Source organism: Enterobacter sp. EGD-HP1, from assembly GCF_000733275.2.
Lineage (GTDB): Bacteria > Pseudomonadota > Gammaproteobacteria > Enterobacterales > Enterobacteriaceae > Enterobacter.
The window spans coordinates 1-57189 of the sequence record NZ_AVOP01000023.1 but is presented as its reverse complement, the minus strand read 5'-3'; the positions used below and the strand labels follow the sequence as shown (position 1 = coordinate 57189).

Annotated in this window: 54 protein-coding genes and 1 riboswitch (1 of these 55 only partly in view); of the genes, 27 read left to right on the top strand and 27 right to left on the bottom strand. The window is 57.2% G+C overall.

The annotated features are described in order from the left end of the window. The 4 genes in view from bioB to bioD are tightly spaced (each overlapping or abutting the next) and all read left to right on the top strand, a layout consistent with a single transcriptional unit that may run on beyond the window. Nucleotides 1-473, top strand: partial view of a biotin synthase BioB gene (gene bioB / locus N037_RS13900; protein ID WP_032641628.1) — the final stretch only. 568 nt of this gene lie to the left of the window's left edge; only the last 473 of its 1041 coding nucleotides appear in the window; the start codon falls outside the window, past its left edge; it ends in the stop codon at nt 471-473. Then, nucleotides 470-1627 (top strand): 8-amino-7-oxononanoate synthase, encoded by a 1158-nt coding sequence (bioF, locus tag N037_RS13895; protein ID WP_032641626.1) that lies wholly within the window; start codon nt 470-472, stop codon nt 1625-1627. The genes bioB and bioF overlap by 4 nt, the downstream gene beginning before the upstream one ends. Continuing rightward, nucleotides 1611-2366, top strand: coding sequence for a malonyl-ACP O-methyltransferase BioC (bioC, locus tag N037_RS13890; protein ID WP_032641624.1), 756 nt, complete (start codon nt 1611-1613; stop codon nt 2364-2366). The genes bioF and bioC overlap by 17 nt, the downstream gene beginning before the upstream one ends. Next, a complete protein-coding gene (gene bioD, locus N037_RS13885) occupies nt 2359-3060 on the top strand; it encodes a dethiobiotin synthase (RefSeq protein ID WP_032641622.1) in 702 nt (233 codons plus the stop codon). The genes bioC and bioD overlap by 8 nt, the downstream gene beginning before the upstream one ends. Here bioD and N037_RS13880 read toward each other — a convergent pair. Beyond that, entirely contained in the window at nt 3023-3745 is a 723-nt protein-coding gene (locus N037_RS13880; RefSeq protein WP_023334969.1) for an ABC transporter ATP-binding protein, read from the bottom strand. The genes bioD and N037_RS13880 overlap by 38 nt on opposite strands. A 752-nt stretch (nt 3746-4497) precedes the next feature. On the opposite strand from N037_RS13880, the gene uvrB reads away from it, so the two are divergent. Beyond that, nucleotides 4498-6513 carry an excinuclease ABC subunit UvrB gene (uvrB, locus tag N037_RS13875; RefSeq protein WP_032641620.1) on the top strand — a complete coding sequence of 672 codons (2016 nt, stop codon included), beginning with the start codon at nt 4498-4500 and terminating at the stop codon, nt 6511-6513. A 93-nt stretch (nt 6514-6606) separates the two neighbouring features. On the opposite strand, the gene yvcK is transcribed toward uvrB, so the two are convergent. Further along, nucleotides 6607-7515 (bottom strand): uridine diphosphate-N-acetylglucosamine-binding protein YvcK, encoded by a 909-nt coding sequence (yvcK, locus tag N037_RS13870; protein ID WP_028015643.1) that lies wholly within the window; start codon nt 7513-7515, stop codon nt 6607-6609. A gap of 225 nt (nt 7516-7740) precedes the next feature. Next, nucleotides 7741-7874, top strand: a riboswitch (molybdenum cofactor riboswitch). Between yvcK and moaA the strand changes: the two genes are divergently transcribed. The 6 genes from moaA (at nt 7862) to N037_RS13840 (ending at nt 11341) form a co-directional block, all read left to right on the top strand. Beyond that, a complete protein-coding gene (gene moaA / locus N037_RS13865) occupies nt 7862-8851 on the top strand; it encodes a GTP 3',8-cyclase MoaA (RefSeq protein WP_032641618.1) in 990 nt (329 codons plus the stop codon). It overlaps the preceding riboswitch by 13 nt. A gap of 24 nt (nt 8852-8875) precedes the next feature. After that, a complete protein-coding gene (gene moaB, locus N037_RS13860) occupies nt 8876-9388 on the top strand; it encodes a molybdenum cofactor biosynthesis protein B (RefSeq protein ID WP_032641616.1) in 513 nt (170 codons plus the stop codon). A 3-nt stretch (nt 9389-9391) separates the two neighbouring features. Continuing rightward, nucleotides 9392-9877, top strand: coding sequence for a cyclic pyranopterin monophosphate synthase MoaC (gene moaC / locus N037_RS13855; RefSeq protein WP_023292962.1), 486 nt, complete (start codon nt 9392-9394; stop codon nt 9875-9877). After that, nucleotides 9870-10115, top strand: coding sequence for a molybdopterin synthase sulfur carrier subunit (moaD, locus tag N037_RS13850; RefSeq protein WP_023334974.1), 246 nt, complete (start codon nt 9870-9872; stop codon nt 10113-10115). Before moaC ends, moaD begins: the two co-directional genes overlap by 8 nt. A 1-nt stretch (nt 10116) precedes the next feature. Beyond that, nucleotides 10117-10569 (top strand): molybdopterin synthase catalytic subunit MoaE, encoded by a 453-nt coding sequence (moaE, locus tag N037_RS13845; protein WP_032641614.1) that lies wholly within the window; start codon nt 10117-10119, stop codon nt 10567-10569. 64 nt (nt 10570-10633) lie between these two features. Continuing rightward, entirely contained in the window at nt 10634-11341 is a 708-nt protein-coding gene (locus N037_RS13840; protein ID WP_032641612.1) for a Bax inhibitor-1/YccA family protein, read from the top strand. A gap of 89 nt (nt 11342-11430) precedes the next feature. Here the strand turns inward: N037_RS13840 and N037_RS13835 are convergent, their stop codons facing one another. Genes N037_RS13835 through N037_RS13825 form a run of 3 tightly spaced genes read right to left on the bottom strand, consistent with a single transcriptional unit; the run spans nt 11431 to nt 14389 of the window. After that, nucleotides 11431-12393, bottom strand: coding sequence for a lysylphosphatidylglycerol synthase domain-containing protein (locus tag N037_RS13835; protein WP_032641610.1), 963 nt, complete (start codon nt 12391-12393; stop codon nt 11431-11433). Then, nucleotides 12393-13631 carry a cardiolipin synthase ClsB gene (clsB, locus tag N037_RS13830; protein WP_032641608.1) on the bottom strand — a complete coding sequence of 413 codons (1239 nt, stop codon included), beginning with the start codon at nt 13629-13631 and terminating at the stop codon, nt 12393-12395. The genes N037_RS13835 and clsB overlap by 1 nt, the downstream gene beginning before the upstream one ends. Further along, the gene (locus N037_RS13825) at nt 13628-14389 is read right to left on the bottom strand and encodes an endonuclease/exonuclease/phosphatase family protein (RefSeq protein ID WP_032641605.1); all 762 of its coding nucleotides are present in this window, start codon (nt 14387-14389) and stop codon (nt 13628-13630) included. Before N037_RS13825 ends, clsB begins: the two co-directional genes overlap by 4 nt. Before the next feature lie 133 nt (nt 14390-14522). On the opposite strand from N037_RS13825, the gene N037_RS13820 reads away from it, so the two are divergent. Next, nucleotides 14523-14933 carry a YbhQ family protein gene (locus N037_RS13820; RefSeq protein ID WP_032641603.1) on the top strand — a complete coding sequence of 137 codons (411 nt, stop codon included), beginning with the start codon at nt 14523-14525 and terminating at the stop codon, nt 14931-14933. Here N037_RS13820 and N037_RS13815 read toward each other — a convergent pair. From N037_RS13815 to cecR, 5 genes are all read right to left on the bottom strand, one after another. Further along, complete coding sequence (locus tag N037_RS13815; protein ID WP_032641601.1) at nt 14895-16001, bottom strand: ABC transporter permease; 1107 nt, start codon at nt 15999-16001, stop codon at nt 14895-14897. The two genes, N037_RS13820 and N037_RS13815, sit on opposite strands and share 39 nt — an antisense overlap. Nucleotides 16002-16098: 97 nt before the next feature. After that, a complete protein-coding gene (locus tag N037_RS13810; protein ID WP_032641599.1) occupies nt 16099-17232 on the bottom strand; it encodes an ABC transporter permease in 1134 nt (377 codons plus the stop codon). Next, nucleotides 17222-18961, bottom strand: coding sequence for an ATP-binding cassette domain-containing protein (locus N037_RS13805; protein WP_032641597.1), 1740 nt, complete (start codon nt 18959-18961; stop codon nt 17222-17224). The genes N037_RS13810 and N037_RS13805 overlap by 11 nt, the downstream gene beginning before the upstream one ends. Further along, on the bottom strand, nt 18954-19949 hold the full coding sequence (hlyD, locus tag N037_RS13800; protein ID WP_032641596.1) for a secretion protein HlyD: 996 nt from the start codon (nt 19947-19949) through the stop codon (nt 18954-18956). The genes N037_RS13805 and hlyD overlap by 8 nt, the downstream gene beginning before the upstream one ends. Then, nucleotides 19946-20623, bottom strand: coding sequence for a transcriptional regulator CecR (gene cecR / locus N037_RS13795; protein WP_032641593.1), 678 nt, complete (start codon nt 20621-20623; stop codon nt 19946-19948). The genes hlyD and cecR overlap by 4 nt, the downstream gene beginning before the upstream one ends. A 207-nt stretch (nt 20624-20830) precedes the next feature. Between cecR and rhlE the strand changes: the two genes are divergently transcribed. Next, nucleotides 20831-22216 (top strand): ATP-dependent RNA helicase RhlE, encoded by a 1386-nt coding sequence (rhlE, locus tag N037_RS13790; RefSeq protein ID WP_023334986.1) that lies wholly within the window; start codon nt 20831-20833, stop codon nt 22214-22216. A gap of 97 nt (nt 22217-22313) precedes the next feature. Continuing rightward, nucleotides 22314-24491 carry an ATP-dependent DNA helicase DinG gene (gene dinG / locus N037_RS13785; protein ID WP_032641591.1) on the top strand — a complete coding sequence of 726 codons (2178 nt, stop codon included), beginning with the start codon at nt 22314-22316 and terminating at the stop codon, nt 24489-24491. Here the strand turns inward: dinG and N037_RS13780 are convergent. From N037_RS13780 to N037_RS13760, 5 genes are all read right to left on the bottom strand, one after another. After that, the gene (locus N037_RS13780; RefSeq protein ID WP_023334988.1) at nt 24478-24981 is read right to left on the bottom strand and encodes a fimbrial protein; all 504 of its coding nucleotides are present in this window, start codon (nt 24979-24981) and stop codon (nt 24478-24480) included. The two genes, dinG and N037_RS13780, sit on opposite strands and share 14 nt — an antisense overlap. Before the next feature lie 7 nt (nt 24982-24988). Continuing rightward, a complete protein-coding gene (locus N037_RS13775; protein ID WP_023334989.1) occupies nt 24989-25975 on the bottom strand; it encodes a fimbrial protein in 987 nt (328 codons plus the stop codon). A 21-nt stretch (nt 25976-25996) separates the two neighbouring features. Beyond that, nucleotides 25997-28540 carry a fimbria/pilus outer membrane usher protein gene (locus tag N037_RS13770; protein WP_156369731.1) on the bottom strand — a complete coding sequence of 848 codons (2544 nt, stop codon included), beginning with the start codon at nt 28538-28540 and terminating at the stop codon, nt 25997-25999. A 27-nt stretch (nt 28541-28567) separates the two neighbouring features. Continuing rightward, the gene (locus tag N037_RS13765) at nt 28568-29242 is read right to left on the bottom strand and encodes a fimbrial biogenesis chaperone (RefSeq protein WP_023334991.1); all 675 of its coding nucleotides are present in this window, start codon (nt 29240-29242) and stop codon (nt 28568-28570) included. 68 nt (nt 29243-29310) lie between these two features. After that, complete coding sequence (locus N037_RS13760) at nt 29311-29847, bottom strand: fimbrial protein (protein ID WP_023334992.1); 537 nt, start codon at nt 29845-29847, stop codon at nt 29311-29313. Nucleotides 29848-30103: 256 nt separating this feature from the next. Between N037_RS13760 and ybiB the strand changes: the two genes are divergently transcribed. Next, nucleotides 30104-31066 (top strand): DNA-binding protein YbiB, encoded by a 963-nt coding sequence (gene ybiB, locus N037_RS13755; RefSeq protein WP_032641588.1) that lies wholly within the window; start codon nt 30104-30106, stop codon nt 31064-31066. 116 nt (nt 31067-31182) lie between these two features. Here the strand turns inward: ybiB and ybiJ are convergent, their stop codons facing one another. From ybiJ to mcbA, 3 genes are all read right to left on the bottom strand, one after another. After that, nucleotides 31183-31443 carry a DUF1471 family protein YbiJ gene (gene ybiJ / locus N037_RS13750; RefSeq protein WP_032641586.1) on the bottom strand — a complete coding sequence of 87 codons (261 nt, stop codon included), beginning with the start codon at nt 31441-31443 and terminating at the stop codon, nt 31183-31185. A gap of 285 nt (nt 31444-31728) precedes the next feature. Continuing rightward, entirely contained in the window at nt 31729-31995 is a 267-nt protein-coding gene (locus tag N037_RS13745) for a DksA/TraR family C4-type zinc finger protein (protein WP_023334994.1), read from the bottom strand. Between the two features lie 122 nt (nt 31996-32117). Continuing rightward, nucleotides 32118-32384, bottom strand: coding sequence for a DUF1471 family periplasmic protein McbA (mcbA, locus tag N037_RS13740; protein WP_023334995.1), 267 nt, complete (start codon nt 32382-32384; stop codon nt 32118-32120). Nucleotides 32385-32627: 243 nt separating this feature from the next. Here mcbA and rlmF point away from each other — a divergent pair, with 243 nt between their 5' ends. Next, nucleotides 32628-33539, top strand: coding sequence for a 23S rRNA (adenine(1618)-N(6))-methyltransferase RlmF (rlmF, locus tag N037_RS13735; RefSeq protein WP_023334996.1), 912 nt, complete (start codon nt 32628-32630; stop codon nt 33537-33539). 45 nt (nt 33540-33584) lie between these two features. On the opposite strand, the gene ybiO is transcribed toward rlmF, so the two are convergent. The 6 genes from ybiO to rhtA form a co-directional block, all read right to left on the bottom strand. After that, nucleotides 33585-35789, bottom strand: coding sequence for a mechanosensitive channel protein (gene ybiO / locus N037_RS13730; RefSeq protein WP_032641582.1), 2205 nt, complete (start codon nt 35787-35789; stop codon nt 33585-33587). A 124-nt stretch (nt 35790-35913) separates the two neighbouring features. Then, on the bottom strand, nt 35914-36636 hold the full coding sequence (gene glnQ / locus N037_RS13725; protein WP_032641580.1) for a glutamine ABC transporter ATP-binding protein GlnQ: 723 nt from the start codon (nt 36634-36636) through the stop codon (nt 35914-35916). Further along, a complete protein-coding gene (glnP, locus tag N037_RS13720) occupies nt 36633-37292 on the bottom strand; it encodes a glutamine ABC transporter permease GlnP (RefSeq protein ID WP_010428919.1) in 660 nt (219 codons plus the stop codon). Before glnP ends, glnQ begins: the two co-directional genes overlap by 4 nt. 84 nt (nt 37293-37376) lie before the next feature. After that, nucleotides 37377-38120 (bottom strand): glutamine ABC transporter substrate-binding protein GlnH, encoded by a 744-nt coding sequence (gene glnH, locus N037_RS13715; protein WP_023310880.1) that lies wholly within the window; start codon nt 38118-38120, stop codon nt 37377-37379. Between the two features lie 362 nt (nt 38121-38482). Further along, entirely contained in the window at nt 38483-38986 is a 504-nt protein-coding gene (gene dps / locus N037_RS13710) for a DNA starvation/stationary phase protection protein Dps (protein ID WP_010428924.1), read from the bottom strand. Between the two features lie 299 nt (nt 38987-39285). Continuing rightward, nucleotides 39286-40173, bottom strand: coding sequence for a threonine/homoserine exporter RhtA (gene rhtA / locus N037_RS13705; protein ID WP_032641578.1), 888 nt, complete (start codon nt 40171-40173; stop codon nt 39286-39288). 354 nt (nt 40174-40527) lie between these two features. Here rhtA and ompX point away from each other — a divergent pair, with 354 nt between their 5' ends. Continuing rightward, nucleotides 40528-41046 carry an outer membrane protein OmpX gene (gene ompX, locus N037_RS13700; protein WP_023334999.1) on the top strand — a complete coding sequence of 173 codons (519 nt, stop codon included), beginning with the start codon at nt 40528-40530 and terminating at the stop codon, nt 41044-41046. A gap of 390 nt (nt 41047-41436) precedes the next feature. Here ompX and N037_RS13695 read toward each other — a convergent pair whose 3' ends face one another. Both N037_RS13695 and mntS read right to left on the bottom strand, forming a co-directional pair. Next, nucleotides 41437-43020, bottom strand: a complete 1584-nt coding sequence (locus N037_RS13695) for a phosphoethanolamine transferase (protein ID WP_032641576.1) — start codon at nt 43018-43020, stop codon at nt 41437-41439. Nucleotides 43021-43303: 283 nt separating this feature from the next. Continuing rightward, nucleotides 43304-43432 (bottom strand): manganase accumulation protein MntS, encoded by a 129-nt coding sequence (gene mntS / locus N037_RS13690; protein ID WP_014831181.1) that lies wholly within the window; start codon nt 43430-43432, stop codon nt 43304-43306. A 183-nt stretch (nt 43433-43615) separates the two neighbouring features. Here mntS and mntR point away from each other — a divergent pair, with 183 nt between their 5' ends. The 9 genes from mntR (at nt 43616) to N037_RS13645 (ending at nt 54269) form a co-directional block, all read left to right on the top strand. Then, nucleotides 43616-44089 (top strand): manganese-binding transcriptional regulator MntR, encoded by a 474-nt coding sequence (gene mntR, locus N037_RS13685; protein ID WP_023335001.1) that lies wholly within the window; start codon nt 43616-43618, stop codon nt 44087-44089. After that, nucleotides 44086-45195 (top strand): anion transporter, encoded by a 1110-nt coding sequence (locus N037_RS13680; protein WP_023335002.1) that lies wholly within the window; start codon nt 44086-44088, stop codon nt 45193-45195. The genes mntR and N037_RS13680 overlap by 4 nt, the downstream gene beginning before the upstream one ends. Nucleotides 45196-45296: 101 nt before the next feature. Further along, nucleotides 45297-46391, top strand: a complete 1095-nt coding sequence (locus N037_RS13675; RefSeq protein WP_023335003.1) for an HlyD family secretion protein — start codon at nt 45297-45299, stop codon at nt 46389-46391. Further along, complete coding sequence (locus N037_RS13670) at nt 46388-47959, top strand: DHA2 family efflux MFS transporter permease subunit (RefSeq protein ID WP_032641574.1); 1572 nt, start codon at nt 46388-46390, stop codon at nt 47957-47959. The genes N037_RS13675 and N037_RS13670 overlap by 4 nt, the downstream gene beginning before the upstream one ends. After that, the gene (locus N037_RS13665; protein ID WP_032641572.1) at nt 47959-49482 is read left to right on the top strand and encodes an efflux transporter outer membrane subunit; all 1524 of its coding nucleotides are present in this window, start codon (nt 47959-47961) and stop codon (nt 49480-49482) included. Before N037_RS13670 ends, N037_RS13665 begins: the two co-directional genes overlap by 1 nt. Before the next feature lie 104 nt (nt 49483-49586). Further along, entirely contained in the window at nt 49587-50624 is a 1038-nt protein-coding gene (locus N037_RS13660; protein WP_032641569.1) for an aldo/keto reductase, read from the top strand. A 162-nt stretch (nt 50625-50786) separates the two neighbouring features. Beyond that, entirely contained in the window at nt 50787-52163 is a 1377-nt protein-coding gene (locus N037_RS13655; RefSeq protein ID WP_032641567.1) for a glycoside hydrolase family 1 protein, read from the top strand. Nucleotides 52164-52214: 51 nt separating this feature from the next. After that, nucleotides 52215-53537 carry a PTS sugar transporter subunit IIC gene (locus N037_RS13650; RefSeq protein ID WP_032641565.1) on the top strand — a complete coding sequence of 441 codons (1323 nt, stop codon included), beginning with the start codon at nt 52215-52217 and terminating at the stop codon, nt 53535-53537. A 15-nt stretch (nt 53538-53552) separates the two neighbouring features. After that, nucleotides 53553-54269: a GntR family transcriptional regulator gene (locus N037_RS13645; protein WP_023335025.1), complete on the top strand. Its 717-nt coding sequence runs from the start codon at nt 53553-53555 to the stop codon at nt 54267-54269. A 42-nt stretch (nt 54270-54311) separates the two neighbouring features. Here the strand turns inward: N037_RS13645 and ldtB are convergent, their stop codons facing one another. After that, nucleotides 54312-55232 carry a L,D-transpeptidase gene (gene ldtB / locus N037_RS13640; RefSeq protein WP_023335026.1) on the bottom strand — a complete coding sequence of 307 codons (921 nt, stop codon included), beginning with the start codon at nt 55230-55232 and terminating at the stop codon, nt 54312-54314. A gap of 222 nt (nt 55233-55454) precedes the next feature. On the opposite strand from ldtB, the gene N037_RS13635 reads away from it, so the two are divergent. Next, a complete protein-coding gene (locus tag N037_RS13635) occupies nt 55455-57050 on the top strand; it encodes an ABC-F family ATPase (RefSeq protein ID WP_032641563.1) in 1596 nt (531 codons plus the stop codon). The last annotated feature ends 139 nt before the right edge of the window (nt 57051-57189 follow it).

Here is a 57189-nt window from a genome sequence, read left to right as displayed (position 1 = left end):
GCGGTATCGTGGGCTTAGGCGAAACGGTGAAAGACCGCGCGGGCCTGCTGCTGCAGCTGGCGAACCTGCCGACCCCGCCGGAGAGCGTGCCGATCAACATGCTGGTGAAGGTCAAAGGCACGCCGCTGGCGGATAACGACGACGTGGATGCGTTTGATTTTATCCGCACCATTGCGGTGGCGCGCATCATGATGCCGACCTCTTTCGTGCGCCTCTCTGCCGGTCGCGAGCAGATGAACGAGCAGACCCAGGCGATGTGCTTTATGGCCGGTGCCAACTCCATCTTCTACGGCTGCAAGCTGCTGACCACGCCGAACCCGGAAGAGGACAAAGACGTTCAGCTGTTCCGCAAGCTGGGGCTAAATCCGCACCAGACCGAGGTGCTGACGGGCGATAACGAGCAACAGCAGCAGCTGGAGCAGCAGATTTTCAACGCCGACACCGACCAGTTCTACAACGCGGCAGCCGTATGACCTGGCAGGCACGCATTAATACCGCGCTGGACGAACGCCGGGCGGCAGAGGCGTTTCGCGTTCGCAGGGTAGTGGAGAACGGCGCAGGCCGTTTTCTGACCCACGACGGGCGGCAGTTCTGTAACTTCTCCAGCAACGATTATCTCGGGCTGAGCCAGCATCCGGCCATCATTCGCGCCTGGCAGCAGGGCGCGGAGCGGTTTGGCGTGGGCAGCGGCGGCTCGGGACACGTCAGCGGATACACCGCGGCGCATCAGGCGCTGGAGGAAGCGCTTGCCGACTGGCTTGGCTACCCGCGCGCGCTGCTGTTTATCTCCGGCTTTGCCGCCAATCAGGCGGTTATTACCGCGCTGATGGAAAAAGAGGACCGCATAGTCGCCGACCGCCTGAGCCACGCTTCGCTGCTGGAGGCGGCAAACTTAAGCCCGGCGCAGCTGCGCCGCTTTGCCCATAACGATGCGGGGCAGCTCGCCGCGCTGCTGGATAAACCCTGTGACGGACAGCAGCTGGCGATCACCGAAGGGGTGTTCAGCATGGACGGCGACAGCGCACCGCTTGCCGCGCTGCACGAGGCTGCAAAACGGCAAAACGCCTGGCTGCTGGTGGACGATGCCCACGGCACTGGCGTGATGGGCGACGAAGGACGCGGCAGCGCGCATCAGCAAAACGTGAAGCCGGAGCTGCTGATTGTCACCTTCGGCAAGGGCTTTGGCGTGAGCGGGGCCGCCGTGCTGTGCAGCGAGTCCGTCGCCGACTATCTGCTGCAGTTTGCCCGACACCTGATTTACAGCACCAGCATGCCCCCGGCGCAGGCCGTGGCGCTGTCTGCGTCGCTGGCGGTGATCCGCAGCGCAGAAGGGGATGAACGTCGCCAGCGGCTGGCAGAGCATATCTCACGCTTCCGCCAGGGGTTAGCGGCGCTGCCCTTCCACAGTCCCGATTCGCAGAGCGCTATCCAGCCGGTGATTGTCGGCGAAAACGGCCGCGCGCTGGCGCTGGCACAGGCGCTGCGCGAGCGCGGCATGTGGGTGACCGCCATCCGCCCGCCAACGGTCCCGCCGGGCACCGCGCGGCTGCGCTTAACCCTGACGGCGGCGCATGAAGCACCGGATATCCAGACGCTGCTGGAGGTGCTTCATGATGCCGGTGAATAAACAGGCCGTTGCGGCGGCATTTGGCCGGGCCGCGCAGAGCTATTCGCAGCACGATGAGCTGCAGCGTCAGAGCGCGCAGGGGCTTCTGGCCGCGCTTGGCGAGAACCGTTTTCCGCAGGTCCTGGACGCCGGCTGTGGCCCCGGCAGCAACAGCCGCTACTGGCGCGGGGCGGGAAGCCTGGTCACGGCTATCGACCTCTCAGACCAGATGCTCGACGAGGCGCGCCAGAGGGAGGCAGCGGATCGCTATCTGCTGGCCGATATCGAGGCGATTCCGCTGGCGGATGCGCAGTTCGATCTGGTCTGGAGTCATCTGGTGGTCCAGTGGTGCAGCAGCCTGCCGCAGGCCCTGCGCGAGCTATATCGCGTGGCGCGACCGGGCGGGAAGGTGGCCTTTACCACCCTGCTGGAAAGTTCGCTGCCGGAGCTGAATCAGGCGTGGAAAGCGGTGGATGAGCAGCCGCACGCGAACCGCTTTTTATCGCATGACCAGGTGACGCAGGCGCTGGCAGACTGGCGCTACCGCAGCACGGTGCAGACCATCACCCTCAATTTTAGCGATGCGCTCAGCGCCATGCGCTCGCTGAAGGGCATCGGGGCCACGCACCTGCATGCCGGGCGGGAGAAAAAACCGCTGACCCGGGGCCAGCTGCAGCGTCTGGAGCTGGCCTGGCCGCAGCAGCGGGGTCATTTCCCGCTCTCTTATCAACTTTTTCATGGGATTATAGAACGTGACTGACCGTTATTTTGTTACCGGCACGGACACGGAAGTGGGCAAAACGGTGGCCAGCGCGGCCCTGCTGCAGGCTGCCCGTTTACAGGGAAAAACCACCGCCGGGTATAAGCCCGTCGCCTCTGGCAGCGAGATGACGGCGGAAGGGTTACGCAACACCGACGCGCTGGCGCTCCAGCGAAACAGCACGCGTGAACTCGCCTATTCAGCGGTCAATCCGTACACCTTTGCCGAGCCGACCTCGCCGCACATTATCAGCGCTGACGAAGGTCGTCCGATTGATTTCGCCGTGCTTTCAGCCGGCTTGCGGACGCTGGAAAGTCAGGCTGACTGGGTGCTGGTGGAAGGTGCAGGGGGCTGGTTTACGCCGCTTTCGGACACGCAGACGTTTGCTGACTGGGTGCAGGCCGAGCAGCTTCCGGTCATTCTGGTCGTCGGCGTCAAGCTGGGCTGCATCAATCACGCCATGTTGACCGCGCAGGCCGTACAGCAGGCCGGGCTGACGCTGGCGGGCTGGATAGCCAACGACGTGGTTGCACCGGGTAAACGACACCAGGAATATCTGGCGACGCTCAGGCGCGTTCTTCCCGCCCCGTGCCTCGGAGAAATTCCCTGGCTTGCTGACGGCGCGGAAAATGCCGACACCGGGCGTTATCTCGATCTCAGCGTCTTGCTTCCCGCGACATCCAGTGCGCGATAAGCTCGTCATCCAGTTCGTTAACGTGGCCCTGCGCCACGTTACGCCCTCGATAGAGCATACAGAAACGGTCCGCCACCCGACGGATAAACGACAGCTGCTGCTCCGCTAGCAGCACCGTCATACCTAACTCCCGGTTCAAGCGCAGCAGCAGCTGCCCCAGTCTCTGGGCGAAGCTGTGTCCTGCGCCGTGCAGGGGCTCATCGAGGATCAGCAGGTGCGGACGGTTCACCAGCGCATTAGCCAGCGCCAGCTGGTACTGGTCGTCCGGAGAGAGCGTGTTGGCGCGGGTCTGTCGCAGTGTGTAGAGCGCCGGAAACAGGTCATAAACGTCACTTTTCGCTTCCGGGTTGGGTTTCCCCATCGCCCGCATGGCGATATGCAGATTTTCCTCAATCGTTAGCTGGGAGAAGATCCGTCTGTCCTGCGGGACATAGCCTATCCCCGGTCCTGAGCGCTGTTCTGGCGGCAGGTTAAGCAAATCGCGCGGCGGCGCGCCCGCCTCATGCCAGATGATGCTGCCGCTTTCAACGGGCACTCTCCCGGCGATGCAATTCATGAGGGTGGTTTTCCCCATCCCCGGCAGGCCAACGACGCCTGTACACATCCCTTGCGGAAAATCCAAATTCACGTTCCATAGCGTATGTTGGCTTCCGTAAAACTGATTCACAGCACGCAGACTCAACATCTTTCTCTCCTTAAAAATGTGTGTAGGTGAGGCTCGAGTCTGAATCTGCAAAACCCCTGCCAGAAACCGAAAAGTGTTTAAAAAAACGGCTTTTTTAGGAATAAATCACCGGAAAGCGGTTTATAAAAAACCGGATTGCACATCGACGGTGCTGGCGGTGTTGAGTTGTGGTGCAGAACCCGAAATGATGAAAATGTGAGCAAGATCCCATCGGTTGGTTATGAATGACGCAACTGTTAATCATCAAAAAATAGCTATAAAAATTTTTTGCAGCCGTCTCGTGGGAAAAACCGGGAATTTGCCGAGCGCCAGTCTGCATGGGCTGGAAGCAGTTATCCACTATTCCTGTGGATAACCATGTGCATTAGAGTTAGAAAACACGCGATAAGCGAGAGAAGACGCGGCTTACGCCCAAATTGGCGCGAAACGCGGCTTTAGAAAATATCGTTTATTATTTAATTGCTTAGATAAAAGCAATTCCCGTCATGAAAGTGTCACCCGTTGCCACAAAACTATCATTACCTGGCTTGACAAATGTTAAAAAAGAAAAAGTTCTGGGGATAACCTGACCTGACTGGTGTTTTATATTGTCACAGCCCAAATTTTGGCCGCTGTCGCGCTAATCATTCAGGCGCTACTCTAAATATCCTGACATGCTACTGGTTTTTCATCCAGTGTTTTTTACTGGCATTCCTGGCAACAAGGAGTAAAATTACTCACCTGCCGCTTTTAACGTCATCAGGTTGTCGCCCATGAGTAAACCGTTCAAATTGAATTCTGCTTTCCGTCCATCTGGCGATCAGCCTGAGGCGATCCGTCGTCTGGAGGAGGGGCTGGAAGACGGGCTGGCGCACCAGACGCTGCTGGGGGTAACCGGCTCGGGTAAAACGTTCACCATTGCCAACGTGATTGCGGATCTCCAGCGCCCAACGATGGTGCTGGCACCCAATAAAACCCTGGCCGCGCAGCTTTACGGCGAGATGAAAGAGTTCTTCCCGGAAAATGCGGTGGAGTATTTCGTCTCCTACTACGATTACTACCAGCCTGAAGCCTACGTGCCGAGCTCTGACACCTTCATTGAGAAGGACGCCTCGGTGAACGAACACATCGAGCAGATGCGTCTGTCGGCCACTAAGGCGCTTCTGGAGCGTCGCGACGTGGTCGTCGTCGCATCGGTTTCCGCGATCTACGGTCTGGGCGATCCGGATCTCTATCTCAAGATGATGCTGCACCTGACGCAGGGGATGATCATCGACCAGCGCGCCATCGTCCGTCGTCTGGCGGAGCTGCAGTATGCCCGTAACGATCAGGCGTTCCAGCGCGGCACCTTCCGCGTACGCGGCGAGGTGATCGACATCTTCCCGGCGGAATCGGACGATATGGCGCTGCGCGTCGAGCTGTTTGACGAAGAGGTTGAACGCCTGTCGCTCTTCGACCCGTTGACCGGACACGTTGAGTCGGTGATCCAGCGCTTCACCATCTACCCGAAAACGCACTACGTGACGCCGCGCGAGCGTATCGTGCAGGCGATGGAAGAGATCAAAGTTGAACTGGCCGAGCGCCGTAAGGAGCTTCTGGCGAACAATAAGCTGCTGGAAGAGCAGCGCCTGAGCCAGCGCACCCAGTTCGACCTTGAGATGATGAACGAGCTGGGCTACTGCTCCGGCATTGAAAACTACTCGCGCTTCCTCTCCGGGCGCGGGCCGGGCGAGCCACCGCCGACGCTGTTTGATTATCTTCCGACAGACGGTTTGCTGGTGATCGACGAATCCCACGTTACGATCCCGCAGATCGGCGGGATGTACCGCGGTGACCGGGCGCGCAAAGAGACGTTGGTAGAGTACGGCTTCCGACTGCCGTCAGCGCTGGATAACCGCCCGATGAAGTTTGAAGAGTTTGAGGCGCTGGCGCCGCAAACCATTTACGTCTCGGCCACGCCGGGCAACTACGAGCTGGAGAAATCCGGTGAAGACGTTGTCGATCAGGTTGTGCGTCCAACGGGTCTGCTCGATCCCATTATTGAAGTTCGTCCGGTGGCCACGCAGGTGGACGATCTGCTCTCGGAAATTCGGGCCCGTTCCGCCATCAACGAGCGCGTGCTGGTGACCACGCTCACCAAGCGTATGGCGGAAGACCTCACCGAATATCTCGAAGAGCACGGCGAGAAGGTGCGCTATCTGCACTCGGATATTGACACCGTGGAGCGCATGGAGATTATCCGCGACCTGCGTCTGGGCGAGTTTGACGTGCTGGTGGGGATCAACCTGCTGCGAGAAGGTCTGGATATGCCGGAGGTCTCGCTGGTGGCGATTCTGGATGCGGATAAAGAGGGCTTCCTGCGTTCTGAACGCTCCCTGATCCAGACCATCGGCCGTGCGGCGCGTAACGTCAACGGTAAAGCGATTCTGTACGGCGACAAAATCACCCCGTCGATGGCGAAAGCGATCGGTGAAACGGAGCGCCGCCGCGAGAAACAGCAGCGCTACAACGAAGAGCACGGCATCACGCCGCAGGGGCTGAACAAGAAGGTGGTGGATATTCTGGCGCTGGGTCAGAACATTGCCAAAACCAAAGCGAAAGGTCGCGGCAAGGCGCGTTCAGTGGTGGAAGAAGATACCGTCGTGCTGACGCCGAAAGCGCTGCAGCAGAAAATCCACGAGCTGGAAGGGCAGATGATGCAGCACGCGCAGAACCTGGAGTTCGAAGAGGCGGCGCAGATCCGCGACCAGCTTCATCAGCTGAGGGATCTTTTCATAGCGGCATCGTGAGTGGGTTTTGCCCGGTGGCGCTGCGCTTACCGGGCCTACGGGGTTAGCGTCTTTTGTAGCCCCGGTAAGCGCAGCGCCACCGGGAGTTTTTTGCTAACCCAGCGCCTGAATCGCCTTCTCCAGCGCCTCGCGTAGCAGATGGCGGTCGTGGCGATACTTGATATCGCTGGCCTCCAGCGGCTCCTGCACCACCAGACGATCGCCAATCCCTGACACATCCACTTTTGGGCCCACGACTACGCCGTCAATGATTTTCTTGCCTACGTAATGCTCCATCAAATTGAGTTTGTCTGACAGCGACAGGCTCGCCGCCGCCGGGCTCAGTTCACGTCCCAGGTTACCGATGTAAACCATCGGGGCTGGGGTACGGCGCAGCGCCTGCGCCAGCTCTTTCACCAGCAGAATGGGCATCAGGCTGGTATAAAAACTGCCCGGACCGATCAGGATAAGATCCGCTTCCCCGATGGCCTCTACCGCTTCCCTCGTGGCGGGCACGCTCGGATAGGTCATCAACTCCGTCGGCGGCAGGAGGAGCTGGTCAATATTTACCTCGCCGTAAACTTCATGCCCTTCAGCGTCGATTGCCATCAAGTCAACCGGTTGTTCAGACATGGGGATCAGGAATGCGTCCACTTTGAGCAGATTACGGATTAAGTTGATGGCTTCCAGAGGCCGTACGCTCAGGTGATCAAGCGCCTTTAACATCAGATTTCCGAGGTTATGCCCGGAAAGTTCGCCATTACCCCCAAAACGGTACTCAAACATCGCCGACGCGACGCTTGGCTCGGTAATTAACTGGTTCAGGCAGTTGCGCATATCTCCCCAGGCAATGCCGCCTTCGGCACGACGAATGCGCCCGGTTGAGCCGCCGTTATCGGTGGTGGTCACTATCCCTGTCAGCCTTGAGCCGAGTGAGGACAAAGAGGACATAACCCGGCCTAAGCCGTGCCCGCCGCCAAGAGCGACCACTCGGTCAAGATCCGCAAAAGTGCGATTGCGCATACGTATTCCTTATTACGTTCGATCGCGTAACAGTAACCTAACTACCCCTAAAAGACGATGCCTCACCCGATGCAAAATGACGTATATCAATGTGAAAATGCGGTTTTTAGGTATTCTGTAGCGAAAATGCAGGATTGATACGCTATATAGATAATTATATAGCGTAAAGCGATAATGGCGCCGTCAGAATTTCCGCGCTACTATCGTCCTAACCACGTTTTCAAAATTGAAAACATACACTCTAGCCCTTGTGCCTGTGTCGAAAGATATGGCGCTCTGGCCGTGGCGAATTTGCCACCAGGGTACAGAAAGAAATGACTGTGCCTCCCGATCTGGAAAGGTGTACATGGCTTCACAACTTACTGATGCTTTCGCGCGTAAGTTTTATTACTTACGTCTGTCGATTACCGATGTGTGCAACTTCCGTTGCACCTACTGCCTGCCCGATGGCTACAAACCGGGCAGCGTCACCAATAACGGCTTTCTCTCCGTGGATGAAGTGCGCCGCGTCACGCGCGCCTTCTCTGAGCTCGGCACCGAAAAAGTGCGTCTGACCGGCGGCGAACCCTCTCTGCGCCGTGATTTCCCCGACATCATTGCCGCCGTGCGTGAAAATGAACGTATCCGTCAGATTGCCGTGACCACCAACGGTTACCGCATGGCGCGTGACGTGGCGAACTGGCGCGATGCGGGGCTGACGGCGATCAACGTCAGCGTCGATAGCCTGGACGCCCGTCAGTTCCACGCCATAACCGGCCAGGATAAATTCCAGCAGGTCATGGACGGTATCGACGCGGCATTTGCGGCCGGGTTCGAGAAGGTCAAAGTCAACACGGTACTGATGCGTGATGTGAACCATCATCAGCTCGATACCTTCCTGGCGTGGATCAAACCCCGCCCTATACAGCTGCGTTTTATCGAGCTGATGGAAACGGGCGAGGGGAGCGAGCTGTTCCGTCGCCATCATATCTCCGGCATGGTGCTGCGCGACGCGCTGCTGAGACGCGGCTGGATCCACCAGATCCGCCAGCGCAGCGACGGCCCGGCGCAGGTCTTCTGCCACCCGGATTACGAAGGTGAGATAGGGCTTATCATGCCCTATGAGAAGGACTTCTGCGCCAGCTGCAACCGCCTGCGCGTCTCCTCCGTTGGCAAGCTCCATCTTTGCCTGTTCGGCGACGGCGGCGTAGACCTTCGCGATCTGCTGGAAGACGATGCGCAGCAGGACGCGCTTGAAGCACGCATTTCTGAAGCGCTGACGCATAAAAAACAGACCCACTTCCTGCATCAGGGCAATACCGGCATTACTCAGAACCTGTCTTACATCGGCGGGTAATCAGGCTTAAGAAGGAATTAGAAGATGAGTCAGGTAAGCGCAGAATTTATCCCGACACGCATTGCCATTCTTACCGTTTCCGACCGCCGTGGCGAAGAGGATGATACCTCCGGCCACTGGCTGCGCGAGGCGGCCCATGACGCGGGGCATAGCATCGTCGATAAAGCGATCGTGAAGGAGAACCGCTACGCCATTCGCGCTCAGGTTTCGCAGTGGATTGCCAGCGATGAGGTGCAGGTGGTGCTGATCACCGGCGGCACCGGCTTTACCGCAGGCGATCAGGCCCCCGAAGCGCTGATCCCGCTGTTCGACCGCGAGGTGGAAGGCTTCGGCGAAGTGTTCCGCATGCTCTCCTTTGAAGAGACTGGTACCTCTACGCTCCAGTCGCGCGCCGTTGCCGGGGTGGCTAACAAAACCCTGATTTTCGCCATGCCGGGTTCGACCAAAGCCTGCCGCACCGCGTGGGAAAACATCATCGCCCCGCAGCTCGATGCCCGTACCCGTCCGTGTAATTTCCATCCCCATTTAAAGAAATAAGCTATGTCACAACTGACCCACATTAACGCCGCCGGCGAAGCGCATATGGTGGATGTTTCCGCCAAAGCTGAAACGGTACGCGAGGCGCGCGCGGAAGCGTTCGTCACCATGCTGCCGGAAACGCTGGCGATGATTATCGACGGCAGCCACCATAAGGGCGACGTCTTTGCCACCGCGCGCATCGCGGGTATTCAGGCCGCCAAGCGCACCTGGGATCTCATTCCGCTGTGCCATCCGCTGATGTTGAGCAAGGTGGAAGTGAACCTGCAGGCGCAGCCGGAGCAGAGCCGCGTGCGTATTGAGTCACTCTGCCGTTTAACCGGCAAAACCGGCGTGGAGATGGAGGCCCTGACGGCGGCATCTGTCGCCGCGCTGACCATCTACGACATGTGCAAAGCGGTGCAGAAAGATATGGTGATTGGCCCGGTGCGCCTGCTGGCAAAAAGCGGCGGCAAATCCGGTGATTTTAAGGTGGACAGCCATGATTAAGGTGCTCTTTTTTGCGCAGGTGCGCGAGCTGGTGAATACAGACAGCCTGACGCTGGATGCGTCCTTCGAAAACGTCGCTGCCCTGCGCGCGCATCTGGCGGCACAAAGCGACCGCTGGGCGCTGGCGCTGGACGAAGGCAAGCTGCTGGCCGCCGTTAACCAGACGCTGGTGGAGTTCACCCATCCGCTGAAGGAAGGCGATGAAGTGGCCTTCTTCCCACCGGTGACGGGGGGCTAAGATGGCTGAAACACGAATTCTGGTGAGCCCCGAGCGTTTTAACGTGGGGACCGAATACAGCTGGCTGGCGGAACGCGATGAAGACGGCGCGGTCGTCACCTTCACCGGCAAAGTGCGCAACCACAACCTCGGTGACAGCGTGAAGGCACTGACGCTGGAGCACTATCCGGGGATGACCGAAAAGTCGCTGGCGGAGATTGTCGACGAGGCGCGGAGCCGCTGGCCGCTTGGCCGCGTCGCGGTGATTCACCGCATCGGCGAGATGTGGCCCGGCGAGGAAATTGTCTTTGTCGGGGTGACCAGCGCACACCGCGGCAGCGCGTTTGCGGCAGGGGAGTTCATTATGGATTACCTCAAAACCAAAGCGCCGTTCTGGAAGCGCGAAGCCACGCCGGAAGGTGACCGCTGGGTAGAATCGCGCGACAGCGATAAACAAGCCGCCAGCCGTTGGTAGTCGGTTTACGTGGATGTGTTAATCTTAACGTGTGTGTCTACTTAAACTTAATCAGGAGTGAATCATGGACCGATTTCCGCGTTCCGATTCAATAGTACAGCAGACCCGTAGCGGCCTGCAGACGTATATGGCTCAGGTGTACGGCTGGATGACGGTTGGCCTGCTGCTTACCGCGTTTATCGCGTGGTATGCGGCGAACACGCCGGAGCTGATGATGTTTATCTTCTCCAGCAAGATCACCTTCTTTGGGCTGATTATCGCGCAGCTGGCGCTGGTGTTTGTGCTTTCTGGCCTGGTGCAAAAGCTGAGTGCCGGAATGGCGACCACGCTGTTTATGCTCTATTCGGCGCTGACCGGGCTGACGCTTTCCAGTATTTTCATCGTCTACACCTACTCTTCCATCGCCAGCACCTTCGTGGTGACCGGCGGGATGTTCGGCGTGATGAGCCTGTACGGTTACACCACCAAACGTGACCTGAGCGGCTTCGGCAACATGCTGTTTATGGGGCTGATTGGGATTGTGCTGGCGTCGCTGGTGAACCTGTGGCTGAAGAGTGACGCGCTGATGTGGGCTGTGACCTACATCGGGGTGGTGGTCTTCGTTGGGTTGACGGCGTATGACACCCAGAAGCTGAAAAACATCGGCGAGCAGATCGACGTACGCGACAGTTCAAACCTGCGCAAATACTCAATTCTGGGCGCGCTGACGCTGTATCTGGACTTCATCAACCTGTTCCTGATGCTGCTGCGTATTTTCGGCAACCGTCGCTAGGGTTGTTTTGCCGGGTGGCGGCTTCGCCTTACCCGGCCTACGAAACGCGAACCGTAGGTCGGGTAAGGCAAAGCCGCCACCCGACTTGTTCACTTCGCTAACATCCTCTCATTCTTCGCCCGCAGCTTCTTCGCCCGGCTCTCCAGCGCCAGATAACAGACCGTTGCCAGCGCCAGCGGCAGGAAGTAATACAGCATGCGGTACGCCAGCAGGGCGGCGATAATCGTTCCCTGAGTGACATGCTCCCCGGCCAGAAGGGCAATAAATACCGCTTCCAGCACGCCGATCCCCGCCGGAATATGCACAATCACGCCCGCAATACTGCTCACCAGCAGCACGCCCAGCACGAAGAAGTAATTCACGTCCTCGCCAATCAGCAGCCAGATAATGGCCCCCATCGCCATCCAGTTGGCGCTGGAGACCACCATTTGCAGTACCGCGAACTTCCATGAGGGCAATACCAGCTTTTGCCCCTTGATGGTCATATGGCGGCGTTTAGCAAAGGCGCAGGCCCACAGATAAACGGCGATGATCAGCAGCAGCACGATGCCCAGAATGCGCAGCGTGGCCTCGTCGATATACCAGTGCGCGGGCAGCTGCACCACGCCGATGGTGAAGATCGCCCCGCCGAGCAGAATATAGCCCAGCCAGTTGGTGGTGATGCTTAACGAGAAAATACGCGTGATGGTCCCGCCCGGCAGGCCAAGGCGCGAATAAAGGCGGTAGCGCATGCCAATGCCGCCGACCCAGGTGCTCAGCGTCAGGTTAAAGGCGTAGCAGATAAACGACACCAGCATCACCTGGCGCTTGGCCAGCTTGTGGCCGCAGTAGGCGCGGCCCAGCAGGTCATAGCAGCCGTACATCAGATAGCTCACAATAACCAGCCCTACAGCGCCCAGCAGCACCATCCGGTTATAGTTGCGGATGACTTTCCACACATCTTCCCAGTCAACTTTCTGCGCGTAGACCACCAGCAGAACCGCGACCGCAATAAAAAACAGCCAGGTCAGGATCTTTTTTGCCAGCCGCCAGCGCGGATGCGATTTCGACATCAGGGTTTGCCTCCATCTTCCGCTTCAATACGGTCCTGGGTTTCCATTTCCGGTTGTACCGGCGGGTCCACCTGCGCAAGCTTAGGCGTGTGCGCCGGCAGCCAGCCGACCATGGCCGGGAAATGGCGCAGAAAGTGGAACACCACCACGCTGATGCCCAGGTTCCACCAGGTACGTTTGGGGACCATGGATTCGTCCACGCGCACGCTGTCGTTAACGATCAACGCCTGCAGGTTATCCCTCAGGGTCTGGTTAAACTGGCGATCGTGAATGATCAGGTTGGCCTCGAGATTGAGCGATAAGCTCAGCGGATCGAGATTGCTGGAGCCCACGGTGGCCCAGTGATCGTCCATCAGCGCCACTTTGCCGTGCAGCGGTCGGCGGCGATATTCGTAGATCTGTACGCCGCCCTTCACCAGATAGTTATACAGCAGCCGCGCGCCGACTTTGACTATCGGCATATCCGGCTCGCCCTGCACAATCAGCTTTACGCGTACCCCGCGTCGCGCCGCATTGCGCATGGCGTGCAGCAGACGATAGCCCGGGAAAAAGTAGGCGTTAGCAATAATCACTTCGCGCTTCGCGTTGGCGAGCATCTTGAGATAATGACGTTCAATGTCGTCCCGGTGTTCGCCGTTATCCCGCCAGACGAAAAGGGCCTGCGCTTCGCCGGGCTTCCGGTTCTCTTCAGGGCGATGGCGACGTCTCCACCAGCGGCGAACGGCCTCTTTACCCGGCAGGTTCTCCAGCTCAAACAGTAAAATGTTCTGCACCACCGGGCCTTCAATGCGAATGGCGTAATCCTGCTTGGCTTCCGGGCCGTAGTCGGACATATGCTCAGCGGAGTAGTTAATGCCGCCGACAAACGCCACCGTCTCGTCCACCACCACAATTTTGCGGTGCATCCGCCGGAAAAGGTTGGTACGCATGCCGAACAGGCGAGGGCCGGGATCGTAGTAGCGGAACACCACGCCCGCGGAGGTCAACTCATTCACAAACGCATCGCTGAGATCCGGCGAGCCATAGCCATCAAGCAGCACTTCAATTTTGACGCCGCGCTGTGCGGCTCGCAGCAGCACGCTGTGCAACTGCTTGCCGACGTTATCTTCGAACCAGATAAAGGTCTCGAGGATCACCTTCTGCTGCGCGTTATCAATCGCCTTGAACACGGCCGGGTAGTACTCGTCTCCGTTGACCAGCAGCGTGATTCGGTTGCCTTCCTGCCAGGAACATTTCATAGGTGGATCTCCGCGCTGAGCGGGGCGTGGTCGGAAAGATGTCGCCAGTTGAGGAGCGCCAGGGCGGTCGGGCTGCTGGCGTGGGCGTTTTTCACGTAGATGCGGTCAAGCCGAAGCAGCGGGAAACGGACCGGGAAGGTGCGCGCAGGCCTGCCGTTGGCGCGAGTAAAAATCTCTTCCAGCCCGGCATCTACCTTCAACGGATAGTTTGCCCGCTGTCGCCAGTCGTTGAAATCGCCCGCCACGACCACCGGTTCACCTTCGGGAAGCGCGTTGGCCCATTCGGCCAGCATTTTCAGCTGCGCCTGACGATGGGCTTCGCGAAGGCCCAGATGAACACAGCCGACATGGACTGGTCGCTCGAGGTCGGGCGGGGTAATGCGGCAGTAAAGCAGGCCGCGTTTTTCGCTCTCCCCGACGGAAACGTCGCGGTTTTCGTAATGTTCAATGGGGTAACGGGACAGCACAGCGTTGCCGTGATGCCCTTCCGGGTAGACCGCGTTGCGGCCGTAGGCGTAATCACTCCACATGGTATCGGCCAGAAATTCATAGTGCGGCGTGTCGGGCCAGTTCTCAAAGTGGAGCGGATGCACTTCGTGTGCGCCCATCACTTCCTGCAGGCAGACAATATCCGCGCTGACGGTGCGTACCGCGTCGCGCAGCTCCGGTAAAATGAAGCGGCGATTAAATGCTGTGAAGCCCTTATGAATGTTTATCGTCAGCACCTTAAGCGAGAAATGCTGCATTTTTTGAGTCATAAGCTCCTTCCTGAGTGACTATCCCAATGAAAATAAAGTGTAGTCGGCGTCACAAAAAGATGCGGCGTTACGGAATTTTCCGTAAAGTGCGGTAGTCTGATTAAGCAGAGAAAAATCCTTCAGGAGAGAAGCCATGAAGTGGCAACAACGTGTTCGTGTCGCAACTGGCCTGAGTTGCTGGCAGATAATGTTGCATTTACTGGTCGTGGCCGTACTGGTGATGGGCTGGATGAGCGGCACGCTGGTGCGTGTTGGCCTGGGGCTATGCGTCCTTTATGGCGTCACCGTGCTGTCGATGCTGTTCTTACAGCGCCACCATGAAGCGCGCTGGCGCGAGGTGGGTGATGTGCTCGAAGAGCTCACCACCACCTGGTATTTTGGTGCGGCGATGATTGTGCTGTGGCTGCTGTCGCGCGTGCTGCAAAACAACCTGCTGCTGGCCCTGGCGGGTCTGGCTATCCTCGCAGGGCCTGCGGTCGTCTCGCTGCTGACCAAAGAGAAAAAGCTACGCGATGTTGCGTCTAAACATCGCGTACGCCAGTGAGCCCGTCGTGGCCGCGATGACCAGTAGCGGCCACAAACTTCCCCAGACAATATCCAGACTCGCATCCTTCAAATAGATTTGCTTGGTGATGTCCGTAAAGTGCCGAATCGGATTTACCCACGTCAGATCCTGTAGCCATACCGGCATATTCTCGACGGGCGAAACATAACCCGAGAGCAAAATCGCGGGCATCATAAAGACGAATACCCCGATAAACGCCTGCTGCTGCGTCGAGCAGAGCGCCGAGATGAGCAGTCCAAACCCCACCAGCGACAGCCCATAAATCACCATCGTGAAGTAAAACAGCGCCAGCGAACCGGCAAACGGGATTTGGTAGGCCCAAATGCCTACCCCCAATACGATGGTGGCCTGGAACGTCGCGACAATCAGCGCCGGGACCGCTTTGCCGACAAAGATTTGCCAGGTGGCGAGCGGGGAGACCAGCAGCTGGTCCAGCGTGCCCTGTTCGCGCTCGCGGGCGACGGACAGGGAGGTGACGATCATCACCCCGATGGTGGTGATCATGGCGATCAGCGACGGTACCACGAACCACTTATAGTCCAGATTCGGGTTGTACCAGTTGCGCACCACCAGCTCGCTGTTGTTGGGCTTCGGTTTGCCGTCCATCAGCTCCTGCTGGTAATCCTTCACCACCTGCTGCAGATAGTTCGCTGCGATCTGGGCGCTGTTGGAGTTACGTCCGTCGAGAATCAGCTGCATCGGCGCGGTCTGGAAGGTATCCAGATTGCGGGAGAAATCCGCCGGGAACCGCACCAGCAGCAGCGCTTTTTGCGTGTCGATAGTGGGCTGGATCGCCTGCGGGCTTTTCAGCAGCAGGATGTGGGTAAAGGCTTTGGCACGCGCAAAACGCTGCGTCAGCTCGACGGAATGTTTGCCGTTGTCTTCGTTGTAAATGGCGATGGTGGCGTTGGTCACCTCAAGGGTGGCGGCGAACGGGAACAGTAAAACCTGGATCAGCACCGGCAAGACCAGAATGGCGCGGGTTTGCGGCTCGCGCAGCAGGGATTGCAGCTCTTTGCGTATTAACGTCCATAATCGGTGAAACATCGCATCGTCCTCCAGTCGGGTGGCGCTTGCGCTTACCCGACCTACAAATCGTAGGCCCGGTAAGCGTAGCGCCACCGGGCGAAATATTTGCACGGCGTTAATCTAACCGCCGTTTGGTTTTCATCCACGTCAACCCGATAAACATCACCGCCGACGCCATCAAAAACAGGGTGTTGATAATCAGCACCACCGGAATATTCCCCGCCAGAAACAGGCTTTGCAGCGTGCTCACGAAGTATCGCGCCGGGATGATGTAGGTCACGGCGCGGATCACCGCAGGCATGCTGTCTATCTGGAAGATAAACCCGGACAGCATAATCGACGGTAAAAAGGCGGCGTTGAGGGCCACCTGCGCGGCGTTAAACTGGTTGCGGGTGATGGTGGAGATGAGCAGCCCCATCCCCAGCGTGCTGAGTAAAAACAGGCTGGTGATAAAAAACAGCACCACCAGCGAGCCGCGATACGGCACGCCGAGGATAAAGACCGAGACGAGCATACAGAGCAGCATCGCCAGCATGCCGAGGAAATAGTACGGGATGAGCTTGCACAGCAGCAGCTCGACGCGCGTCACTTCGGTAGAAAGCAGCGCCTCCATGGTGCCACGCTCCCACTCGCGGGCGATCACCAGCGAGGTCAGGATCGCGCCAATCACCGTCATGATAATCGTCACCGCGCCCGGAATAATAAAGTGCTGGCTGATGGCGGCGGGGTTAAACCAGTAGCGCGTCTGCACGTCGATCAGCGGTTTAAATTCTTCACCCCGATCTTCCGCCCGCTGCATCTGCCAGAGCTGCCAGATCCCCTCCGCGTAGCCCTGCACGAAGTTGGCGGTGTTCGGCTCGCTGCCGTCGGTAATCACCTGGATCGGCGCATCGGCATTCGCCCGCGCCATATTGGCGGCAAAATCCACCGGAATGACGATCAGACCGCGAATTTTCCCGGCCTGCATTTTCTGGATCAACTCCTGCCTGTTATCGCTGATGGTGGCGTCAATGTAGGGCGATCCGGTCATGGCGTGAGTAAAGTCCAGCGCATCTTCACTCTGCTGCTCCAGCAAAATCCCGACCCGCAGCTTGCTGGAGTCCAGGTTAATGCCGTAGCCAAAGATAAACAGCAGCAGCAGGGGGATCACCACCGCAATCAGCCAGCTGCTGGGGTCGCGCACGATCTGCCGCGTCTCTTTAACGCACAGCGCGCGCACCCTGCGCCAGGAAAGGGCTTTACTGCGCATGGGCATTCTCCTTATCCCAGTCGTGGATGAGGGTGATAAACGCCTGCTCCATGGTCGGGTCCGGGACCTCATCGTCGGCGGCCTGGTTTTTCAGGTCGTCCGGGGTACCGTGGGCAATCAGCTTGCCGCGATACACCAGCCCGATGCGGTCGCAGTACTCCGCCTCGTCCATGAAGTGGGTAGTCACCATCACGGTCACCCCTTTTTCCACCATGCTGTTGATGTGCAGCCAGAACTCGCGGCGGGTAATGGGATCCACGCCAGAAGTGGGTTCATCCAGAAACAGAATATCCGGCTCGTGCATCAGCGAGCAGGCCAGGGCCAGCCGCTGCTTAAAGCCGAGCGGCAGATCGTCGGTGGCGTGGGAGGCAATGTTGGTTAACGCGAAGGCATCACTCATGCGGCGGATTTTCTCGTTCTGCGCCCGCCCGCGCAGGCCGTACACGCCGGAGAAAAAGCGCAGATTCTGCTCGACCGTCAGGTTGCCATACAGGGAAAACTTCTGCGCCATATACCCCAGATGCTGGCGCGCCTTGCCGGAGCTGACTTTCAGATCCATGTCCAGCACCAGCGCCTTGCCGGACGTCGGTACCAGCAGGCCGCACATCATCTTAAAGGTGGTCGATTTTCCCGCGCCGTTCGGCCCGAGCAGGCCAAAAATCTCGCCGCGTTTAACCGCGAAATTGACGTTATCGGTGGCGGCGAAATCCCCGAACTTTTTGGTGAGTGATTTCGCTTCAATGACCGTTTCGCCCGGCGTGCCTTCCACCGTATGCAGAATGGCGGCAAGCGGCGACTCTGACGTACCCGCGCCGCCCAGCAGGTCGATAAACGCGTCCTCAAAGCGCGGTGCGGTCTCTTCTATCTCGATCTCAGGCATTCCCTGCGCCTGGCGAACGTCGTCGGCGGTGGCCTCTTTTTTGAGAATAATGCGCACCGAGCGGCCCTGGATCATCCCGTCGCTGACCTGCGGCAGCCTGAGCACCCGCTGCAGCAGCCTGCGGTTGGACTCCTGCGGGCTATGCAGCAGGAAGCTGCGTCCGGCCATGCTCTGCGTCAGCGTCGTCGGCTCGCCCTGATAAAGCAGTTCGCCTTCGTTCATCAGCAGCACGTCCCGACACTGTTCCGCTTCGTCGAGGTAGGAGGTGCTCCAGAGGATCAGCATCCCGTCGCCCGCCAGCTCGTGCACCATCTGCCACAGTTCACGGCGGGAAATCGGGTCTACGCCGACGCCGGGCTCGTCCAGCAGCAGCACTTTCGGCTCGCCGACCAGCGTGCAGGCCAACCCCAGCTTCTGCTTCATCCCGCCGGAGAGCTTGCCCGCCAGCCGGTCGGTGAACGGGCCGAGGGAGGTAAACTCCAGCAGGCGCGCGAAGGTTTTCTGTCGGGTTTCGCCGGTGACGCTGCGCAGGTCGGCGTACAGGTTCAGGTTTTCCATCACCGTCAGGTCTTCGTACAGGCCAAACTTCTGCGGCATATAGCCGAGCATGGCGTGGAGCGCGCCGTCGTCCTTGATCGGGTCAAGACCGAGCACGCTGGCGCTTCCTTCATCCGACTTGAGCAACCCCGCCAGCATCCGCATCAGCGTGGTTTTCCCCGCGCCGTCCGGGCCGACCAGCCCGGTCACGTAGCCTTTCTGGATGGTGCAGTTCAGCGGCGCGACGGCCGGTTTGTCCATTCCCGCGAAGCGTTTAACCAGATTGTTGAGCTGAATAACCGCGTCATTCATGTCGTTCCCCGTTGTCTACTTTTACGGTGACGGGCATGCCCTGACGCAGCGCGTCGTCCGCATCGGTGACAATGATGCGCAGGCGATACACCAGGTCGGTACGCAGGTCCGGTGTTTCAACGGTTTTCGGCGTGAATTCGGCGGTAGGGGAGACAAAGCCCACTTTGCCGTGATACGGCTTGTCCGGGCGACCGTCGGTATAGAGCAGCAGCTCGCGGCCCGGCTGCATCTGGCCGAGGTTCGGCTCGTCAATGTAGGCGCGCACCCACACCGGGCGGGTCAGGGAGAGCGTCAAGACGGTGCTGCCCGCGCTGAGCATGCTGCCCGGCTCCACGGCGCGGGTCATCAGCGTGCCATCGGACGGGGCGATTAAGGTGGTGTCGCGCAGGTCTAGCTCGGCCTGGGCCAGCTGCGCCTGTGCCTGTTCAAGGCTGGCTTTCGCCTGGGCAATATCCTGCGCGCGGTTACCGGTGCGGTACTGGCTTAATTTATCCTGTGCGGATTTCAGCGTCGCCTGCGCCTGGTCACGGGACGAGCGCGCATTTTCCAGATCGTTAGCGGAAATGGTGCGGCTTTTCCACAGCCCCTGCTGGCGCGCGTAGAAGTTCTGCGCGTAGTCATAGGCGGCTTTCGCCTGCTTAACTGCGGCGGCAGCCTGGGCGATCTCTTCATCGCGATAGCCTGCCAGCATCAGGTCATACTGCGCCTGAGCCACGGATACGCCCGCTTTGGCCTGCATCAGCGCGTTCTCATAGGGCGCCTTATCCAGCATCCCCAGCGTCTGCCCGCTTTTGATGGCATCGCCTTCGTCAACGCTCAGCGAGGCGAGACGTCCGCCGACGCGGAAGCTCATGTTCACCGTGCGAATATCCACGTTACCGTACAGCGTCAGGCCTTTATCCTGCTGGCTCTGATACCACAGCCAGCCACCTATTCCAGCAGCAAGCAGCACAACAACCACCAGAATGATGGCGACAGGTTTTTTCATGACTTCAGGCTCCTTTGCGTTAAGCCTTGCAGGATCAGATCGAGATGACAGGCAATGACCTGGCCAATCTGCGCGGCTTTATCCTCATCAAATTGTGTCCAGCCGGTGCGTAACAGGATGGTTTCCCTGCCCAGACGGAAGGCAAGGATTTCACCCAGCAGGGCGTGGGTATGCAAAATTGTCTCAGTATCACCGGCGTCCCGCCCGGTATAGGCGGCGATCAGCCGGGTAAGATGGGTATGCATCGGGGCAATCACCCGATCGTGTACCCGCTGGTAGGCGGCTGTAGGTGAGAGCTGCTCGCGGGAGATAAACTTGCTCAGGTTGAGCGTATCGTCGTGCGTCAGCAGGCGGATCATGTTGTGGCAGGCTTTGAGAATAAGCTGGCGAACGGCGGCGCGATCGGGCGACGGCTGGCCGAGCAGCGCGGTGGCTTCCTCAACGTGCGGGTGAAACTGCGTGCCGATAAAATCGGCGATCCACTCGGCGCAGGCGAGGTATAAATCCTCTTTTGAGCCAAAATAGTAGGTAATCGCCGCAATGTTCTGCCCGGCCAGCGCGGCAATATCGCGCGTGGTTGCATGCAGCCCGTACTCACCAAACTGCGCCAGCGCGGCGGCGATAAGCTGATTTTTGGCCTGTTCACCTTTGGTTGTTGTGGGTGTCGTATTCATGGCGGCATTAAAAATTAATCAATCGATTGATTAAGATTATGCCTGATTCACGCTAACGTCGAGGGAACGCTGAGGGATATTTTATGCGCCACGTCACAAAAGCTGCTACACTCCGCTCCTTCGCGACATTGTGGTTTTTGTCCTCCCCTATTCGTTATATCTCCCTGAAAACTACACCTGTGATGGTCGGGGCGGTTCGGAGTTTTTATGTCTTTTGATTCCCTTGGCCTGAACCCGGAAATTCTGCGCGCGATCGCAGAGCAGGGCTACGTTGAGCCAACCCCAATCCAGCAGCAGGCGATCCCCGCTGTTCTGCAGGGTCGTGACCTGATGGCGAGCGCCCAGACCGGCACCGGTAAAACCGCGGGCTTTACGCTGCCGCTGTTAGAGCTGCTGGTAAAAAACCAGCCGCACGCCAAAGGCCGTCGTCCGGTTCGTGCCCTGATCCTGACCCCAACCCGCGAGCTGGCAGCCCAGATTGGCGAGAACGTGCGTGACTATAGCCGCTATCTCAACATTCGCTCGCTGGTGGTTTTCGGTGGCGTTAGCATCAACCCGCAGATGATGAAGCTGCGCGGCGGCGTGGACGTGCTGATAGCAACGCCGGGCCGTCTGCTGGATCTGGAGCACCAGAACGCGGTGAAGCTCGATAGCATTGAAATTCTGGTGCTGGACGAAGCCGACCGCATGCTCGACATGGGCTTCATCCACGATATTCGTCGCGTGCTGGCCAAGCTGCCTGCGCGCCGTCAGAACCTGCTCTTCTCCGCGACCTTCTCCGACGAGATCAAGGCGCTGGCGGAAAAGCTGCTGCATAACCCGCTGGAAGTGGAGGTGGCGCGTCGCAACACCGCCTCTGAGCAGGTGACGCAGCACGTTCACTTTGTTGATAAAAAGCGCAAGCGGGAACTGCTCTCCCAGATGATCGGTCAGGGTAACTGGCAGCAGGTGCTGGTCTTTACCCGCACCAAGCACGGTGCCAACCACCTGGCGGAACAGCTGAATAAAGACGGTATCCGCAGCGCGGCGATCCACGGTAACAAGAGCCAGGGCGCGCGTACCCGTGCGCTGGCGGACTTCAAATCCGGCGACATCCGCGTGCTGGTGGCGACCGACATCGCCGCCCGTGGCCTCGACATTGAAGAGCTGCCGCACGTGGTGAACTACGAGCTGCCAAACGTGCCGGAAGATTACGTTCACCGCATCGGACGTACCGGCCGCGCGGCGGCAACCGGTGAAGCGCTTTCTCTGGTCTGCGTGGATGAACACAAGCTGCTGCGCGATATCGAACGCCTGCTGAAGAAAGAGATCCCGCGCATCGAAACCCCGGGCTACGAAGTGGACCCGTCGATTAAAGCCGAGCCGATTCAGAACGGTCGTCAGGGCGGCGGTGGACGTGGCCAGGGCGGCGGCGGTCGTGGTCAGCAGCCGCGTCGTGCTGAGGGTGGTGCGCCAAAATCATCCGGCAAACCGCCGCGTCGTAACAACGACAGCAAACCGGCGGGTGAAAACCCGTGGCGCAGCGGCGAAGGTAAACCAGCAGGAGAAGGGCAGCGTCGACGCCGCCCGCGCAAGCCTGCTAACCCGCAGTAATCTGGAAGCCCGGTCGTAAAGCCGGGCTTTTCTTTTTGCGGCCGCGAAGAGAAAGTGCCACAATAGTGGCTGTTTATACAGTATTTCAGGTTTTCCAATGGCTTTAACCGCTGCGCTCAAGGCGCAAATTGGCGCATGGTATAAGGCGCTACAACAGCAGATCCCCGACTTTATCCCCCGAGCGCCGCAGCGGCAGATGATTGCTGACGTGGCAAAAACGCTCGCCGGGGACGACGGGCGACATCTGGCGATTGAAGCCCCGACCGGCGTCGGGAAAACCTTGTCGTACCTCATTCCCGGCATCGCGATCGCGCGGGAAGAGGACAAAACGCTGGTGGTCAGCACCGCCAACGTGGCGCTGCAGGATCAGATCTTCAGCAAGGATTTACCCCTGCTGCGCAAAATCATCCCCGACCTGCGGTTTACGGCAGCCTTTGGGCGCGGGCGTTACGTGTGCCCGCGTAACCTGGCGGCGCTGGCCAGCAGCGAGCCGAATCAGCAGGATCTGCTCGCGTTTCTGGATGACGAGCTGACGCCAAACAATAAGGCCGAGCAGGAGCAGTGTGCAAAGCTCAAAGCCGAGCTCGACGGCTATAAGTGGGACGGCCTGCGGGATCACACCAGCCAGGCCATCAGCGACGACCTGTGGCGCAGGCTCAGCACCGACAAAGCCAGCTGCCTGAACCGCAACTGTCACTACTACCGCGAGTGCCCGTTCTTTGTCGCCCGGCGTGAGATCCAGGAGGCGGAAGTGGTAGTGGCAAACCACGCGCTGGTGATGGCCGCGCTCGAGAGCGAAGCGGTGCTGCCGGAGCCTAAAAACCTGCTGCTGGTGCTTGATGAAGGCCATCATCTGCCGGACGTGGCGCGGGACGCGCTGGAGATGAGCGCCGAAATCACGGCGCCCTGGTTCCGCCTGCAGCTGGATCTGTTCTGCAAGCTGGTGGCGACCTGCATGGAGCAGTTCCGCCCGAAAACCACGCCGCCGCTGGCGGTGCCCGAGCGGTTGAGCGACCACTGCGAAGAGGTCTACGGCCTGATCTCATCGCTCAACAACATTCTGAATCTCTATCTTCCGGCAGCCCAGGAGGCGGAACACCGCTTTGCGATGGGAGAGCTACCGGAAGAGGTGATGGAGATCTGCCAGCAGCTGGCGAAGCATCTGGAAAAGCTGCGCGGCCTGGCGGAGATGTTCTTAAACGATCTGAGCGAGAAAACCGGCTCGCATGACGTGGTGCGTCTGCACCGCATTCTGCTGCAGATGAACCGCGCGCTGGGGATGTTTGAAGCGCAGAGCAAGCTCTGGCGGCTGGCCTCGATGGCGCAGGCGTCCGGCGCGCCGGTCACCAAATGGGCCACCCGCGACGTGCGGGACGGGCAGGTTCACCTCTTTTTCCACTGCGTCGGCATCCGCGTGGCCGATCAGCTGGAAAAGCTGATCTGGCGCAGCGTGCCGCACGTGGTTGTCACCTCCGCCACGCTGCGTTCCCTGAACAGTTTTTCTCGTTTGCAGGAGATGAGCGGACTGAAAGAGAAAGCGGGCGACCGTTTCGTGGCGCTGGACTCGCCGTTTAACCACTGCGAACAGGGCAAGCTGGTTATTCCGCGCATGAAATTCGAGCCGCTCATCGACAACGAGGAGCAGCACATTGCGGAAATGGCGGCCTACTTCCGCGAACAGGTCGAGAGTAAAAAGTACCCCGGCATGCTGGTGCTGTTTGCCAGCGGGCGCGCGATGCAGCGCTTCCTGGAGCACGTCACCGACCTGCGTTTACTCCTGCTGGTGCAGGGCGATCAGCCGCGCTACCGGCTGGTGGAAACCCACCGCAAGCGCATCGATAACGGTGAACGTAGCGTGCTGGTAGGCCTACAGTCCTTTGCTGAAGGTCTGGATTTGAAAGGGGACTATCTGACGCAGGTACACATCCATAAAATCGCCTTCCCGCCTATCGACAGCCCGGTGGTGATCACCGAAGGGGAGTGGCTGAAAAGCCTCAACCGCTATCCGTTTGAGGTGCAGAGTTTACCCGCGGCGTCGTTTAACCTGATTCAGCAGGTCGGGCGTCTGATTCGTAGCCACGGCTGCTGGGGCGAGGTGGTGATTTATGACAAGCGTTTACTCACTAAAAACTACGGTCAGCGGCTGCTGAACGCGCTGCCCGTTTTCCCGATTGAACAACCGGATGTGCCTGAAGTAAAAAAACGCCCGGCAAAATCCTCTGCCGGGCGTACAAAAAGCATCCGTGCTAAGAGGCGCGGTCCTACTGGTAAATAAACGTGACCTGAACAACGCTGCTGAATGTGCCGGCGGTAACGGGCAGGGCGGTGGCGTAATAGCGGGCAGAAAGCGGGAAATCAGCGGTATGATCGTCCTGATTCACCAGAACGCTGAAGCTTGCCTGCGGGGCGATGAGCATCTTATCCGGGCGATCGGCCAGCTCCAGCGCCAGCCCACCGGCCGTACCGGTGTTAGCGAATTTATTCGGGTGCGCGCCGTCGGCCTGGCCGATAAATGTCGCCGTCGCAAGCGTGGTGGTTGACGGGCATTTTGACAACGTCAAATCAAACGCTTTCCACTCGCCGGTATCCCCCACGTCCTTAAAATTACCCGCCACTGCCTGACCCAGATTGACCGTCAGGTTCTGGCTGGCGCTATCGACCGTGCAGGTATTGGCGTAAATGTTGCCGGTCATCTCTATCTGAATATCTTCCGCATAAGCGTTTGCCAGCAGGCCGAGGGTCAGGAAAATCAAATATCTCTTCATTGTGAACCTACTTATACGCAACGGTAATGGTCGCGACGGTATTGGCCGGTCCGGGGGTGACGGTATCGCTTATCTGCTCGTAGCGTACCTTGAAGGGAATGTTTAGCGTTTCGTTGGCGTTTGCGGGGCTTGAGGTGGTGAAGTATTCATCAAAAGCCGGAATCTTGTTATCGGAGACGATAGATACCCCCACCCCTGTTGCCACGCCGCTTTCCGGGGTCAGCTTAATGACCCCTTCGTAGCCGGGGACATAGCCGTTCGCGCTGCTGATCTTCAGCTCCGGCTGAACCGTCGTATTACAGTTCAGGCTAACGTTAAAGTCCTTTTCGTCGGTGAGCAGGCCGGTTGAGAAAAACTGGCTCACGGGAAAATCGCCCAGCACCACGGTCAGGCTTTTTGGCGAGACGGAGCAGGTCACCTGCTGGACATTGATGTTCCCTGCGTAGGAGACAGAGTTTGGATCGCCGATGCCATCGTGGTGATAAACACCAATCCCAAAACGGGTCTGACTTTGATTCAGCGTGCCTGACGTCACCGTATCGCTGGTTTTGACCAGCTCAAGCGTAACGTCAAAGTTAAAAGAGAGATTGCCGTCACTGGAGACATAACCGACCGGTGTTCCCGTTGAGATGCAGTTTACGCCTCCCGCTCCGCTGATGCGTTGGCCCCGATCGTTCATCAATGCGACACCAATTCCGGGTACGCCAGAATCGTAGACGCCTTTCAGGCCCGGGATTTCCGCGCCAGTGCCGTAATAGCATGAGACAATTTCCAGTCCGCTTTCTACCGCCTGATCGCAATGACCGGCGACATGGGTGCTCTGTTCGGTGCCGGGAATGGTCTCGCCAACCGCCAGCGTCGTCGGGACGGAGATGGATGCCACATTGATCATTTTGGGCAGATCCGGCGTGGTGCATGTCGCTTTCGCATGCGGCATAAATAACGCGGCGGTTCCCAGAACCAGTAAGAAGAAGCACTGTTTAATCATTTGCATAATATTTGCCTGATGGATGCATCAATGACACTGCGCCGCAGCGTTGATAATGCTGGTTTTCTCTTTCTCATCCGTTAGTGCATAGTCAGCGACGCAGTGCTCGCTCACATCCTCTCCCCAGGAGACGGCGAGATGCCCTTGCTGTGGCAGACCCGAGAGGTACGTCTGTCCGTCGTTACCGACAATAAACTCGCTGTCCTTATCCTCCGTGGTTACCGTTGCGCCGAAGGGCAGCGGTTTGCCGTTGTGGGTGAGCGTCATCAGCACGCGATTGCCCACGCGGGTAGCAAAGCTCGCCCGCACCACGGCGCCGCGCGTTGGGGTCACCACCTGTGCCGCGTGCGTCACGTCGGCGTTGTCCGGCAGCGTTTCGGTATCCAGTGCGATGGTGTTATGGCGATACGCGGTAACAAACGGCACGACGGTATAGCCGCGGAAATCGGTCTCCACGCCCGTCTGGTTAGTGATATGCGTCCCGTGCGTGCCGGGTGCTTTCACCAGCGCGATGGTCTCACCGAGCGGCTGGCTCAGGGTGATCCCGTTCGCGTGGGCAACCACGCCGCCCTGCAAACCAACGTTAACGGTCTGCTGATACTTATCCTGACTGACGCCTGCGCTCACTTCGCCATAAGTCGCTTTGTAATCGGCGTTCATGCTGGTCGAGCTACCGCTGCCGGTACTGCTCAAACCTTCCTGAATATTCCAGTTCAGGTTGTCTTCCTTCAGCGCCGTGCCGTTCAGGCCGAGATTCTGCGTGGTACCGTCTTTGGTATTGTTCAGGTTGTAGGTGGCCCAGGTGTTATGCATCCAGTGGTCCAGCGGAACGGAGACGCTCAGCGAGAACTGGTTGTCGTTCGTCACCTCATCGCCGTTTTCATCGCTGTCGTTGGTGTTCTTGTTCATGCTGTAGCTCAGGCTGTAGCTCACCCCGTGCCAGCTGTTGTTGTAGCTGACGCTCATGGAGGTCATGTCCTGGTTCTGGCTCCAGTAAGTCTCTTTCACCATGCTCAGGGTGACAGATCCCCAGCCTTCAGGCAGCGTCTGGTCGACGGTGGCCTCGGTGCGGGCGCGGCGCTGCTGAGGGGCTGACCAGCCGTCAGAGCGGGTGTAAGACTCCATGGTGTCTTCCAGGGTGTAAAACCCTTTGCTGTTGTAGCGATAGCCCGCGAGCGAGAAGTTGGTGCCTGAACCGGCAAAATCTTTGCTGTAGCGCACGCGCCACGATTGCCCCTTGCTGGACTGCTGCTTTTTTAGCAGGGCTTTCGCGCGGGTGACGTCGATGGAGAACGCCCCTAAATCGCCCATGTTTTTCCCGGCGCCGAGCGCCTGGGACTGATAGTGGCTGCTCTGCTGTACGCCGCCGTAAGCGGTGAAACCATAGGGCAGGCCGTAAATCGCGCTGCCCTGAGCAAACGGCGTCTTCTCGACGTCTTTGTCGTAAGAACGGTACCGCCCGGCGGTCACGCTGTAGCGCAGGTTTTTTTCACGCTGCAGTACCGGCACGGAGGCATACGGCACCACGAAATGGCTTTCGCTGCCGTCGGTCTCTTTCACGGTGACCTGCAGATCGCCGCTGCTGCCGGTGGGGTAGAGATCGTTAATTTCAAACGCGCCGGGGGCAACCGTGTTCTGATAAATGACGTAGCCGTTCTGGCGAACCATCACCAGCGCATTGCTGTGTGCGGTGCCGCGAATGATCGGCGCATAGCCTTTCTCGCTGTCCGGCAGCATGTCGCTGTCGGATTTAAGCTCCACGCCGGTGTAGGGTACGCTGTCAAAAACATCAGAAGGCGAGGAGCTTTGCCCAACGGTGAGATCGCTCTTCATCGCCACGATATCGCGCTGGGCATAGGTATAAACGGAGGAGAATTTTTGCTGCTCTTCCTTGCCCTGGGTGCTGCGATTCCACGTGGAGTAGTTGCGTACGCGCCAGGCACCGACGTTAAAACCGGGACGCAGGTTAACGTACTGGCTGCTGTTATCCTGTTCGCCCGGCTGACGCGCATGGCTCTGGCTGGCGGTTGCGCTGTAGTTGAGAATGCCTGCGGTGATCCCCTCGTCGAATTCTTTCGGGTCGATATAGCCGCGTGGAACCTGGCCCAGGGCCAGCTGTGGAATACTGAGCAGCAGCTGCTGGTTGCGAACGTGAAACGACGCGGAGGCTGCCGGGATGGCGGTTAAATCAGCGCACTGGCCTTTTACCATCAGCGCCGGATATTTTCGGGTTTTGATACCCAGGCTTTTTAAGTCGCTCAGGCTAAAGCAGGGCTGAAGCGCACTGTTGCCGTGTGAATCTTTTCGTAATGAGAACGTGACGTCGCGGGTATCAATTTTGTTGTTATTAATAAAAATGGCGACCTGATATTTACCCGGTGCTTGTCCCGGCCCTTTTTCATAAACTGACAGATCGGTCTTACCCTGTTGCGGATTATCAATATCCAGCAGCGCCGGGTTAAAATAATCATCAGCCAAAACCTGCTGCGCAAAGATCGCCAGTGCCAGGCCACAGAGAATGACCAGCAGTGATGAAATTCGGCAGGTGAACGGCTTTTTATGGCTGTACATGATTATTATAATTGTCCGCGTGGGGTATTAGTGGACTGATTTCGACCAGGTCTGGCTGATGCTGCCGTAATCCGTAATAATGGAATACGCGACAGTGGAACCGCTGACGTTGCCCGGTAAGGCAAAATGCGTTTCCGTTTCCGGAATTGCCCATGTGGCTTTATCCACTTTATGGCCGTTCAGCGTCACCTTCTGGAAATTCATATAGAAAGGCGTCGGGTTATTGACGACCAAATCGTTGCCCTCGCGATGCCACTCAAGTTTATTGGCGACATCTTCAGGTTTGCCTTTCACCGCGGGTGGGCGATACAACAATTTAATGCGCGTATTAATGGCAATTTGCAGGGTATTGATCCCATCAACGTGCTTTGACGAGGGGATGGCTTTGATATTCAGCCAGTACATGGATTCACGATCTTCCGGTAAATTACCGCCGGTGCGCACCACGCGCAGAACGTTATCCTCTTTCGCATCAAGGCGAAAAAGCGGGGGAGTGATCAGAAAAGGGGCTTTGGCCAGGTTTTTACCGCCAGAGTCGACCCAGGACTGCACCAGATAATCCGTTGTATCCGGGTTTGAAAGACCAAGAGACGATTCCTTTTTATCTCCCTGGTAGACCAGACGTGTGCCATTAATAATGACACCTGCATGTGCAGTGGCGGCCGCCAGTAAAAGCGTGCTCAGTAAATAACCGTGGCGCATAAATATTTCTCAATAATAGAAGAGATATTAACGCCTATAAACGCGTTAATATCTCAGGATTGAAAATATCAGTTATAGATAACGGTGAAGGTCGATACGGAGTTAGCCGGACCTGCGGTAATCGCGGCTCCGGTTTGAATATAACGAGCACCGAATATCAGGTCGTTTACCGCCGTGCCGGAGGCTAACGGATATTGCTGAGAAGGGGTATACAGACTCACCGGCTGTTCTGAAGCGTCAACCAGCTGAATGGCTACACCCGTGGCCGCATCCACGTCCGGCGTTAATGCCAGCGTGGCGTTGTTATTCGCATCCGGCGTTCCACCGAAGTTAATCGCTGCGGAGGTAACGGTTTCTGGACAATCTTTTAACTGAATATCGAACTTCGTTAACGTGCTGGTAGAGCCTGCACCGGCAAATACCGTTTTAGAGACTTTGCCTAACTGAACGTTTAACGGATTACTCAACCCGTTAACCACCTGACATGCTGAATCAATAATTTCCCCGGTGAAGTTGATCTGACCTTCACCGTCTGTTGCCGCAAAAGCGGATGCAGAACATCCCACCGCTGCGGCGATAAATAAACCTAAAGCAACCTTGTTCATAAACAATCCTGGTATATTTCGGGTGAGAACGTTGCCTGGACGTTTTCACCGTTGACCCTAAATGACTTTCCGCTGGTTATTTAATCAAAAAAGGCATGGCTAAGAATGTTCTTTAGAAATCACAAATAATTGAAAAATTGCTTGTGTTTATTTTTTATCATTAATACAGAGCATTGGGTTAGGGGATAAAACACTAACGGCCAGGCAATCATCAGGGCTATATTGTTGACATGATGATGCTGTCAGGAGAGAAGTCGTGGATTATCGCAAAATTATCAAAGAGGTAGGGCGCGGGAAAAATCATGCCCGCGATCTGGACCATGAAACCGCGCGTGCGCTTTATACCCGCATGCTTGAGGGCGACGTCCCCGATCTGGAAATGGGGGGGATTCTGATCGCGCTGCGCATCAAAGGGGAAGGTGAGGCGGAGATGCGCGGGTTCTATGAAGCCATGCAGGCGCAAACGCTGCGCTTAACGCCGCCCGTGGCAAAGCCCATGCCGATCGTGATCCCGAGCTACAACGGCGCGCGCAAGCAGGCAAATTTAACCCCGCTGCTCGCTATCTTATTACACAAGCTGGGGTTCCCGGTGGTAGTGCACGGCGTAAGCGAAGATCCCACCCGCGTGCTGACGGAGACTATTTTCGGAATGCTGGGCATTGAGCCAACGCGTCATGCCGGTCAGGCGCAGGCGAAGCTGGACGGTCATCAGCCTGTTTATATCCCGGTCGGCACGCTCTGCCCGCCGCTGGAAAAGCAGCTTGATATGCGCTGGCGCATGGGCGTGCGTAACAGCGCACACACGCTGGCGAAACTGGCCACGCCGTTTGGCGAAGATGCCGCCCTGCGTCTCTCCAGCGTCTCGCACCCGGAATACGTGGCGCGTGTGGGGCAGTTCTTTGAGGCGATTGGCGGAAGGGCGTTACTGATGCACGGCACCGAAGGCGAGGTTTATGCGAACCCGCAGCGCTGCCCGCAGGTGATGCTGATTGATTCTGCAGGTACGCGCGCGATTCTGGAACGGGGGGAAGAAAATACCGGTGTGATATTGCCTGAGGCAAAAGATCCCCATACTACGACCCACTGGATTGAGCAGTGCCTTGCCGGAAATGTGCCTGTTCCGCATTCGATCAAGCTGCAGATGGCCTGCTGCTTGCTGGCAACCGGAGAAGTGGAATCCGTCCAGGCCGGGCTTGAACGCGTGGCGCAGGCGTTTTAGACAAAAAAAAGCCCGTCCAGTGGCGGACGGGCAAGCAAGGGTAACAACAACAGGGTCAATGAGGGTGGAGCAGCTCACCAGAGGGTATGGCGAGGGTACAGCATTCGTTCAGGCGATTATTTGTAGATAACCGCGGTACCGCTCAGCTTGTTATTGCCGTTAGCGGAGGTAATGGTGTATCCGCTTGAACCGGCAGCAGCGGCTTTCTCAGCCAGTTTGGCTTCCAGACCGTCCAGCGTGGTGGCGCCATCAGCACTGACCACACCGACTTTGTTCATGTTCTGTGCCTGAGTAGAAGAGACAGGCTCTACAGCGAAAGCGCCGAAAGACAGAGCGGACAGGGCAACAGCAGCTACAGCATATTTGATGGTTTTCATAATTAATCTCTCGCAGGTTTTTCTGTTAAGGGGACGATGTTCCGTCGATGTGATAAGTATCACGGTTTTTTGCGAGTGATAAAATCGAAGAGAATTGACGTGGTTGCTCAAAAAAATTGAATGACAAATAACTTATTGAATATTAATAAATTCAAAGTACCGCTTTACACTTCTTGCGGATGCGCTTTACAGAAGCGATATGAAGGGCACGTTTTGCTACGCGTCTGGCTAAAAATCGTGAGCGTAAAGGAACGCACGTGCCCGGTTAACTTGGGTAAAGCAAAGTCAACGTAACTGGCTGTCTTTCGAACCTCTGCGATTATATCCTGAATGGGATGCATTTTTTGAATCTTTTTGCTGCTGGCACGTGATGCAAAGCCGTACGCCGGGAATAGCTTTTCGGCGCGCCTCCGGAATGGGTTCTCCGCATTCTTCGCATTCAGTTAAGCTTTCGCCGTGCGGAATTTCACCGCGGGCACGCGCAACCGCATCTTCAATAGTACTGTTGATCTGTTCGTTAACAGCGTCGTCATTTGCCCAGCCGGAAGCCATAGCGTCCTCCTGAAATCGGTTTAGGCCATATGTTTACTATGGGGTTAAAAAATGAACAATCAAGGCGAAGGGAGAAGTAAACTGCACCCGTTGAGCAGATGCAGTCTTGTGGAAGAGACAGATTATTTATAAATGGTCGCAGTGCCGTACATATGGTTATCTCCGCCAGCGGAGTTCACCACGAATCCTTTTGCACCTTCCTGACGGGCTTTTTCGGCGAGCTTATCCTGCAGATCGTCGAGGTTACTGGCACGACTTACCGAAACGGTGCCCGCAGGACGTAGCTGGCTCGTATCGGTACTTTGGGTCAGTGACTGAACGGCCATGGCAGAGAAGGACGCGGTCGCCAGGGCGGCTGCGATAACAGCAAGGGTCAGGTACTTTTTCATAATCACATCCTCATGAGGAAACAACAGGTGATTCCCTTTAAGTTTAGAAGCCTGACGAGTGTGACTTAGCGCAAATATTTGATGATGATCTGCTTATTTTTTGAACGATATAAATTGACAATTCGTTGACGGATCATAGACATAAAGGTGTTTGATTTGTGGCGATTTTTTGAGCGGCGCAGAGAAAGATTTACCGCTGGGCCAGCAAAGGGTATCTTACGCCGCTGTTTAAAGGAGAATGCCATGACTGCCCAAAAGCCGGGATTACACCCGCGAAATCGCCACCGCAGCCGCTACGATATGAACGCGTTATGCCTGAGCTGTCCGCCGCTGCAGGACTATCTTGTTCAGACCCCCGCGGGTGAACCCTCGGTCAACTTTGCTGACCCGCAGGCGGTTAAAATGCTGAACAAAGCCCTGCTGGCGCATTTTTACGGTGTAGCTCACTGGGATATCCCGGAAGGCTTTCTCTGTCCACCTGTTCCGGGCCGCGCTGATTACGTGCATCACCTTGCCGATCTTCTTGCCGAAGGGAATGAGGGTGTCGTCCCACAGCAGGCCACCATTCTGGATATTGGCACCGGGGCGAACCTGATTTACCCGCTGATCGGCGCGCATGAATATCAGTGGCGCTTTACCGGAAGCGAAATCGGTGACGAGGCCTTTGCCAGCGCCCAGGCGATTATCAGCGCTAACCCGGGATTGAGCCGCGCCATTCGCCTGCGTCGTCAGAAAGACGCGGCGTCGATCTTCAACGGCATTATTCACAAAAACGAAAGCTATGACGCCACGATGTGCAATCCGCCGTTCCATGATTCGGCGGCATCGGCCCGTGCGGGCAGCGAGCGCAAGCGTCGTAACCTGGGTCAGGCTGAAGATGCGGCGCTGAACTTCGGCGGTCAGCAGCAGGAGCTCTGGTGTGAAGGGGGCGAAGTGGCGTTTATCCTGCGCATGATAGCGGAAAGCAAGCAGTTTGGCCGTCAGGTGAAATGGTTCACGACGCTGGTTTCCCGGGGGGATAACCTGCCCCCGCTCTACCGCGCGCTGACCGAAGCGGGCGCCGTAAAAGTGGTGAAAAAAGAGATGGCGCAGGGCCAGAAACAGAGCCGCTTTATCGCCTGGACGTTTATGGACAATAGCAAACGTCGCAAATAGCACGCCGTCGTCGGCCGGGTAAGGCGAAGCCGCCACCCGGCTCGGTTACAGCGTCGGCTCCTGCGGAGGGAGCGGCGATGCGGGCGGCGGTAATACCTGATAGGTCTGCACGGGCATCCGCACGTTCGCCAGATCAAAGTGTTTTTTCACCATGCTGTCGAGCGCAAAGCGCACCGTCCACTGCTTCAGCGGCTGGGTGGTGAACGACACGCGCAGGGTAAATGCCGTGTTCGTCAGCCCGACGATGCCGGCAAATGACGGCTCTCCGATCACCAGCCCGCGAATGTCCTCCATCTCCATCAGTTCTTCTACCGCATCCCGCAGCGCCTGCTTCGCTTTGTCCGCATCCTCGTGGCGATCCACATCGTAGTTCGCCACAACGGAACCAATGCCGCGCACAAAGTTGGCGAAGGTGGTGATCGAAGACCAGGGAATGATGTGGTACGCCCCGGTGTCCTGACGCACGCCAACCGAGCGGATGGACATCCTCTCCACGGTGCCGGTTAACGGCCCGATGGTCACCAGATCGCCCGTGTTCATCCCGTTCTCAAACTGGATAAAGATGCCGGTAATAATATCCTTCACCAGCGTTTGTGAGCCGAAGGAGATGGCCAGCCCCAGGGCACCGGCACCCGCCAGCAGCGGGGCGATATTCACGCCAATTTCCGACAGCACGATCATAATGGTGATGGTGCTGATAATGACCGCCAGCGCGTTGCGGAACAGGGTTAACAGCGTTCTTGCCCGCGCGCTGGGTAGCGGCCTGCCGTGTATATCCGAGACAAGACGGTTCTCAATAAGGCTCGCCAGCAGCGTCCAGCCGACGGCGGAGAAGAACAAAATCAGCGCGATGCGAATCAGGATATCGACCGTTTTTTCACCCGCACCGTTGTGCAGCCAGTTCCAGAAATCAAACAGGCTCCACGCATTCAGGAGCAGCATAATCGCCACGCAGACGGTGAGAATGCGCGCCACTTTGAGTGATACCGACATCCAGCCGTTTACCCGTTTTTGCAGTTCCGGGTAATTACGCTGGACCTGCGGCGACAGGGTGATGGTTTTCGAGATCCAGCGCGACAGCAGCCCCGACACAAAGGCCGCGATGCCGATAATCGCCAGGCTTTTAAACGTCGCCCCCATCATAAATTTCAGGCTATTGCCCGGGTCAAACAGCGAGAAGAAGCACAGCACGATGAAGTAAGCGCTTGCCAGCCAGTGCCACACCAGGGCGAACGCGCGAATAAAGAGGCTAAAGAACGAGAGGGAGCGATCGGCCAGATTCAGCAGGCTTTGGGTGATGGTTTTTTTATTGTGGAAGATAAGATACAGCGACCAGACGGTAATGCAGATCATGATCAGCACGTTTGCCAGCGCGCCAAACTGGACGTTCACCTGGTTGGAGATGATCGGCACGGCAACCAGCAGGCCGTAGCCAATCAACCCGCTGAGCACGCTCAGACGCAGCGCCCAGTACCTCGCGCTCGCATCCCGAATGGAGAAAGGACGCAGCGCCGGCACGTGCGGACAAAAGAGTAACCGCAGCAGCGCCTTGAAGAACTCAATCAGGGCAAAGGCATTCAGGAAAAGCGACTGCTGAAAGGCGATGGTTTTGTTGCCAGCATTCAGCCTGTCGGCCAGCATCTGGCCTAAAAACAGCGTCAACGCCAGCAGCAGTAAATCGATGATAAACGCTGAGGCTATCATCAACGGCAGGTGCAGCCAGCTGCTTTTATGCTGATTCTTCCTGCGTCCCCATTGCCCCATTTTGCGGTACAGCGGCCACGCGCACAGGCGCACCAGCCAGTAAAAAAGAAATACCGCACCCGCCAGCATCAGGAACTGCGTGGCGGCGGCGAAAAACGTTTGCGGGTTAAATGCCTTATGCGGTGAGCCAATCAGGTTGCGGTAAAGCTGAGCGAAGCGCGAGGAGAACGCTTCCCCATAGCGGCGGCTCACGTCGGTGACGTTCTCCAGCACCGTTTTTTGCTCCTCAACCTGCGGAGGGGTGAGGGTTGGCACCGACGCCTGCGGCGGCGTGGCGGCGGCTTTGCGCAGCTGACCAATGAGCTCCTGCCGGGAGGTGTCGTTCTCGAGGACGTCGGCAAGGGCACCGTAGGCGGCTTTTTTCTGTTCGGCATCGGGCTCCGGAGGTGGCGTACTTTGCTGGGTTCCGGTGGTGACGCCGGGGATCGAGACGGCGAACGATGGCGCACTACACAGGCTTATCAACAGCAACAGGATCCACGGCACGGCGTCCTCCGGTGAAAATGTCGAACAAAATGATAAGTATAGAAGTCGGGACGCGGAGGGGGATTTTTGGGAACAATCTGGCGTAAAAAAGCCGGGCATGCCCGGCTTAGCGTAAAGCGAGGGATCAGGAGACGTGCTGCAGGAACTCCTGCAGGCGCTGGCTCGGCGGGTTCGCAATCAGCTCCTGAGGGTTACCGTCTTCCGCGATACGGCCTTTATCAATAAAGATCAGGCGGGACGCCACTTTCTCAGCAAAGCCGATTTCGTGGGTCACGATAACCATCGTCATCCCTTCTTCCGCCAGATCCTGCATGACTTTCAGCACCTCGTGGCGCAGCTCCGGGTCGAGTGCGGACGTAGGCTCATCAAACAACATCATTTTCGGTTTGACCGCCAGGGCGCGGGCAATCGCCACACGCTGCTGTTGACCACCGGACAGCTCGGAAGGGAAGTGGTGCGCACGTTCTGCCAGGCCGACTTTTGCCAGCAGATCTTTTGCCAGCGCTTCCGCCGCCGCTTTGCTGGCACCGCGCACGCGCAGCGGGCCAAACATCACGTTCTCCAGCGCCGTCAGGTGCGGGAACAGGTAGAACTGCTGGAACACCATGCCCGCTTCCTGACGAATCAGACGGTCATCCACTTTCGGGTCATTCACCTTCAGACCGTCGACAATCAGGTCACCGCTGGTGATCTCTTCCAGCTTGTTGATGCAGCGCAGCAGGGTGGATTTACCGGAGCCGGATGGCCCAATAATGACCACCACTTCACCCTGTTTGATGTTCAGATCGATATTGTGCAGCACCTGGGTTGGGCCAAAGTGCTTGGAAACGTTTTTAAATTCAATCACAGGATTTTCATCCTTCTTTCAAGACGACGCAGAACGAAGCTCAGAACCAGAGTAATGATCAGGTAGACAACGGCTACCGCACTCCAGATTTCCAGCGCGCGGAAGTTGCCAGCAATGATCTCCTGCCCCTGACGGGTCAGCTCTGCCACGCCGATAACAATGAACAGCGACGTATCTTTGATGCTGATGATCCACTGGTTACCGAGCGGTGGCAGCATGCGGCGCAGCGCCAGCGGCAGAATAACGTGGCGGATCGTTTCGCGACGAGAAAGACCCAGCGCCAGGCCGGCTTCACTGAAGCCTTTATGAATCGACAGCACCGCACCGCGGGTGATTTCCGCAATGTAGGCGCCTGAGTTGATCATAATGGTCACGACGGCTGCGCTGAACGGGTCGATGCGCAGGTCATTGAATGCCATTGGCAGGGCGAAGTAGATGAACATGACCTGCACGACAATAGGCGTGCCGCGGATCACTTCGATGAAAACCAGTGCGATGTGGTTTGCGATCCAGCCGCCGTAGGTGCGAGCGAAACCGGCGACAAGACCGATAATCAACCCACCAACCAGACCCAGGACCGAAATCCACAGAGTCATTTTAGCGCCTTCAAGCAAGAGTGGAATGGCAGGCCAGATGGCGCTCCAGTCAAACTGCATGATAATTTCCTGTTACTGTTACCGTGTTTCAAAAATAGCAGGGGCGAAAGGTCGCCCCCGAGTGAACGTCATTTTTACGTCTTATTATTTAGGCTCGGTACCGAACCATTTTTTGTAGATTTCGTTATAGGTGCCGTTCTCTTTCAGCGTTTTCAGCGCGCCGTTAACTTTCGTGCGCAGGTCGTCGCTGCCTTTCGGGAACGCGATACCGTACTGCTGGGCTTCCAGAGACTCGCCAACGGCTTTGAACTTGCCGTTACCGGCTGTTTTGATGAAGTACAGGATGTTCGGCGTGTCGTGCAGAACAGCGTCAGCACGGTTGGTGCCGAGTTCCATGTACGCGTTGTCGATGTTCGGGAACTGACGCAGGTCTTTGGTTTTGATATTGGCTTTCGCGTAATCAACCGAACCGGTGCCGCTCTTCACTGCCACCACTTTGCCGTCGAGATCTTTCACGCTTTTTACGTCGTTATTATCGGCTTTGACCATGACCAGCAGGCCGCTTTTGTAGTAGCCGTCGGAGAAGTCGATCGCTTTTTTACGTTCGTCGGTAATGGTGATGCCTGCCAGCGCCAGATCGACGTTCTTGGTTTGCAGTGCCGGGATGATGCCGCTGAAGTCCATCGGCTTCAGGGTGTAATCCAGCTTGAGTTCTTTTGCGACAGCGGCCCACAGATCCACATCAAAACCAACGTATTTATCACCCTGTTTGAATTCAAACGGAACGAACGCCGTGTCGGTCGCCACAACCAGTTTGTCGGCAGCCTGAGAGGACACTGCAAAAGCCAGGGTAAGTGCAGCCAGTGAAACTTTTAATACAGACTTCATAGCATTTCCTTTTATATCCACGGGGCGATCCCCTGCGAGAACAGGTGGCACAATGAAAAAATCGTGCCAACTTTACAAGCTATTGTTTTGCAAAGGGGATGATGTCATGCATTGCACAATAAATGGGGCAATGAGGTTTTATTGCACCAAAGTGGAGCACTGTTTTGGTGCGCTTCGTTTGGCTCAACTGACGGGGAGATATTTAGCGTAAATTCTGACGAAAAAACAATCTTCCGTTAACGGTTGTGTGAGGTGATTATTACATTTCGTTCACTTTTGCAGGTGTGCAGGCAAAAACTGTGCACCATAGATGTGCAAAACCCTCACCAGAGGGCGAGGGTTTGATAGAAAATTCGTATGAATTATTCGATGTTAGATTCGATAAACCACAGGAACTGATCCAGGTCGCGGGATGCGGCGGTGAAAATATCTGCGGTATCTTCGTCTTTGGCTTCGCCAATCGCTTTACGCACGTCATTGGCCACAATCGCGTAGCGGTCCGCCAGCTCTTTCAGGTGATCCTGAACGGTATGAATATCCAGCGGATAACTCTTCAGCGGTGTTTTGCTGTTGATCACCTGCGTGGTACCCAGCGCCACGCCGCCTAACTGAACGGCACGTTCTGCCATGGTATCGAGGTGGGTAACCAGTGCTGTGCGGAAGCCATCCAGCATTTCATGAACGGCAATAAAGTTTGCACCGCGCATATTCCAGTGGGCCTGTTTGGTGATCAGCGAAAGATCGATGAACTGGATCACCTGGCGATTCAGCAACTCAATGGTCGCCTTTTTGTCGCTATCCGATACATCGTTACGGGTATAAAGCAGATTAGACGCTTTCGTTTTCACCAGTTTAGCGGTACTCATAATCTCATATCCTCTTGATGTTTATGTCCCAGGTAATTACGGAACTAAGTATAGCACCGGTTTTTTTGTCTGCGGTTTGGCTGTGCCTATCGGTTTAATAGCGAGAAGGAAGTTGAGAATTTAATGTGTTGAAATTAATGGGTAATTTTTAAATTGATACAGATCAATCTTAATTGCTGCAGGGGGACGTAAATGCAGAGAGATATTTCGGAAATAGCGCAAAGTGTGTAAGAAATTATAACGACCGTTTTTCTGGCCTTTATTCTGCATGGCATTGAAGTCATGCAGAATATATGGCCTTAGCTGATATCAACCTTCTCAACTTTAGGTTCAGGGCGCATGGTGAGCGTTGATCCCATTGATGCTGCGATAATCGAGCAGAGCGCCAGCGTCTGGGTCAGCGTCAGGGTTTCACCGAGAAACACCATTCCTGAAATGGCGGCTAGCGCAGGCTCCATGCTCATCAGGGTGCCAAATATGCGTGTCGGCAGACGCGTAAGGGCTATCATTTCCAGAGAGTAGGGGAGTGCGGTAGAGAGGATCGCGACCGCCAGCCCGATGGGCATAACCGACCATTGCCAGATCGATTCGGTCGCCTGCGCCATGCCGATGGGCACAAAGACGATAGCTGCGATCAGTGACCCCAACGCGACGGTCGCCGGACCGTGCTCTTCTCCTGCACGCTGGCCCGTGAGTATATAGATGGCCCAGCAGGCGCCTGCACCGAGTGCCAGCGCTGCGCCCGTCAGATCGATCTCAGCGACGCTCTGGCCCAGGGGAAGCAGGAACCATAGCCCCAGCACGGCTAACACGACCCAGATAAAATCGACCGGACGTCGCGAGGAGAAAAGCGCCACCGCCAGTGGGCCGGTAAATTCCAGCGCGACGGCGATCCCCAGCGGTATCGTCTGAATAGAGAGGTAGAACAGATAGTTCATCGCCCCCAGGGAGAGCCCATAAAACAGCAGGGGCAAACGCTGCTCCTTTTTGAAGCGCAGACGCCAGGGTTTGAAAATGACCACCAGTATCGCCGTGCCCAGCACGATACGAAGGGCTGTCACCCCAGGCGCACCGACCAGCGGAAAAAGTGATTTTGCAAGCGAAGCACCGCTTTGAATGGACAACATGGCAATGAGTATGACTGCGACCGGCAGCCAAACCGACGACGTGCGGGATAACCCAGGCATCCTTTCTCCTGTCAGCTTATGTCAAATGAGGTAAAGGTTGCAGTGTAAAGGAAATAAGCGGCAACGGTTGAGGCGCTGTTGAAAAAAAACCTCGTGAAATCCGTAAAATGGTTAAGCGCTGGTGGATTTATCGCCTGATAGATTAGGAATAATCTGGATGAATGTAACGGCGCGTGCGCGCACTATGCGCATTTAGTAGTGAAAATTGCATGTGATTTGAAAGAGATAGCTGACGCTGGAAACGTTCTGTTACAGGAAAGGTTTCATTAGACATCACGAATCACAAAGAGTTTCGCAAATTTTTTTGATATATTTAAAACTTACGGACTTACTTGAAGCACATTTGAGGTGGTTATGAAAAAAATTGCATGTCTTTCAGCACTGGCCGCTGTACTGGCTGTTTCCGCAGGTACCGCTGTAGCTGCTACTTCTACTGTTACTGGTGGTTACGCTCAGAGCGACTATCAGGGCGTGATGAACAAAGCTAACGGCTTCAACCTGAAGTATCGCTACGAGCAGGATAACAACCCACTGGGCGTGATCGGTTCTTTCACCTACACCGAGAAAGATCGTTCTGAAAACGGCGTATACAATAAAGGCCAGTACTACGGTATCACCGCTGGTCCAGCTTACCGTCTGAATGACTGGGCGAGCATCTACGGTGTTGTAGGTGTTGGCTACGGTAAATTCCAGCAGACCGAAAACCAGGGTCTGAACCGCACTGCAAGCAACAGCGACTATGGCTTCTCCTATGGCGCAGGCCTGCAGTTCAACCCAATCCAGGACGTTGCTCTGGACTTCTCCTATGAGCAGAGCCGTATCCGCAACGTTGACGTTGGCACCTGGATCGCGGGCGTAGGTTACCGCTTCTAATCACTCCGGTGAGCTAATAAAAAATCCGCCCATGTGGCGGATTTTTTTTGTCTTTTTCCTTCTCCCTGTGGGCTGAGGGATCCCCGGTAATTTTTTAACCGGAAGCGGTGAACGTTGCTTCAGGAAAATGAATGGGTTACAGCGATGCCCTGGTCCGGCTGTAAATCGCCGAAGTGTTTCCGTAAGGCCGGGTCGAGGCGATTGAGCCACCCTGGCACGTTCACCGGTCATGTCGTTACAGAGTAGCAAGGAACATGAAGTGAACGGAATGACCACCAGAGCCGTATGTTCCCCCTCACCCCAGCCCTCTCCCTCAAGGGAGAGGGAGTCGTCCGTGCAGGCATTATTTTGTGGGGAACCCTCAGCCCCGTGGGAGAGGGAAAAAGACCGCTACTTGCTCTTAATATCAAAAATATCCGTACCCAGATGGTTGTAGTCAACTTTCTGTAACTTGAAGTTGGTAACGTACACTGGGGGAGCTTTCTTGTTCGAGACAAACGGGTAAGCGTTTTTTATCTGCTCGGTTTTAATCCCCGTCCACTGCGAGAAGAACTGCAGGAAATCATTTGCCGAACGGCGCGCTTTAATGACGCGATGCGTTTTATCATCACTCGACAGCACCATAAACGGCACCTGGAAGTTTTGCTGGAACTTGTCATCGTGCGCCAGGTACTGCACCTCTTTACCACGCTCTTTAAACGCCAGCCCGTGATCCGAGAAATAGACCATGGAGAAGCTGTCGCCCGTATTGCGTAGCTGATCGTACAGCTTGCTCAGCAGGTCGTCGGTTTGCGTCATGGTGTAGAGATAGCAAGACGTCTCTTTGGACTGCACAAACTCCGCATACTTTCCGCCGGTCCGATCGCAGGCCTGTGGGTGTGACCCCATGAGGTGCAGGACGATCAGCTGAGGCTGGGTGCGCGGGGTGGCGAAGACCTGTGCCGTCATTTTCAACAGCGCTTCATCTTTAGTGTTTTTGTCGGCTTCAAAGTCACCGTTCTTCAGGAACTGCACTTCGTCGGCTCGTTTGGCGATACTGGCGATGGCCGTATCGTATTCGCCAATTTGCCCCTGATTGGAGAACCACCAGGTCTGATAACCCGCGCGGTTTGCCAGGGTGACAAAATTATCCTGATACTGAGGTTTGCCGTCGACGACCCGGTTAAGCGTCAGGCCGAGCGATTTCTGCGTCGAGCCGCTGGCCGCAACATAATCGGTAAACAGCGTGCCTTTAACCGAACTGGCAAACGGTGTGTTATCCCAGTGTCCGCCGAAGGCCCCCATCGCATCGCGACGGGCACTTTCGCCGATTACCACCACATAGGTGTGATATTTCGGCTTAACGGCCAGCACGTTCCAGGTGTCTTTCATGTTGGAAAGCTCAGCCATGCGCGCCTGTTCGTCGAGAACCTCTTTATTATTGACAACGACGTCTTTCACGAAGCGGAAAACCGGATAGCCGATATTGATGAGCCTGAGCTTACCGTCCCAGGGAATATTCTGGATGGGGGCGACAAACGCCACGGCAACGCTGAACACCAGACAGAGTATTTCGATCTTACCCCAGGACTTTTTCTCGCCCGACTGACGGCGGATGGCAATAACGCCCAACGCGAAGATAAACAGCCCGACCACATAGCTGTACCACGGGAAGATCGTCAGGATCTCTGTCGACTCTTCCATATTGGTCGAGTGCAGCGCCAGCAGGGTATTAAAGTTTGGCGCGCCGTAAGCCTGACCAAACGGGAAATAGAGTGCAGCAACCAGCGAACAGATCCCGATTAACGCTTTTTGCACGCGCGGTGCGGCTCGCCACAGCACATGCAGCACGCAGGTGAACGCCACCGCGTAGAGCAGACTAAAGGGATAACCCAGCGCAAAGTTAATCAGTAATGACTGCAAAAAGTAAAAACCCGTCCACGGGCTTAAGGCCCGGCTGCGGGTCACAACGGTATCTATCAGGGTTACATTCATAGGTCACTATCATGGATGAAAACGCCATGTGCTCACCCTGGCGTCAAGGGTCATAACCTGCCTGACAGTGCGTGGAGAGGGAATGAGGGTCCGCTTCAGCGAGCCGCAAATTGTGCAGGGCTGCAAGAAGATAGTGCGAGCGCTAAATAATATCAACAGTTGCTAAGCAGATGTTTTGCGAAGGGGATTGCAAATCCGTAAAAAAGGTCGGGAATAAGGCGGCTGGAAGCCAGTTTACAGCGGGATTGTGACGGGAAAATGAAGCGGCGTACCGCAACGCCGCTTAGTGGGAAGGTTTATCGTCCTGATGCGGTTTGTTGTTAAACATATCGCACAGCATGTTCAACAGCATCAAGCGCACTTTAAAGGGAGAGTGGGTAAACACGGTCATGCACCTCTTGAATTCGTTCATAAGACCTCCTGAGTTTTGATCCCTTCGATCCGTGAAGGGTGACTGCATTACATACAGATATAGCACAGGCTATATTGTATAGCTATGGCTATTTCGTTAATTTTTTGTGCTTGTGAAGGGATGGTTTACAATGTGCGCTCTCGATACCGGGCGCTGGAAGCGTCACCCCACTGAGGAAGTACAATGAACCGTCGCGCAGGTAAGCCAACAATGAGGAAAACGACGCAACTGGTGAATGTTGAAGAACATGTCGAAGGTTTTCGCCAGGTCCGTGAAGCGCACCGGCGTGAACTGATTGATGATTATGTTGAACTCATTTCCGATCTTATTCGTGAGGTCGGTGAAGCGCGCCAGGTCGATATGGCCGCCAGGCTGGGGGTTTCACAGCCGACTGTCGCAAAAATGTTAAAACGCCTGGCCTCCGTGGGCTTAATCGAAATGATCCCCTGGCGCGGTGTTTTTCTGACGCCGGAAGGGGAGAAACTCGCGCAGGAGAGCCGCGAGCGTCATCAGCTCGTCGAGAATTTTTTGCTGGTGCTGGGCGTTAGCCCGGAGATCGCCCGCCGGGATGCGGAAGGAATGGAACATCACGTTAGCGAAGAGACGCTGGTGAAGTTTCGTGAATTTACGCTTAAATATGGTCCCTCCGCTGAATGAAAATCCCTGGACTGCAGGCTCTGGCACGCGATCGTTTCTTCCATCTCTTATTACTCATTGGCGCAGCGTTAAGCCTCTTTGTGCCGTTTGCCCCACACGCCTGGCCCGCCGCGATTGACTGGCGCACCATCATTACCCTGAGCGGCCTGATGATGCTCACCAAAGGGGTCGAGCTGAGCGGCTATTTTGACGTCCTGGGACGTAAAATGGTGCGCCGCTTTGCCACCGAACGCAGGCTGTCCCTGTTTATGGTGTTCTCCGCCGCGGTGCTGTCGACGTTTCTGACCAACGATGTGGCGCTGTTTATCATCGTGCCCCTCACGCTCACGCTGCGTAAGCTGTGCGAGATCCCGGTCAGCCGCTTGATCATCTTCGAAGCGCTGGCCGTCAATGCCGGCTCACTTTTGACGCCAATCGGCAACCCGCAAAATATCCTTCTCTGGGGACGGTCCGGGCTGTCGTTTGCCGCCTTTACCTGGCAGATGGCCCCTCTGGCGCTGGTGATGATGTTGTCGCTGATGGCGGTGTGCTGGTTTGCGTTTCCCGATAAAAAATTGCAGTACCACAGCGGTACAACCGGCCCTCAGTGGCAGCCGCGTCTGGTGTGGAGCTGTCTCGGGTTATACATCGTCTTTCTGTTCGCGCTGGAGCTGAAGTATGAGCTGGCGGGCGTCCTGCTCGTTGCCGCAGGGTTTGTCGTCCTGGCGCGTCGCGTTCTGGTGAGCGTGGACTGGACGCTGCTGCTGGTCTTTATGGCGATGTTTATTGATGTGCATCTCCTTATCCAGCTTCCGGTGCTGCAAAACGTGCTGCACAGCGTCAGTACGCTGTCGCAGCCGGGACTGTGGCTGACGGCGATTGGCCTGTCGCAGTTTATCAGCAACGTGCCGTCCACCATTCTGCTGCTCAACTATGTTCCGCCCGATACGCTGCTGGCCTGGGCGGTGAACATCGGCGGGTTTGGGCTGCTGCCCGGTTCGCTGGCAAACCTGATTGCCCTGCGTATGGCCAACGACCGCCGTATCTGGTGGCGTTTCCACGTCTGGTCGATTCCGATGCTGGCTTGGGCCGCGGCGATCGGTTTCGGAATATTCCTTCTCATATAGTGCGCAATTTGTCAGTTTTTCCTGGCAAACGTATAGCAACGTCCTAGCTTTAGTGAACGGCATAGTGTGATGCCGCTCACTGACAGGACCGTTGCTGAACTATGGCTGAAGATCAAAACCCGCCTGCTGACCAGCAGGACAAAAACAATAATGAGCGTAAGCGCCCGGGCAAGAAACCGTTAATTATCCTCGGCATTGTCGTGGTGGTAATGGTCGTCGTGGCGCTGGTCTGGTGGTTTTTAACCCGTAACGAAGAGACGACCGACGACGCCTTTACCGACGGCGACGTGGTGACGATTGCCCCGAAAACGGCAGGCTACGTTACCGAGCTGCGCGTGCGCGATAACCAGCGCGTGAAAAAGGGCGATCTGCTGGTGGTCATCGATCCGCGTGATACCACCGCGCAGCGCGATCAGGCCCAGGCCCAGCTTGGGCTGGCTATCGCACAGCTGCATCAGGCCCAGGCGCAGCTGGCGCTTTCAAAAGTCCAGTATCCGGCCCAGCGTGATGAAGCCAAAGCCCAGGTGCTGAAAGCGCAGGCCGATCTGGCCAACGCGCAGGCGGAGTATCGTCGCCAGCGCGGCGTCGACCCGAGAGCGACCACCCAGCAAAGCATTGATTCCGCGAATGCTCAACTGCGCAGCGCACAGGCAGGGCTGGCGAGCGCCCAGGCGCAGCTGGAAGTGGCGGAGCAGGTTCAGCTGCAGATTCGCCAGCAGGAAACCAACGTTGAAGCGCGCGAGCGTCAGGTCGATCAGGCTAAAGCGCAGCTGGAAACGGCCAACCTGAACCTCTCCTATACCGAAGTTCGCGCCCCGTTCGACGGCGTTGTCACCAAACGCAATGTGCAGCCGGGGACGCTGGTGCAGGCGGGAACGGCGCTGTTCTCGCTGGTCTCACCCAACGTCTGGGTGGTGGCTAACTTTAAAGAGTCTCAGCTTGAGCGCATGAAGCCCGGCGATAAGGTCACCGTCTCCGTGGATGCGTGGCCGGATATGGAGCTTGAGGGGCACGTCGACAGTATCCAGCAGGGCAGCGGCTCGCGCTTCTCCGCCTTCCCGGCAGAAAATGCCACCGGTAACTTCGTCAAAATTGTGCAGCGCGTGCCGGTCAAAATCGTGATTGATAAAGGCCTCGATCCGAACAAACCGCTGCCGCTGGGGCTGTCGGTTGCACCGAAGGTGACGGTGGAATGACTGATCACAGCCACGATACCTGGAAACCTGCCAGCAACCCGTGGGCGGTGGCGATTGTTGTCACCCTGGCGGTATTCATGGAAATTCTGGACACCACCATCGTCAACGTGGCGCTGCCCCATGTGGCAGGCTCGCTCTCGTCCAGCTATGACGAATCTACCTGGGTGTTAACCAGCTATCTGGTGGCGAACGGCATTGTGCTGCCCATCTCGGCGTTCTTGAGCCGGGTGTTCGGCCGCAAGCAGTTCTTCCTGATCTGCATCGTGATGTTCACCGTCTGCTCGTTCCTGTGCGGCATCGCCACCGAGCTGTGGCAGATCATCCTGTTCCGCGTGATGCAGGGCTTTTTTGGCGGTGGGCTGCAGCCCACGCAGCAGTCGGTGCTGCTCGACTACTTCAAGCCCGAGGACAGGGGCAAAGCGTTTGGTCTCTCCTCCATTGCGATTATCGTTGCGCCGGTTCTCGGCCCGACGCTGGGCGGCTGGATCACCGATAACTACTCCTGGCGCTGGGTGTTCTTTATCAACATCCCGGTGGGGATTGTGACGGTGCTGGCGATCTACCAGCTGCTGGAAGATCCGCCGTGGGAGAGCAAATCGAAAGAGAAGCTGAGTATCGACTGGACGGGGATCGGCCTGATCGCGCTGGGTCTGGGCTGCCTGCAGGTGATGCTCGACCGGGGGGAAGATGAAGACTGGTTTAACTCGAACTTTACCCGCACCTTCGCGGTGCTGACGCTTATCGGCATTATCGGCGCCATCTACTGGCTGGTGTATGCCAAAAAGCCGGTGGTGGATCTGCACTGCATGAAGGACCGCAACTTTGCCATTTCCAGCCTGCTGATGGCGGGGATGGCGATGATCCTCTATGGCAGTTCGGTGGTGATCCCGCAGCTGGCGCAGCAGGACCTGGGCTATACCGCCACCTGGTCCGGGCTGGTGCTGTCGCCCGGGGCGGTGCTGATCGTCTTAACGATCCCGCTGGTGCTGAAGCTGATGCCGGTGGTGCAGACGCGCTGGATTATTGCCTTTGGCTTTACCTGTCTGGCGGTGTCGTTCTTCTGGTCGCGCACGCTCACGCCGGATATCGACTTCGAAACCCTGGTCCTGTTCCGCAGCGCCCAGTCGATTGGATTGGGGTTCCTGTTTGTGCCGCTGACTACCATTGCCTTCATCTCGATACCGAGGCGGCTCAACGCCGACGCGGCGGCGCTGTTTACCATGTTCCGCAACGTGGCGGGTTCGGTTGGCATATCGCTCTCGACGGCAGCCATCACCGAGCGCGCGCAGGCGCACAGCGCCCATCTGGCATATCACGCCTCGCCGTTTAACGAGCAGTTCCAGCAGGCGATACGCGAAAGCGCCCAGGCGATCCAGAACTTCACCACCCAGGTGGGCGATCCCACCGGCATCGCCACCGGGCGCATGTACCAGACCATGATTGAGCAGTCGCGCTTCCTGGCCTACATCGACGTCTTCACCATTCTGAGCGCGGTGGCCTTGTTACTGATTCCGTTTTGTTTGTTGCTCTCGCCGGTTAAGAGCGAGGGGAGTGCAGGAGCACATTGATGATACACAGACGTTTACACCCCCTGATGATAATGATGCTGCTGGCGGGCTGCGCCGTCGGGCCGGACTACCAGCCGCCCGCCCCGCCTGCCGTTACGCACTGGAACGATAAGGGTGACAGCGCGGTGAAATCGCAGACGACCTCCGCCGCGACCAATCCGCGCTGGTGGAAGACCTTCGGCTCGCCGCAGCTCGACAGCCTGGTTGAGCGCGCCATCGCCGGAAACCTGACGCTGCAGCAGACGGTGCTGCGCATCGCCGGGGCGCGTGAACAGATTAACCAGGCGGGCGGGGCGTTTTATCCGTCGGTCAACGGCAATCTGCAGGCGACGCGCCAGCAGCTTGGGCTGGAAGGGGAGCTGAAATCTCACGGCGTGTACGACCAGGTGGACAGCATCGATCCCAATTTGAAAGGCGCGCTGGGGCCGCTGACGCAGCCGATTAACCTCTACCAGGGCAGCTTCGACGCCCAGTGGGAAATCGACCTGTGGGGTAAGGTGCGTCGTCAGGTGGAAGCCGCCGAAGCGCAGCAGAAAGCGGCTATCGAGCAGCGTAACGACGCGCTGGTGTCGCTGGAAGCCGAAGTGGCGCGCGCGTGGCTCCAACTGCGCGGGGCGCAGAGCATTATCGCCACGCTGAACACCCAGATTAAAAGCGCGCAGCAGACGCTGGATCTGACCGAAAGCCGCCAGCGCGGCGGGCTGTCGCCGCAGATGGACGTGGAAAACGCCCGGGCGCAGTTAGGCAACCTTGAGGCACAGCTGCCGCAATATCAGGCGCAGGAGCGGCAGGCGATGAATGGCCTGGCGATCCTGCTCGGCAAGCCGCCGGGGGCGCTGGACGGCGAACTCCAGTCTGCGCAGCCGATGCCCGCGCTGCCGGATATCGTGCAAACGGGCATTCCGTCCACGCTGGCGCGACGTCGTCCGGACGTGCGTGAAGCAGAGGCGAACCTCCACGCCGCCACGGCGCAAATCGGCGTCTCGGTGGCGGAGCTGTTCCCGAGCTTTACGCTTTCCGGGCAGTTTGGCCTGCGCAACAGCGAAACTAACTGGCTGACCGACTGGAGCAGCCACTTCTACAGCTTCGGCCCGCAGGTCTCCATTCCCATCTTCCAGGGCGGTCGACTGGTCTCCAGCGTGAAGGTGGCGCGCGCGCAGCAGGGAACGGCGGTGCTGGACTATCGCCAGACGGTGCTGACCGCGCTCGGCGATGTTGAAAACGCGCTGGTGAGCTATCGCACCGACCAGCAGCGTGAAGCGGGTCTCGCAAAAACGATCGACGCTCTGCAAAACGCCTTTGACCTGGCGAGCGACAGCTATCGGCAGGGCATCGCCAGCTTTATCGACGTGCTGGACGCCCAGCGTCAGCTGGCGCAGGCCGAGCAGCAGCGGGCGCAGGCGCAGGTCCAGAGCGCGCTCGATCTGGTGGCGCTCTATAAGGCGCTCGGCGGCGGCTGGGAGCCGTATCAGCAGGTGCAACTACCGGACTACAGCGTCTTTGGCGACGCCCCGCGCGGATAAATATTTAGAGGATTGGGCAAGAAATGAACAGGAACACCACATTCGCGAGGGCTGAGGGGCGGGTATAACTATCGGGTACCCAATCGACATGCGAGGAATAACTGATGCGTTATCAAAAACTGGGCAACACCGGTCTGTTCGTTTCTGAACTGTGCCTCGGCACCATGACCTTCGGCGGCGAGGGCGGCATGTGGGGCAAGATTGGCCAGCTTCAGCAAAGTGAGGCCGAGCAGCTGGTGGGCCGCGCGCTGGATGCCGGGATCAACTTTATCGACACAGCGGACGTTTACTCGGAAGGACGATCGGAGGAGATCACCGGTCAGGCGCTGAAAAACCTGAAAATCCCGCGCGAGAACGTGGTGGTCGCCACGAAAGTGTTCGGCGAAACGGGAACGGCAGGGGTGAACTCGCGCGGCAGCTCGCGCTATCACATCGTCAGCAGCGTGAAGGAGAGCCTGCGCCGCCTGCAGCTCGATCATATCGATCTCTACCAGCTTCACGGCTTCGACCCCGCCACGCCGATCGAAGAGACGCTTTATGCGCTCGATAACCTGGTGCAGCACGGCCACGTGCGCTACATCGGCGTCTCGAACTGGGCGGCGTGGCAGATTGCCAAGGCGCTCGGTATTTCCGAGCGCCTTGGGCTGGCGCGTTTCGCGTCGTTGCAGGCGTATTACACCATTGCCGGACGCGATCTGGAGCGCGAACTGGTGCCGATGATGCAGAGCGAAGGCGTCGGGCTGATGGTCTGGAGCCCGCTGGCGGGCGGCCTGCTGAGCGGAAAATATGGCCGCGACGGGCAGAGCGAAGCCGGTGGTCGTCGTCTGGAGTTCGACTTCCCGCCGGTGAATAAAGATCGCGCCTTCGACTGCGTGGACGTGATGCGTACTATCGCCGAAAGCAAGGGTGTCTCCGTCGCGCAAATCGCGCTGGCCTGGCTGCTGCATCAAAAAGCCGTGACCAGCGTGATTATTGGTGCGAAACGCGTCGATCAGCTGGACGACAATATCGCCGCGACCGGGATCCGACTGAGCGAAGACGAGCTTAAACAGCTTGATGCGGTGAGCGTGCTGCCGCGCGAATACCCGGGCTGGATGCTGGAGCGGCAGGGTGAATATCGCCGCAATCAGCTCGCACAGTAATATCCCTTCTCCCCCGGTGGCGCTTCGCTTACCGGGGCTACTTCCCTGGTCATTATTTCAATCCATCTCACAAAAAACGATCCTCCTCTTTGATCCAAATTTCATCTTCGCCTATATGACTAGTCATGAAATTTTAAATGACTAGTCATATAGGGAGGGTCCATGAACAATTCACTGCCGGCCAACTTTTTATGGGGCAACTCCGTATCCAGCATGCAGACGGAAGGGGCCTGGAACGAGGGTGGGAAGGGGATGTCGGTGTACGACATTCGCGAAGCCGGGGAAAACATCTCCGACTGGAAAGTCGCGACCGACTCCTATCACCGCTACCGGGAAGATTTCGACCTGATGCAGGATCTGGGCATGAACTGCTACCGCTTTCAGATTTCATGGAGCCGCGTCTGCCCGCAGGGCGACGGCGATTTTAACGACGAGGGCATCGCGTTTTATGACCGTTTTATCGACGATCTGATCGCACGCGGCATCGAGCCGATGGTGTGTCTCTACCACTTCGATATGCCGCTGGCGCTGGCGCAGGAGTACAACGGCTTCAATGACCGCCGCGTAATGGACGCCTTTATCCGCTACGGCAAAAAGATGATCGACTGCTTCGGTGACCGGGTGAAGTACTGGCTGACCTTCAACGAGCAGAACATCTTCCATATGCCGGAAGCGTTTCGCATTTCCGGTTACATGAAAGGCGAGCAAACCCTGCGCGAGCTGTATGAGCTTCAGCACCATGCGATGGTGGCGCACATGGCGCTGACCGAGTATCTGCACCAGACCAAACCGGGCAAGCTGATGGGCGGCATGCTGGCGCACCAGCTGATCTACCCGGCCACCTGCAAACCGCGCGATATCTTCTGCGCCCAGCAGTACGACGAATTCCTCAACCAGAACCTGCTGCGCGTCTTCGCAGGGCAGGGCTACAGCCCGGCGGTGATGGCGGTGGTGGAGCAGGAGGGCTTTGACGATATCTATCGCGCCGAGGATCTCGCGCTGCTGGCGCGCACCAGAAACGACTATATGGCCTTCAGCTACTACGCCAGCAAAACGCTGGACAGCGATGCCATCCCGGAAGGCACGCCGGTGAACTATTACCTGCTGCACGGCGAGAAAAACAACCCGTACCTGAAGGCCACCGAGTGGAACTGGCAGATCGATCCGCTGGGCTTTCGCACCATCATCACCCGCTACGCCAACGACTGGCGCCTGCCGGTGTTCCCGATCGAGAACGGCATTGGGGTGATTGAGTCCTGGGACGGCGTAAACCCGATCGACGACACCTACCGCATCGACTACCACCGGGCGCATATCGAGGCCATGAAGGAGGCGATGTTCGAGGACGGGGCAGAGGTGATCGGTTACCTCGGCTGGGGGTTGATCGACATTCTCAGCTCCCAGGGCGACATGCGTAAGCGCTACGGCGTGGTCTATGTCAACCGGGAAAACCACGACCTGAAAGACCTGAAGCGCGTGCCGAAGAAGAGCTACGCGTGGTTAAAACAGGTTATCCATACCAACGGACGCGAGATGTAAGCCGTACGCTGCCGGGCCGTTTTTGTGACTGATTGATGGGAACTATCCGCTATGTCTGAAACAAAAATAACACCGCACATGCAGTCCTTTGTCGATAAGTTTGTTGAGTTCTCGGCGCGCCTGGCAAACCAGGTGCACCTTCGCTCCCTGCGCGACGCCTTCGCCACGGTGATGCCGATTTTCATCCTTGCCGGTCTGGCGGTGCTGGTGAACAACGTGGTGTTTCCGTGGATTTTTCACGGCGACACGCTCGCACACTTCAAGGTGTGGGGCGAGGCGATTATCAACGGCACGCTAAACATCGCCGCGCTGCTGCTGGCCCCGATGATTGCCTGGTCGCTGGCGCGCAACAAAGATTTTGACAATCCGGTCTCGGCAGTGGTTATCGCCGTCAGCAGCTTCATCATCATGATGCCGATGCGCCTGCAGATTACGCCCGTCGGCAGCGACGCTGCGGTGAACGTCACCCAGGTGCTGACGTTCGCCAATATTGGCTCAACCGGGATTTTCGCCGGGGTACTGATCGGGCTGCTCTCAACGGAGGTGTTTATCGCCATTTCGCGGCTGAAGGCGCTGCACATTTCCCTCGGGGAAAACGTGCCTCCGGCGGTGAGTAAATCCTTTACCGCGCTGATCCCGACCATTCTCACGCTCTCCCTGTTTGCGGTGCTGGCGGCCGTGCTGGCAAACGTGCTGCACACGGACCTGATCCATCTTATTACGACCTTTATCCAGCAGCCGCTGCGGCTGATCAACACCAGCCTGCCGGGGACGATCTTCATCTATAGCTTCGGTAACTTCCTGTTCACGCTGGGTATTCATCAGTCTGTCGTTAACAGCGTGGTGCTGGAGCCGTTCCTGCTGATCAACACCAACGAGAACATGCTGGCCTTCGCCAACGGACAGCCGATCCCGCACATCATCAACAACATCTTCGTGCCGACGTTTGGCATGGTGGGCGGCACGGGCAGCACGATCTCGCTGCTGATCGCCATCTTTATCTTCTCCCGGCAAAAGTCGGCGAAGCAGGTGGCGCGTCTGTCGCTGGCACCCGGTTTATTCAACATCAACGAGCCGGTGATTTTTGGCCTGCCGATCGTGTTTAACCTGCCGCTGATGATCCCGTTTGTGCTGCTGCCCGCCATCGGCATTTATTTCGCCTGGCTCTGTACCACGCTGGGGTTAATGTCGCGCTGCGTGGTGATGATCCCGTGGACCACGCCGCCCATTCTCAGCGCCTGGCTGGCCACGGCGGGGGACTGGCGGGCGGTGGTGGTACAGTTGGCAATCATCGTATTTGGTGTATTCTTCTACCTGCCTTTCCTCAAGATTGCCGAGAGAGTGGCGTTGAAAAACAGCGGGATAGAAAACTAACTGAAAGGAAGTACGATGGCGGCGAAGTACATCACCATAGCGCGGGAAATTAAGAAACGCATTATCAGCCAGCAGTACGCCGCCAACGAACCCCTGCCGGACCAGTTTGCGCTGGCGGCGGAGTTCAGCTCCAGCCGGATGACCATTCAGCAGGCGATGCGCCAGCTGATCGTCGAAGGTCTGGTCTATACCCGCCAGGGGCAGGGCACGTTCATCCGCAAAAACTTCCTCCAGCTCTCGCAGTGGGATCTTTCCGGCAGCGACTACTTTGGCGCGACCAAAACATGGGAACATCTGGGCACGGTGACCAGCCGGGTGGTGCATTTCGAGCTGCGCTTTCCGAACGAGAAAGAGCAGGCGTCGCTGATGGTTAACGCCGATGCGCCGATCTATGACTTCATTCGACTCCGCCTGCTGAACGGCGAGCCGATGTCGCTGGACTCCACGGTGATGCCGATGAATCTGGTGCCGGGCCTGACGAAAAACCATCTTGAAGGTTCAGTGTTCCAGTACGTGCAGGAGACGCTGGGGCTGAAAATAATGGGGTCGTATCGGGTGGTACGGGCTCTTAAGCCCAACGCGCTGGACAGGGAGCATCTGGTCTGCGAGCAGACCGATCCCGTACTGGAAGTGGAGCAGGTGATTTATCTGGAGGATGGCACGCCGCTGGAGTATGCCCACTGCCACTATCGGTACGACCACGGCGGGATCGTGATCGTGAATAACGGGTAAAAAAAAGCGGGCAACGAGGCCCGCTTTTTTAATGCTTCATTATCAGTTCAAACGCACCGGCATACCGGAGCGGTTCTGCACGGCCTGGTCAACAATCGCCGTTTCTACGTCTGGCTGAGACGTCACCGCCTGCACCGCGCTGTTCAGCGTCACAGGAACGACTTCGTTGTTGTTGATCTGGTCTTCGCTGGTGGACAGCGGGTTGTGCACTTCGATGTAGCGGCTGCCGTCTGGCTCGGAGGTCGCTTTCACCGGTTCGTTGATGAACTGCACGCGCGTACCGACCGGCACGTTTTCGAACAGGAACTTAATGTCGTCGTTACGCAGGCGCACGCAGCCGTGGCTCACGCGCAGGCCGATACCGAAATTGGCGTTGGTACCGTGGATAGCGTACAGACGGCCAATGTACAGCGCGTACAGACCCATTGGGTTATCCGGGCCTGCCGGCACAACGGCTGGCAGCGGTTCACCCGCAGCGATGTATTCCGCGTGCATTTTGGCGGTCGGCGTCCAGGTTGGGCCCGCTTTCTTACGCTCAACTTTGGTGGTCCAGTTCATTGGGGTGTCTTTACCCAGCTGGCCGATACCGATTGGCAGCACGATAACGGTGTTGGTGCCTTTCGGGTAGTAATACAGACGCATTTCGGCGCTGTTAATCACGATACCTTCATGAACCGTATCCGGCAGGATCAGCTGCTGAGGAATATTCAGCACGGTACCCGCTTTCGGCAGATACGGGTCAACGCCCGGGTTCGCTTCCAGCATGTTAGACAGGCCCAGCTGGTACTGCGCAGCGAAATACTCCAGTGGCTGAGAGTTACCTTCTGGTACCGTCACAACCTGGTTCTGGCCTACCAGACGGCTACCGTCTGTTGGCAGGGGATACGTCACCGCAGACGCGGTCTTACAAAAACCTACTACGGCTAACGCCGCCGCAAAAAGCGTTGTTAATTTCATGTTCATGTTGTGCGAGGTATCTAAGCCATTCTGGCGATGAGTTGATAAGTCTGAATCTGTGATGGGAGCGCATTATATGTGCATTCCCGCTCACAGGGAATTCAGATGTGTACGAAATCACATTTTTTTCGATTTTGTTAAAGTTTAGCGGATTGCCGCAACACGGGATCTCAATTCGGAATTGTGGCATAATGCCGTGTTTATCACACTTTTCGCAGGAATCTCCCCGTGTTAGTTACCAGCAACGTCACTATGCAGTTTGGCAGTAAGCCGCTGTTCGAAAACATTTCCGTCAAATTTGGCGGCGGCAACCGTTACGGCCTGATTGGTGCCAACGGTAGCGGAAAATCCACCTTTATGAAGATCCTCGGCGGTGACCTGGAGCCGACGCTCGGCAACGTATCGCTCGACCCTAACGAGCGTATCGGTAAGCTGCGTCAGGATCAGTTCGCCTTCGAAGAGTTCACCGTGCTCGACACCGTGATCATGGGGCATGGGGAACTGTGGGAAGTGAAGCAGGAGCGCGATCGCATCTACGCGCTGGCCGAAATGAGCGAAGAAGACGGCTATAAAGTGGCCGATCTGGAAACGCAGTACGGCGAGATGGACGGTTACTCTGCGGAAGCGCGTGCGGGCGAACTGCTGCTGGGCGTCGGCATTCCGGTTGAACAGCATTACGGCCCGATGAGCGAAGTGGCGCCAGGCTGGAAGCTGCGTGTGCTGCTGGCACAGGCGCTGTTCTCTAACCCGGACATCCTGCTGCTCGACGAACCGACGAATAACCTGGACATCGACACCATCCGCTGGCTGGAGCAGACGCTGAACGATCGCGACAGCACCATGATCATCATTTCGCACGACCGTCACTTCCTGAACATGGTCTGTACGCACATGGCGGATCTGGACTACGGCGAGCTGCGCGTGTACCCGGGCAACTACGACGAATACATGACGGCGGCCACCCAGGCGCGTGAACGTCTGCTGGCGGATAACGCCAAGAAGAAAGCGCAGATTGCTGACCTGCAGTCCTTCGTCAGCCGCTTTAGCGCCAACGCCTCTAAGTCACGTCAGGCGACCTCGCGCGCGCGTCAGATCGACAAAATCAAGCTGGACGAAGTCAAAGCCTCCAGCCGTCAGAACCCGTTCATTCGCTTCGAGCAGGACAAGAAGCTGTTCCGTAACGCGCTGGAAGTGGAAGCCCTGGCAAAAGGGTTTGAGAACGGCCCGCTGTTTAAAAACTTCAACCTGCTGCTGGAAGTGGGCGAGAAGATTGCCATCCTCGGCGCCAACGGCGTGGGTAAATCCACCATGCTGAAAACCCTGGTCGGCGAACTGCAGCCGGACAACGGCACCGTGAAGTGGTCTGAAAACGCGCAGATTGGCTACTACGCGCAGGACCATGAGTACGAGTTCGAAAACGATCTGACCGTCTTCGACTGGATGAGCCAGTGGAAGCAGGAAGGCGACGACGAGCAGGCGGTGCGCAGCATTCTGGGTCGTCTGCTGTTCAGCCAGGACGACATCAAAAAGCCGGCTAAAGTGCTCTCCGGTGGTGAGAAGGGCCGCATGCTGTTCGGCAAGCTGATGATGGAAAAACCTAATATCCTGGTGATGGACGAACCGACTAACCACCTGGACATGGAATCTATCGAATCCCTGAACATGGCGCTGGAGATGTATCAGGGCACCCTGATCTTCGTCTCTCACGACCGTGAGTTCGTCAGCTCGCTGGCGACCCGCGTGATCGAAATTACGCCAGAGCGCGTAGTGGACTTCACCGGTAACTACGAAGACTACCTGCGCAGCAAAGGTATCGACGGCTAAAAAAAAGCCGGGTGGCGGCTTCGCCTTACCCGGCCTACGTTCTATTCCCTCTCCCTGTGGGAGAGGGTTAGGGTGAGGGCATCAGGCCGCACTACATCACCCACTCGCTCCCTTCAACCCCGTTCACCAGCAGCTTGCG

Excerpts from the sequence above, each read along its gene's own strand:
- N037_RS13675 (WP_023335003.1), top strand. The coding sequence starts at position 45,297 with ATGGCTGAAGATCAAAACCCGCCTGCTGACCAGCAGGACAAAAACAAT.
- N037_RS13665 (WP_032641572.1), top strand. The coding sequence starts at position 47,959 with ATGATACACAGACGTTTACACCCCCTGATGATAATGATGCTGCTGGCG.
- N037_RS13670 (WP_032641574.1), top strand. The coding sequence starts at position 46,388 with ATGACTGATCACAGCCACGATACCTGGAAACCTGCCAGCAACCCGTGG.
- N037_RS13770 (WP_156369731.1), bottom strand. The coding sequence starts at position 28,540 with ATGTACAGCCATAAAAAGCCGTTCACCTGCCGAATTTCATCACTGCTG.
- ldtB (WP_023335026.1), bottom strand. The coding sequence starts at position 55,232 with ATGAACATGAAATTAACAACGCTTTTTGCGGCGGCGTTAGCCGTAGTA.
- moaD (WP_023334974.1), top strand. The coding sequence starts at position 9,870 with ATGATTAAGGTGCTCTTTTTTGCGCAGGTGCGCGAGCTGGTGAATACA.
- moaA (WP_032641618.1), top strand. The coding sequence starts at position 7,862 with ATGGCTTCACAACTTACTGATGCTTTCGCGCGTAAGTTTTATTACTTA.
- ompX (WP_023334999.1), top strand. The coding sequence starts at position 40,528 with ATGAAAAAAATTGCATGTCTTTCAGCACTGGCCGCTGTACTGGCTGTT.
- N037_RS13680 (WP_023335002.1), top strand. The coding sequence starts at position 44,086 with ATGAAAATCCCTGGACTGCAGGCTCTGGCACGCGATCGTTTCTTCCAT.
- N037_RS13780 (WP_023334988.1), bottom strand. The coding sequence starts at position 24,981 with ATGAAGAGATATTTGATTTTCCTGACCCTCGGCCTGCTGGCAAACGCT.
- N037_RS13815 (WP_032641601.1), bottom strand. The coding sequence starts at position 16,001 with ATGTTTCACCGATTATGGACGTTAATACGCAAAGAGCTGCAATCCCTG.
- N037_RS13765 (WP_023334991.1), bottom strand. The coding sequence starts at position 29,242 with ATGCGCCACGGTTATTTACTGAGCACGCTTTTACTGGCGGCCGCCACT.
- N037_RS13645 (WP_023335025.1), top strand. The coding sequence starts at position 53,553 with ATGGCGGCGAAGTACATCACCATAGCGCGGGAAATTAAGAAACGCATT.
- N037_RS13660 (WP_032641569.1), top strand. The coding sequence starts at position 49,587 with ATGCGTTATCAAAAACTGGGCAACACCGGTCTGTTCGTTTCTGAACTG.
- N037_RS13775 (WP_023334989.1), bottom strand. The coding sequence starts at position 25,975 with ATGCAAATGATTAAACAGTGCTTCTTCTTACTGGTTCTGGGAACCGCC.
- moaB (WP_032641616.1), top strand. The coding sequence starts at position 8,876 with ATGAGTCAGGTAAGCGCAGAATTTATCCCGACACGCATTGCCATTCTT.
- glnP (WP_010428919.1), bottom strand. The coding sequence starts at position 37,292 with ATGCAGTTTGACTGGAGCGCCATCTGGCCTGCCATTCCACTCTTGCTT.
- glnH (WP_023310880.1), bottom strand. The coding sequence starts at position 38,120 with ATGAAGTCTGTATTAAAAGTTTCACTGGCTGCACTTACCCTGGCTTTT.
- bioC (WP_032641624.1), top strand. The coding sequence starts at position 1,611 with ATGATGCCGGTGAATAAACAGGCCGTTGCGGCGGCATTTGGCCGGGCC.
- N037_RS13880 (WP_023334969.1), bottom strand. The coding sequence starts at position 3,745 with ATGTTGAGTCTGCGTGCTGTGAATCAGTTTTACGGAAGCCAACATACG.
- N037_RS13840 (WP_032641612.1), top strand. The coding sequence starts at position 10,634 with ATGGACCGATTTCCGCGTTCCGATTCAATAGTACAGCAGACCCGTAGC.
- rlmF (WP_023334996.1), top strand. The coding sequence starts at position 32,628 with ATGACTGCCCAAAAGCCGGGATTACACCCGCGAAATCGCCACCGCAGC.
- moaE (WP_032641614.1), top strand. The coding sequence starts at position 10,117 with ATGGCTGAAACACGAATTCTGGTGAGCCCCGAGCGTTTTAACGTGGGG.
- yvcK (WP_028015643.1), bottom strand. The coding sequence starts at position 7,515 with ATGCGCAATCGCACTTTTGCGGATCTTGACCGAGTGGTCGCTCTTGGC.
- hlyD (WP_032641596.1), bottom strand. The coding sequence starts at position 19,949 with ATGAAAAAACCTGTCGCCATCATTCTGGTGGTTGTTGTGCTGCTTGCT.
- rhtA (WP_032641578.1), bottom strand. The coding sequence starts at position 40,173 with ATGCCTGGGTTATCCCGCACGTCGTCGGTTTGGCTGCCGGTCGCAGTC.
- cecR (WP_032641593.1), bottom strand. The coding sequence starts at position 20,623 with ATGAATACGACACCCACAACAACCAAAGGTGAACAGGCCAAAAATCAG.
- N037_RS13825 (WP_032641605.1), bottom strand. The coding sequence starts at position 14,389 with ATGACTCAAAAAATGCAGCATTTCTCGCTTAAGGTGCTGACGATAAAC.
- N037_RS13745 (WP_023334994.1), bottom strand. The coding sequence starts at position 31,995 with ATGGCTTCCGGCTGGGCAAATGACGACGCTGTTAACGAACAGATCAAC.
- mcbA (WP_023334995.1), bottom strand. The coding sequence starts at position 32,384 with ATGAAAAAGTACCTGACCCTTGCTGTTATCGCAGCCGCCCTGGCGACC.
- N037_RS13805 (WP_032641597.1), bottom strand. The coding sequence starts at position 18,961 with ATGAATGACGCGGTTATTCAGCTCAACAATCTGGTTAAACGCTTCGCG.
- N037_RS13835 (WP_032641610.1), bottom strand. The coding sequence starts at position 12,393 with ATGTCGAAATCGCATCCGCGCTGGCGGCTGGCAAAAAAGATCCTGACC.
- uvrB (WP_032641620.1), top strand. The coding sequence starts at position 4,498 with ATGAGTAAACCGTTCAAATTGAATTCTGCTTTCCGTCCATCTGGCGAT.
- dps (WP_010428924.1), bottom strand. The coding sequence starts at position 38,986 with ATGAGTACCGCTAAACTGGTGAAAACGAAAGCGTCTAATCTGCTTTAT.
- ybiJ (WP_032641586.1), bottom strand. The coding sequence starts at position 31,443 with ATGAAAACCATCAAATATGCTGTAGCTGCTGTTGCCCTGTCCGCTCTG.
- N037_RS13820 (WP_032641603.1), top strand. The coding sequence starts at position 14,523 with ATGAAGTGGCAACAACGTGTTCGTGTCGCAACTGGCCTGAGTTGCTGG.
- moaC (WP_023292962.1), top strand. The coding sequence starts at position 9,392 with ATGTCACAACTGACCCACATTAACGCCGCCGGCGAAGCGCATATGGTG.
- N037_RS13760 (WP_023334992.1), bottom strand. The coding sequence starts at position 29,847 with ATGAACAAGGTTGCTTTAGGTTTATTTATCGCCGCAGCGGTGGGATGT.
- N037_RS13810 (WP_032641599.1), bottom strand. The coding sequence starts at position 17,232 with ATGCGCAGTAAAGCCCTTTCCTGGCGCAGGGTGCGCGCGCTGTGCGTT.
- bioF (WP_032641626.1), top strand. The coding sequence starts at position 470 with ATGACCTGGCAGGCACGCATTAATACCGCGCTGGACGAACGCCGGGCG.
- mntS (WP_014831181.1), bottom strand. The coding sequence starts at position 43,432 with ATGAACGAATTCAAGAGGTGCATGACCGTGTTTACCCACTCTCCCTTT.
- mntR (WP_023335001.1), top strand. The coding sequence starts at position 43,616 with ATGAACCGTCGCGCAGGTAAGCCAACAATGAGGAAAACGACGCAACTG.
- rhlE (WP_023334986.1), top strand. The coding sequence starts at position 20,831 with ATGTCTTTTGATTCCCTTGGCCTGAACCCGGAAATTCTGCGCGCGATC.
- N037_RS13650 (WP_032641565.1), top strand. The coding sequence starts at position 52,215 with ATGTCTGAAACAAAAATAACACCGCACATGCAGTCCTTTGTCGATAAG.
- N037_RS13655 (WP_032641567.1), top strand. The coding sequence starts at position 50,787 with ATGAACAATTCACTGCCGGCCAACTTTTTATGGGGCAACTCCGTATCC.
- N037_RS13695 (WP_032641576.1), bottom strand. The coding sequence starts at position 43,020 with ATGAATGTAACCCTGATAGATACCGTTGTGACCCGCAGCCGGGCCTTA.
- dinG (WP_032641591.1), top strand. The coding sequence starts at position 22,314 with ATGGCTTTAACCGCTGCGCTCAAGGCGCAAATTGGCGCATGGTATAAG.
- clsB (WP_032641608.1), bottom strand. The coding sequence starts at position 13,631 with ATGAAATGTTCCTGGCAGGAAGGCAACCGAATCACGCTGCTGGTCAAC.